55 protein-coding genes (1 of these 55 running past the window's edge) are annotated in these 57,671 nt (G+C 35.7%); 32 read left to right on the top strand and 23 right to left on the bottom strand.

Going from position 1 to position 57,671, the window contains the following annotated elements:
• The 6 genes from J1905_RS15260 to tsaB all read left to right on the top strand — a co-directional run.
• Positions 1–969: the 3' portion of a sensor histidine kinase gene (locus J1905_RS15260; protein WP_250318110.1), read on the top strand. 93 nt of this gene lie to the left of the window's left edge; the window shows 969 of its 1,062 coding nt (coding positions 94–1,062); the start codon falls outside the window, past its left edge; its stop codon occupies positions 967–969.
• Positions 947–1,687, top strand: coding sequence for a LytR/AlgR family response regulator transcription factor (locus J1905_RS15255; RefSeq protein ID WP_214228160.1), 741 nt, complete (start codon positions 947–949; stop codon positions 1,685–1,687). The genes J1905_RS15260 and J1905_RS15255 overlap by 23 nt, the downstream gene beginning before the upstream one ends.
• A gap of 92 nt (positions 1,688–1,779) precedes the next feature.
• A complete protein-coding gene (gene rpmH / locus J1905_RS15250) occupies positions 1,780–1,938 on the top strand; it encodes a 50S ribosomal protein L34 (RefSeq protein WP_055133745.1) in 159 nt (52 codons plus the stop codon).
• A 63-nt stretch (positions 1,939–2,001) separates the two neighbouring features.
• Positions 2,002–2,415, top strand: coding sequence for a ribonuclease P protein component (locus J1905_RS15245; RefSeq protein WP_214228159.1), 414 nt, complete (start codon positions 2,002–2,004; stop codon positions 2,413–2,415).
• Positions 2,402–2,632 (top strand): membrane protein insertion efficiency factor YidD, encoded by a 231-nt coding sequence (gene yidD / locus J1905_RS15240; protein ID WP_173093154.1) that lies wholly within the window; start codon positions 2,402–2,404, stop codon positions 2,630–2,632. The genes J1905_RS15245 and yidD overlap by 14 nt, the downstream gene beginning before the upstream one ends.
• Positions 2,633–2,651: 19 nt before the next feature.
• Positions 2,652–3,335, top strand: coding sequence for a tRNA (adenosine(37)-N6)-threonylcarbamoyltransferase complex dimerization subunit type 1 TsaB (gene tsaB, locus J1905_RS15235; protein WP_214228158.1), 684 nt, complete (start codon positions 2,652–2,654; stop codon positions 3,333–3,335).
• Positions 3,336–3,339: 4 nt separating this feature from the next.
• Here tsaB and J1905_RS15230 read toward each other — a convergent pair whose 3' ends face one another.
• Both J1905_RS15230 and J1905_RS15225 read right to left on the bottom strand, forming a co-directional pair.
• Positions 3,340–4,761, bottom strand: coding sequence for a DUF5723 family protein (locus J1905_RS15230; RefSeq protein ID WP_214228157.1), 1,422 nt, complete (start codon positions 4,759–4,761; stop codon positions 3,340–3,342).
• Complete coding sequence (locus J1905_RS15225) at positions 4,758–6,344, bottom strand: hypothetical protein (RefSeq protein WP_214228156.1); 1,587 nt, start codon at positions 6,342–6,344, stop codon at positions 4,758–4,760. The genes J1905_RS15230 and J1905_RS15225 overlap by 4 nt, the downstream gene beginning before the upstream one ends.
• A 97-nt stretch (positions 6,345–6,441) precedes the next feature.
• On the opposite strand from J1905_RS15225, the gene J1905_RS15220 reads away from it, so the two are divergent.
• The 3 genes from J1905_RS15220 (at position 6,442) to J1905_RS15210 (ending at position 10,095) form a co-directional block, all read left to right on the top strand.
• Positions 6,442–6,837, top strand: a complete 396-nt coding sequence (locus J1905_RS15220; protein ID WP_214228155.1) for a DUF423 domain-containing protein — start codon at positions 6,442–6,444, stop codon at positions 6,835–6,837.
• The gene (gene priA / locus J1905_RS15215) at positions 6,837–9,338 is read left to right on the top strand and encodes a replication restart helicase PriA (RefSeq protein ID WP_214228154.1); all 2,502 of its coding nucleotides are present in this window, start codon (positions 6,837–6,839) and stop codon (positions 9,336–9,338) included. Before J1905_RS15220 ends, priA begins: the two co-directional genes overlap by 1 nt.
• Before the next feature lie 100 nt (positions 9,339–9,438).
• The gene (locus J1905_RS15210) at positions 9,439–10,095 is read left to right on the top strand and encodes a protein-L-isoaspartate(D-aspartate) O-methyltransferase (protein ID WP_173093164.1); all 657 of its coding nucleotides are present in this window, start codon (positions 9,439–9,441) and stop codon (positions 10,093–10,095) included.
• Positions 10,096–10,112: 17 nt separating this feature from the next.
• Here the strand turns inward: J1905_RS15210 and smpB are convergent, their stop codons facing one another.
• Genes smpB through J1905_RS15195 form a run of 3 tightly spaced genes read right to left on the bottom strand, consistent with a single transcriptional unit; the run spans position 10,113 to position 13,121 of the window.
• Positions 10,113–10,562 carry an SsrA-binding protein SmpB gene (gene smpB / locus J1905_RS15205; RefSeq protein ID WP_173093166.1) on the bottom strand — a complete coding sequence of 150 codons (450 nt, stop codon included), beginning with the start codon at positions 10,560–10,562 and terminating at the stop codon, positions 10,113–10,115.
• A 23-nt stretch (positions 10,563–10,585) separates the two neighbouring features.
• Complete coding sequence (locus J1905_RS15200; protein ID WP_214228153.1) at positions 10,586–12,466, bottom strand: Nramp family divalent metal transporter; 1,881 nt, start codon at positions 12,464–12,466, stop codon at positions 10,586–10,588.
• 1 nt (position 12,467) lies between these two features.
• A complete protein-coding gene (locus J1905_RS15195; RefSeq protein ID WP_214228152.1) occupies positions 12,468–13,121 on the bottom strand; it encodes a metal-dependent transcriptional regulator in 654 nt (217 codons plus the stop codon).
• Positions 13,122–13,260: 139 nt separating this feature from the next.
• Between J1905_RS15195 and J1905_RS15190 the strand changes: the two genes are divergently transcribed.
• A complete protein-coding gene (locus J1905_RS15190; RefSeq protein ID WP_048906633.1) occupies positions 13,261–13,731 on the top strand; it encodes an Lrp/AsnC family transcriptional regulator in 471 nt (156 codons plus the stop codon).
• 6 nt (positions 13,732–13,737) lie between these two features.
• On the opposite strand, the gene ung is transcribed toward J1905_RS15190, so the two are convergent.
• A complete protein-coding gene (gene ung, locus J1905_RS15185) occupies positions 13,738–14,415 on the bottom strand; it encodes a uracil-DNA glycosylase (protein WP_214228151.1) in 678 nt (225 codons plus the stop codon).
• A 2-nt stretch (positions 14,416–14,417) separates the two neighbouring features.
• Entirely contained in the window at positions 14,418–14,891 is a 474-nt protein-coding gene (locus J1905_RS15180; protein ID WP_214228150.1) for a thioredoxin family protein, read from the bottom strand.
• 148 nt (positions 14,892–15,039) lie between these two features.
• Here J1905_RS15180 and J1905_RS15175 point away from each other — a divergent pair, with 148 nt between their 5' ends.
• Positions 15,040–15,579, top strand: coding sequence for a DUF2892 domain-containing protein (locus tag J1905_RS15175; RefSeq protein WP_173093172.1), 540 nt, complete (start codon positions 15,040–15,042; stop codon positions 15,577–15,579).
• Between the two features lie 34 nt (positions 15,580–15,613).
• Here J1905_RS15175 and J1905_RS15170 read toward each other — a convergent pair whose 3' ends face one another.
• The 6 genes from J1905_RS15170 to J1905_RS15145 form a co-directional block, all read right to left on the bottom strand.
• The gene (locus J1905_RS15170; RefSeq protein ID WP_108205967.1) at positions 15,614–15,832 is read right to left on the bottom strand and encodes a hypothetical protein; all 219 of its coding nucleotides are present in this window, start codon (positions 15,830–15,832) and stop codon (positions 15,614–15,616) included.
• 87 nt (positions 15,833–15,919) lie between these two features.
• Positions 15,920–17,641: a lysine--tRNA ligase gene (gene lysS, locus J1905_RS15165; protein ID WP_214228149.1), complete on the bottom strand. Its 1,722-nt coding sequence runs from the start codon at positions 17,639–17,641 to the stop codon at positions 15,920–15,922.
• A gap of 143 nt (positions 17,642–17,784) precedes the next feature.
• The gene (locus J1905_RS15160) at positions 17,785–19,698 is read right to left on the bottom strand and encodes an AMP-dependent synthetase/ligase (protein WP_214228148.1); all 1,914 of its coding nucleotides are present in this window, start codon (positions 19,696–19,698) and stop codon (positions 17,785–17,787) included.
• A 127-nt stretch (positions 19,699–19,825) separates the two neighbouring features.
• Positions 19,826–20,152, bottom strand: coding sequence for a HesB/IscA family protein (locus J1905_RS15155; protein ID WP_173093178.1), 327 nt, complete (start codon positions 20,150–20,152; stop codon positions 19,826–19,828).
• A gap of 107 nt (positions 20,153–20,259) precedes the next feature.
• Positions 20,260–20,673: a Fe-S cluster assembly scaffold IscU gene (gene iscU / locus J1905_RS15150; RefSeq protein ID WP_108205963.1), complete on the bottom strand. Its 414-nt coding sequence runs from the start codon at positions 20,671–20,673 to the stop codon at positions 20,260–20,262.
• 61 nt (positions 20,674–20,734) lie between these two features.
• Complete coding sequence (locus J1905_RS15145) at positions 20,735–21,946, bottom strand: IscS subfamily cysteine desulfurase (RefSeq protein ID WP_214228147.1); 1,212 nt, start codon at positions 21,944–21,946, stop codon at positions 20,735–20,737.
• A 125-nt stretch (positions 21,947–22,071) separates the two neighbouring features.
• Here J1905_RS15145 and mce point away from each other — a divergent pair, with 125 nt between their 5' ends.
• The 8 genes from mce to J1905_RS15105 all read left to right on the top strand — a co-directional run bounded on the left by mce (position 22,072) and on the right by J1905_RS15105 (position 27,743).
• Positions 22,072–22,473 (top strand): methylmalonyl-CoA epimerase, encoded by a 402-nt coding sequence (mce, locus tag J1905_RS15140; protein WP_214228146.1) that lies wholly within the window; start codon positions 22,072–22,074, stop codon positions 22,471–22,473.
• A complete protein-coding gene (locus tag J1905_RS15135; protein WP_250318109.1) occupies positions 22,455–22,760 on the top strand; it encodes a hypothetical protein in 306 nt (101 codons plus the stop codon). Before mce ends, J1905_RS15135 begins: the two co-directional genes overlap by 19 nt.
• Before the next feature lie 84 nt (positions 22,761–22,844).
• Entirely contained in the window at positions 22,845–23,093 is a 249-nt protein-coding gene (locus J1905_RS15130) for a type B 50S ribosomal protein L31 (RefSeq protein WP_099437417.1), read from the top strand.
• 72 nt (positions 23,094–23,165) lie between these two features.
• Positions 23,166–24,335 carry a putative sugar nucleotidyl transferase gene (locus tag J1905_RS15125; protein WP_214228145.1) on the top strand — a complete coding sequence of 390 codons (1,170 nt, stop codon included), beginning with the start codon at positions 23,166–23,168 and terminating at the stop codon, positions 24,333–24,335.
• Between the two features lie 50 nt (positions 24,336–24,385).
• Complete coding sequence (gene tpiA, locus J1905_RS15120) at positions 24,386–25,147, top strand: triose-phosphate isomerase (RefSeq protein ID WP_173093186.1); 762 nt, start codon at positions 24,386–24,388, stop codon at positions 25,145–25,147.
• Complete coding sequence (prmA, locus tag J1905_RS15115) at positions 25,147–25,986, top strand: 50S ribosomal protein L11 methyltransferase (protein ID WP_214228144.1); 840 nt, start codon at positions 25,147–25,149, stop codon at positions 25,984–25,986. Before tpiA ends, prmA begins: the two co-directional genes overlap by 1 nt.
• Positions 25,987–26,017: 31 nt before the next feature.
• Entirely contained in the window at positions 26,018–27,376 is a 1,359-nt protein-coding gene (locus J1905_RS15110) for a UDP-N-acetylmuramate--L-alanine ligase (RefSeq protein ID WP_214228142.1), read from the top strand.
• Between the two features lie 37 nt (positions 27,377–27,413).
• Complete coding sequence (locus J1905_RS15105) at positions 27,414–27,743, top strand: helix-turn-helix domain-containing protein (RefSeq protein WP_108205955.1); 330 nt, start codon at positions 27,414–27,416, stop codon at positions 27,741–27,743.
• A gap of 4 nt (positions 27,744–27,747) precedes the next feature.
• Here J1905_RS15105 and J1905_RS15100 read toward each other — a convergent pair whose 3' ends face one another.
• The 4 genes from J1905_RS15100 to J1905_RS15085 form a co-directional block, all read right to left on the bottom strand.
• Positions 27,748–28,869 carry a GNAT family N-acetyltransferase gene (locus J1905_RS15100; RefSeq protein ID WP_214228430.1) on the bottom strand — a complete coding sequence of 374 codons (1,122 nt, stop codon included), beginning with the start codon at positions 28,867–28,869 and terminating at the stop codon, positions 27,748–27,750.
• A 69-nt stretch (positions 28,870–28,938) separates the two neighbouring features.
• On the bottom strand, positions 28,939–29,127 hold the full coding sequence (locus J1905_RS15095) for a hypothetical protein (RefSeq protein ID WP_108205953.1): 189 nt from the start codon (positions 29,125–29,127) through the stop codon (positions 28,939–28,941).
• A 377-nt stretch (positions 29,128–29,504) separates the two neighbouring features.
• Positions 29,505–32,456 (bottom strand): ligand-binding sensor domain-containing protein, encoded by a 2,952-nt coding sequence (locus J1905_RS15090; RefSeq protein WP_350027985.1) that lies wholly within the window; start codon positions 32,454–32,456, stop codon positions 29,505–29,507.
• A complete protein-coding gene (locus J1905_RS15085; protein WP_214228140.1) occupies positions 32,446–33,225 on the bottom strand; it encodes a LytR/AlgR family response regulator transcription factor in 780 nt (259 codons plus the stop codon). Before J1905_RS15085 ends, J1905_RS15090 begins: the two co-directional genes overlap by 11 nt.
• 190 nt (positions 33,226–33,415) lie before the next feature.
• On the opposite strand from J1905_RS15085, the gene J1905_RS15080 reads away from it, so the two are divergent.
• Together J1905_RS15080 and J1905_RS15075 are read left to right on the top strand one after the other, a co-directional pair.
• Positions 33,416–34,135: a ferritin-like domain-containing protein gene (locus tag J1905_RS15080; protein WP_214228139.1), complete on the top strand. Its 720-nt coding sequence runs from the start codon at positions 33,416–33,418 to the stop codon at positions 34,133–34,135.
• Positions 34,136–34,153: 18 nt separating this feature from the next.
• On the top strand, positions 34,154–34,987 hold the full coding sequence (locus tag J1905_RS15075; RefSeq protein ID WP_214228137.1) for a ferritin-like domain-containing protein: 834 nt from the start codon (positions 34,154–34,156) through the stop codon (positions 34,985–34,987).
• Between the two features lie 70 nt (positions 34,988–35,057).
• On the opposite strand, the gene mqnC is transcribed toward J1905_RS15075, so the two are convergent.
• Positions 35,058–36,182 (bottom strand): cyclic dehypoxanthinyl futalosine synthase, encoded by a 1,125-nt coding sequence (gene mqnC / locus J1905_RS15070; RefSeq protein ID WP_214228135.1) that lies wholly within the window; start codon positions 36,180–36,182, stop codon positions 35,058–35,060.
• A 114-nt stretch (positions 36,183–36,296) separates the two neighbouring features.
• Between mqnC and J1905_RS15065 the strand changes: the two genes are divergently transcribed.
• Both J1905_RS15065 and J1905_RS15060 read left to right on the top strand, forming a co-directional pair.
• Positions 36,297–37,541 carry a M16 family metallopeptidase gene (locus J1905_RS15065; RefSeq protein ID WP_214228134.1) on the top strand — a complete coding sequence of 415 codons (1,245 nt, stop codon included), beginning with the start codon at positions 36,297–36,299 and terminating at the stop codon, positions 37,539–37,541.
• On the top strand, positions 37,534–38,808 hold the full coding sequence (locus J1905_RS15060) for a M16 family metallopeptidase (protein WP_214228133.1): 1,275 nt from the start codon (positions 37,534–37,536) through the stop codon (positions 38,806–38,808). The genes J1905_RS15065 and J1905_RS15060 overlap by 8 nt, the downstream gene beginning before the upstream one ends.
• Before the next feature lie 478 nt (positions 38,809–39,286).
• On the opposite strand, the gene J1905_RS15055 is transcribed toward J1905_RS15060, so the two are convergent.
• Both J1905_RS15055 and J1905_RS15050 read right to left on the bottom strand, forming a co-directional pair.
• Complete coding sequence (locus J1905_RS15055; RefSeq protein WP_250318108.1) at positions 39,287–41,182, bottom strand: DUF3858 domain-containing protein; 1,896 nt, start codon at positions 41,180–41,182, stop codon at positions 39,287–39,289.
• A 2-nt stretch (positions 41,183–41,184) separates the two neighbouring features.
• Positions 41,185–43,188, bottom strand: coding sequence for a DUF3857 domain-containing protein (locus J1905_RS15050; protein WP_214228131.1), 2,004 nt, complete (start codon positions 43,186–43,188; stop codon positions 41,185–41,187).
• Between the two features lie 106 nt (positions 43,189–43,294).
• On the opposite strand from J1905_RS15050, the gene J1905_RS15045 reads away from it, so the two are divergent.
• Complete coding sequence (locus tag J1905_RS15045; RefSeq protein WP_214228130.1) at positions 43,295–45,055, top strand: SGNH/GDSL hydrolase family protein; 1,761 nt, start codon at positions 43,295–43,297, stop codon at positions 45,053–45,055.
• 151 nt (positions 45,056–45,206) lie between these two features.
• A complete protein-coding gene (locus J1905_RS15040) occupies positions 45,207–46,631 on the top strand; it encodes a Gfo/Idh/MocA family protein (RefSeq protein ID WP_214228129.1) in 1,425 nt (474 codons plus the stop codon).
• Between the two features lie 66 nt (positions 46,632–46,697).
• Here J1905_RS15040 and J1905_RS15035 read toward each other — a convergent pair whose 3' ends face one another.
• On the bottom strand, positions 46,698–48,548 hold the full coding sequence (locus tag J1905_RS15035) for an alpha-L-fucosidase (protein WP_214228127.1): 1,851 nt from the start codon (positions 48,546–48,548) through the stop codon (positions 46,698–46,700).
• A 20-nt stretch (positions 48,549–48,568) separates the two neighbouring features.
• Positions 48,569–49,435, bottom strand: a complete 867-nt coding sequence (locus tag J1905_RS15030) for an AraC family transcriptional regulator (protein WP_173090558.1) — start codon at positions 49,433–49,435, stop codon at positions 48,569–48,571.
• Between the two features lie 348 nt (positions 49,436–49,783).
• Between J1905_RS15030 and J1905_RS15025 the strand changes: the two genes are divergently transcribed.
• Together J1905_RS15025 and J1905_RS15020 are read left to right on the top strand one after the other, a co-directional pair.
• The gene (locus J1905_RS15025; protein ID WP_214228126.1) at positions 49,784–50,242 is read left to right on the top strand and encodes a response regulator; all 459 of its coding nucleotides are present in this window, start codon (positions 49,784–49,786) and stop codon (positions 50,240–50,242) included.
• A gap of 37 nt (positions 50,243–50,279) precedes the next feature.
• Positions 50,280–50,594, top strand: a complete 315-nt coding sequence (locus J1905_RS15020; RefSeq protein ID WP_214228125.1) for a recombinase family protein — start codon at positions 50,280–50,282, stop codon at positions 50,592–50,594.
• Here J1905_RS15020 and J1905_RS15015 read toward each other — a convergent pair.
• Positions 50,589–50,831 carry a hypothetical protein gene (locus J1905_RS15015; RefSeq protein WP_214228123.1) on the bottom strand — a complete coding sequence of 81 codons (243 nt, stop codon included), beginning with the start codon at positions 50,829–50,831 and terminating at the stop codon, positions 50,589–50,591. The genes J1905_RS15020 and J1905_RS15015 overlap by 6 nt on opposite strands.
• Before the next feature lie 132 nt (positions 50,832–50,963).
• Here J1905_RS15015 and J1905_RS15010 point away from each other — a divergent pair, with 132 nt between their 5' ends.
• The 5 genes from J1905_RS15010 (at position 50,964) to J1905_RS14990 (ending at position 57,657) form a co-directional block, all read left to right on the top strand.
• Positions 50,964–53,063 carry a sulfatase-like hydrolase/transferase gene (locus J1905_RS15010; protein WP_214228122.1) on the top strand — a complete coding sequence of 700 codons (2,100 nt, stop codon included), beginning with the start codon at positions 50,964–50,966 and terminating at the stop codon, positions 53,061–53,063.
• Positions 53,064–53,725: 662 nt separating this feature from the next.
• On the top strand, positions 53,726–54,292 hold the full coding sequence (locus J1905_RS15005; protein ID WP_214228121.1) for a UbiX family flavin prenyltransferase: 567 nt from the start codon (positions 53,726–53,728) through the stop codon (positions 54,290–54,292).
• A gap of 50 nt (positions 54,293–54,342) precedes the next feature.
• Positions 54,343–55,662, top strand: coding sequence for a tRNA (N(6)-L-threonylcarbamoyladenosine(37)-C(2))-methylthiotransferase MtaB (gene mtaB, locus J1905_RS15000; protein ID WP_214228120.1), 1,320 nt, complete (start codon positions 54,343–54,345; stop codon positions 55,660–55,662).
• A gap of 31 nt (positions 55,663–55,693) precedes the next feature.
• The gene (locus tag J1905_RS14995; RefSeq protein WP_214228118.1) at positions 55,694–56,848 is read left to right on the top strand and encodes a prolipoprotein diacylglyceryl transferase; all 1,155 of its coding nucleotides are present in this window, start codon (positions 55,694–55,696) and stop codon (positions 56,846–56,848) included.
• Between the two features lie 14 nt (positions 56,849–56,862).
• Positions 56,863–57,657 (top strand): inositol monophosphatase family protein, encoded by a 795-nt coding sequence (locus tag J1905_RS14990; protein ID WP_214228116.1) that lies wholly within the window; start codon positions 56,863–56,865, stop codon positions 57,655–57,657.
• The last annotated feature ends 14 nt before the right edge of the window (positions 57,658–57,671 follow it).

Genomic DNA, 57,671 nt, shown 5'->3' with positions numbered 1-57,671 from the left:
TACACGCTGAATTTTAGTCTTCCTGTTGCAGTTGCAGATAGTGTAATAACTAATGGTTTGTTGGCAGTTGCTTGTATTATTTTGAGTAATTTATTAGGTTATTACCAGCCCAAAAATGAAACAATACTGTTTATTCTGGTATTAACTTTAATGATGGCACTGACCATCACGTTAGCAAGTAAGTTTGCATTAAACCTCTTGTTTGTTGATAATATAACCTACCGAAGCTTTTTAAATTTGTCGATACTGGTGCGCTTTATCATTGTGTTTATATTTTTAGCATGGTGCGCTCTGGCTAATATTTTATGGTATAGATTGGAAGAACAATCAGCTACACAGGAAAGATTGCTTACAGCCCAGAATTTATCAAAAGAAGCTGAATTGAATAAGCTTAGACATCAACTGCAACCGCATTTTTTGTTTAATAGTTTAAACTCGGTGTATGCACTTACAATTGTGAATCCTAAAGAGGCTGGCACTATGATTACTAAGCTTGCCGCGTTTTTAAGAGGGACTTTAAAACGAGATGATGAGGTGTGGGTAAGCGTAGGAGAGGAAATGGAGTATATTCAACTCTATTTAGATATTGAAAAAGTCAGGTTTAGTCATCGGTTAAATATTGATGTGAATGTAGATGAGGATACGCTGAACCTCCGCTTGCCGGGTACTTTACTGCAGCCAATTGTAGAGAATGCTATAAAATTTGGCTTGTACAATACATCTGCTTCGATTACAATTTCGATGCATGTAAAGATTGTAAATAGTGTACTGGTTATTATGGTGCAAAATCCGTTTGATCCGGAAATGAAGGCTACTGGAGGTACAGGTTTCGGTTTGTCTGCAATTAAAAGAAGGCTATATTTGTTGTTTGCTGACGAAAAGTTACTGAAAACAAAAGCTACTGACGATAATTTATTTATAACAACGCTTAAAATACCCCAGGCAAATGATAAGAACAATATTAATTGATGACGAGCCCCTGGCCAGGGATATTGTAAAACACTATTTAAGTGATTTTCCGCATATAGAAGTGGTTGCAGAGTGTAGTGATGGATTTGAAGGAATTAAAGCAATTACTCAGCATCAGCCCGACTTCATTTTCCTGGATATTCAGATGCCAAAGATTAACGGCTTTGAGATGCTTGAATTGGTAGAGAGGCCACCTGCTGTAATATTTACTACCGCATTTGACGAGTATGCAATAAAGGCTTTTGAAGTAAGTGCTGTAGATTATTTATTGAAACCTATTGAAAAAAACAGGTTTGATCTTGCTATTCAGAAACTGCCATCACGGCTAAATAGCGGAGGAGAAGAGGTAACGAAAGAGCTGCTGGATTCGGCGGCATTAAGTCCGGCACAAAATAACAGGGTTGTAGTTAAAAAGAATGGGGTAATTAAAATCATTTCAGTTTCTGATATCCACTATTTGGAGGCCGACGATGATTATGTGAAGATGAGTACTGTAGAGGGGATTTTTCACAAGAATAAAACGATGAGTTTTTTTGAGCAAACATTGGATTCTGCACAGTTTATTAGGATACATCGTTCTTATATTATAAATTTGGCGCAGGTTACAAAAATTGAACTTAAAGAAAAGGATAGTTATATTGTGCTTTTAAAGTCGGATATATGGCTGCCTGTGAGTAAAACAGGGTATGTGAAGTTGAAAGCAGCACTTGGGTTATAGAAAATTCTAATTCTATTTGCAATTAGAAAAAAATCACACTATATTTGCACCTCTTAATTAAAAAAATAGTCTAAGATATATATAATACAGTTATGAAAAGAACATTCCAACCTTCGCAAAGAAAGAGAAGAAACAAGCATGGCTTCCGCGAAAGAATGGCTACAGCAAACGGTAGAAGAGTATTAGCTTCTCGTCGTGCAAAAGGAAGAAAAAGATTATCAGTTTCTGACGAGCGTCGTCATAAAGCATAATTTTTGATTGCAGCACATTAAGTGTTAGCAGATCAGAACATCTGCAAAGTTGCGATCAAAAACATGAACACATTTAACAAAGAAGAACGGTTATGTAGTAGGAAGTTAATTGACTTGCTATTTAAAAACAGTTCTTCTTTTTTATTATATCCTTTTCGTGTGTCTTATCTCTTTGTAGATACAGTACACAATTACCCCGTACAGGTAGTAATTAATGTTTCTAAGAAACGCTTTAAAAGAGCGGTTGATAGAAATTTGATTAAACGTCGTACTCGTGAGGTTTATCGCCTGCAAAAACAATCACAACTTTATTCGTCTCTCACTGAGTCTAATCAACTATTGCTACTTTCTGTACAATTTATTGGTAAACAGATTTACGATTACCCATTTTTTGAAAAGAAAATGACCGGAGTTTTAAAGAAATTGGCAACAGCTATTGAAGCCAACGAAATAAAAAAAGCTAATGGGGATAGTTAAACAGGTTGTTGGTTGGATATTTTTAGGTTTGATAAAACTTTATCAATGGTTATTATCTCCTTTGCTTGGGGCAAGTTGTAGGTATACCCCAACTTGTTCTCAATATGGTATTGAAGCCATTAAAAAGCATGGTCCATTTAAAGGAGGATGGCTAACTTTGAAACGCATTGGCAGATGTCATCCCTGGGGTGGCCATGGTCATGATCCTGTTCCATAATAATTTTTAATTTAAGCTGATGGCTACTATACTTCAAATTGAAACCGCTACACAAGTTTGTTCTGCTGCAATATCACATGATGGAAAAACCATTGCCCTAAAGGAGCTAATGGCTAATAACATTCATGCAGGTAGCTTAACTTTGTTTATTAAAGAGGCATTGGACTCTACCGGCTTACAATTTGAAGATCTTGATGCTGTAGCAGTAAGTATGGGCCCTGGCTCTTATACTGGTTTGCGCATTGGCGTTTCTACCGCAAAAGGTTTATGTTTTGCGCTTGATAAACCTTTAATTGCAATTCCTACCCTTCAAATGATGGCGCAAGGTTTTATGCTACAGAATCCTGATTATAACGGGTTAGTATGTGCTATGATAGACGCCAGAAGGATGGAGGTTTTTACTTCTGTTTATAATAAAACGCTTGAAACAGTGACTCCAGTTTCTGCTAAAATAATTGACGAGGGGAGCTTTGCTCAGGAGTTAAATGATCATGTTATCACCTTTATAGGTAATGGTGCTGCTAAGTGCATGGATGTACTAGGGCATGAAAACGCAAAGTTTTCTGAGCTGAATTTTAATTCTGCATCTTATATGAGTAAGCTTGCTCATGAGGCTTACGCTGCAGCAAGATTTGAAGATGTTGCTTATTTTGAGCCTTTTTATTTAAAGGATTTCGTTTTAACTACTCCTAAGAAAAAGTAAATTCTTATCTGTTTTTAGAGAAAATACTGAAAACACGTTTAAAGAAGCTGGTTTCCTGGCCATCTAATCCGGGCATGTAGCTGCTATTTTGGGGATGCTCTACAGTATAACCGAATTTAATACCAAGTCCCATATAAAAGGAAGCCCCATTGTATCCAGAACTTGAGGATGTAGTGTTTTGAATTGCTGCGTAGGCTGTTCGAGTTGTTTTGAAGAGGTTGTCTGAGCCCATAAAGAATTCAAAATTTGGTGTTTGATACATTCCTTGCATTCCAAAAAGAAATAGATTATTAAAATTATAGGCAGGAATAGCACTTATGGAAAAACCACTATAGAGGAATTTATTTACAAGGACTATATCACCTCCATTATAAAACAAGTTTTTTGATACAATAATGCTAGGAGTATAAAAATTGAATGTTTTGGAGATTAGAAAATCTGCTTTGGCATTGGTTGGACTAATAAAGCTTTTGTTGTAAGCATTTTTAATGACTACATCTGTAATTCTGTTTTCGGCTTCTTTTGTGGTTGAACCTCTGGGGATATTAAGCACTGTATTATTGAAATCGGCAACGTATGATTTATTTGCCCATCTAATAAAACCAAGATCTTTAATGTTAGCTATTAATGTATAGCCTGTTTTAGAAATGTATGTTGTACCAAAACTAACTGCCAACCCGGGGTTTTTAAAGTTTGGTATTAAAATGTTGGTAGATTGATCTTTTGCTCTTAAAAAGTTTGATTTGTAACGGCCTGATAAGGTCATGTTAATATCGCCACTTTCAGGAGTGACTCCATCGGAGGTGAAATCAAGGCTGGAATTAGTGACTTTTAATTCGTTGTATGTAATTCCGCTTAGTAAACTTAATTTTGCTCCAAAGGCAAGTTTTTTATTATAGTTCTCTCGGTAGGTAACACTGAATTGGTGGTATGACTGTGAGTAACCATCGTTATTTAGGGCGTTATTAGACTGTTCTTTGATTTTAGACCATTCCTTCTGATCAAAAATTATAAGCAATCCATTAGTATACTTTAAATTGGCGTCAGTTCTTAACTGCCATGAAAAGCCTAGTTCCTTTTGAAACTTGTAAGATTTAAAAATCTTAAAATTGAAGAGGTAGAGGTTTGAATTCTGATATATCCTATTAATGTCTTTAGGGTTGGCAGAGATGCCTGTAGCTGAAAAATCTCCAGTGCTAATCAACCTGCGAATTACATCATCTCCACCTTTGGTAGTGGCATTTATCCCAAGATAGGGTAAGAAGAAATTGGAAGCATATTTACGAGAGGAGTCTAAAACAAAAGTTTTTTGTGCAGGATTTTCAAAACCATCAAATAAAGTTTTTGTATTAAATAAACCGTATTGCTGAGCTTTTAGCTGATTGAAAAGAAGTAAAAGAAAGAACAGGATTAGAGGTTTTCTCATAGCGAGTCGTTTTCCAGTTTTAGAGAATCTTGGTTTAAAGGTTGTTGCTTTCTGTTCATGAGAACATTTGTTTGAAATTTACCATTATCTCCGCTAAGTTGGTAGGTAAATGACTGATAATTTCTTAATCCTTTCTCGGTAGTGATGTGTTTGTAATAAGGAAGGTATATATTTTTAAGGAATATCTCTGAAGAATTATCTAAATCGATAAAGAATGTAATGTTCGATGTGTTTGGTAACTGATTAACGCTACTGACATAACTCTCTTTATTAATAAGGAGTCGATTGTTCTTATAACTATTCAGAAAAGACTGTAATGTGCTGACGTTATTAGCAAAAATCATGTAATTGTCTATAATGATATAGTATGGTCTTTTAAATTTCTTAAAAGGCTCTCCAAAATAGCTATACAGCAGATCCGATTCTTTAAATATTTTTATGCCGTCACCATAATCGGAGCTAAGGTCTAGTAATAACTGTTCTACTTTTTCTCCATTACTTAAATTAATTGCGCCAATTTTTTCTGCAGTATTTAATTGAAAGGTAATCAGCTGGTCTTTAAAGTATTTTGGAAATATCTGATTAGGATCTATATGGTAGTTAAGAGTGATGTTTTTAAGTATATTACTTGTAGCATTCAGTTCTTTTTTTTCAGTAAACCACGCATCCAGATTCTTTTTCCAAGTAGCATAGTTCTCTATTGCAAAAACTGTGTAATTAGCTGTGTTTTCAGGTAAGATGTTGGTTGCTGTTGTTTTTTGAGCATTAGATGTTGAGAATAGTTGATAGTAATCGTTTAACTCATTGTCTTGTGTTGATCCTGTAAGCAAGACTTTTTCTTTGCTAAAATTGTATATCAATGACGCAAATGTATTGCGGTTATCTAGCACAGAAAGCTCTCCATTAAGTTTTCCTGGCATAGTTGCTTTTAAGAGCAGTGGGAGATCTTTGAAATTGATATAAATTTCGGCCAGACTATTTTTTGTTAACCTGCTTGTTGATTTAATGTACTGTACAAATTTATTGTTGTCATTAATACTTGCAGATAATACATTTGAAACTGGTTTTATTGCGCTGGAAAGTAGTAAAAGGTTACCTTTAATAGCAAGATAGAATACGGCACTATCGGGTAGGGTTATCGTAGTTATTTTTTGGGAACTATCTAACTGTAATTTAGCAGATGCCAAAGCATTGATTAATTGATTTTTACTTGCTTCACTATTGATTTGGGTACTATAAAGCAAGTCAATTTGTTTGTCTTTTCCCGGAATAAGGCTAATGTATATGTTTTGTTTACCTATTATTCTGTTAAGATCCGGAGCAGATAAGATATAATCTTTTATAGATTGTAATTGACTATAGTTGCGCTCTCCAATAACCTCTTGTAAAATGTTTTGACCTTTTAAAATGTCGAATATGCTTTTGTCATTTTGGAAAGAAAATATGACACCCGAATTTACTGTTGCAGCATATAAACTACTATCATTATTTTCCCTCTGGGTATTTAGGCCTGAGAAATACATGTAGGCCAGAGTTATGATGGCAGTAAAAAGGGCTATTACTATGACAAGAATTTTTTTCATTTGCTGTTACTACAAATTTAATTTTAATAGTTGGGATTAATAATAAATGCTTCAAGTTTGTTAAGTTTGTTAACTAAAATTGTGGGTTTAACATATAATGAATAGACGTATATTGGTAACCGCATCTTTATTTGGAGCTATAGCAGTAATGCTTGGAGCTTTTGGTGCGCATGGATTAAAGAAAGTAGTTGATGCAAGCTCAATTGAGATTTGGGCAAAAGGGGTGGAATATATGTTTTATCATACTTTCGCTTTGCTTTTTCTTGCTCAGTTTAAAGGGACCGAAGCAAGCCAGCGTAAATTTATAAATCTGGCTTATGGCTTTTTTACCTTTGGGATACTGTTGTTTTCAGGCTCCCTATATTTATTGGCTACCAGAAGTGTGACAAATATTGGTTTTGTAGATTATATTGGTCCTGTAACTCCAATTGGTGGTTTGCTGCTGATTCTTGGCTGGATTTCGTTACTTTTAGCGGCTTTAAAAAGTAAATAATGTTGGATTTTCTTGATCCGGAATTTGAAGAAAGGGAGACCCTTTTTATTGAGGTAATCTTACCTCTCTCTCTGTCTAAAAACTATATTTATCGTGTTCCTTTTGAACTAAATGATCAGATTGCTATTGGAAAACGAGTAGTGGTTCAGTTCGGAAAGAATAAAATCTATACAGCATTAATAAAAAGTGTCAGTAGGAAAGCTCCTGATGTTTACGAAGCTAAGTACATTATTGATGTAGTTGATGCCTATCCGATTATTACTGCACAGCAACTTCATTTGTGGGACTGGATGACTTCCTATTATCTCTGTAATGAAGGAGATGTAATGTCGGCCGCATTGCCAACAGGATTGAAGTTGGCAAGTGAAACCATTATTGTATTAAAAGAGGAAAGTCCGCTTGCTGATGAGGATGGAGTTGTTCTGGAGATTGTTTTTACAGATAAAGAGCAGATTATCTTAAATGCACTAAGGAGTCGGCCTCGATTAACTATTGATGATGTATCGGCTTTGCTTGGTCAGAAAACGGTTTATCCGATCATCAATTCCTTGTTGGGTAAGGGAATGGTTTACATCGCTGAAGAGGTAGTTGAAAAGTATAAGCCATTGCTGAAGTCCTTCATTTCTTTACAACCGTTTTATAACGAGGAAGAGAACTTAAAGCAATTGTTTTCTATTTTAGAGAGAGCACCTAAGCAATTGAATGCACTCTTGGCTTATTTAAAGCTTTCTAAGCAACAGACAACTATATCAAAGCAACAGTTGCTTGAGGAGAGTGCCTGTGGTACTGCTGCGCTTAAAACCCTTATAGATAAAGATATTTTTGCCGTATATAAGCGTCCGGTTAGCCGGCTGTTGGAAAGTGCTGATGACTTTGTGCTAAACTTTGAACTTAGTGAGGCCCAAAGTAAAGCCTTGCAGCAGATTGAAGATGGCTTTGTTGATAAAGAAGTGATGTTATTACATGGTGTTACCGCATCAGGGAAAACACAGATATATATAAAACTGATTGAAAAGGCAATTGAAAATGGTGGGCAGGTATTGTTCTTACTGCCTGAAATTGCATTAACCACTCAGATAGTTGAACGGATACAGCGTTATTTTGGTGATGCTATTGGTGTTTATCATTCTAAATTTAATAACAACGAGCGTGTAGAGATTTGGAATAAGGTATTGAATGGGAAGTATAGGGTAGTTTTAGGCGCTCGTTCTGCAGTGTTTCTACCTTTTAAAGAATTAAAACTGATAGTGGTTGATGAGGAACATGAATCTTCATATAAACAGAATGAGCCATCCCCAAGATATCAGGCAAGAGATGTAGCTGTTTATTTGTCACACCTATATCAAGCTAAAATTGTTCTGGGTTCGGCTACTCCTTCTATTGAAAGTTATTATAATGCTGTTAATGGAAAGTATGGTCTTGTAAGTATTACTGAGCGATTTGGTGGTGTGGAGCTACCTTTACAGGAAGTAATCAGTATTTCTGAAGAAACCAAACGGAAAAAAATGATTTCGTATTTTTCTAGTAAGTTGGTTGAGGAAATCACTTTTACACTCGAAAATAAAGAGCAAGTGATCCTGTTTCAAAATAGACGGGGTTATGCTACCATTTTAATTTGTGGCACCTGTGGCTATGCTCCTAAATGTGTGAATTGTGATGTGAGTTTAACTTACCATAAAACAAGTGGTAAATTGCATTGTCATTATTGTGGCTATCATCAGAGTAGTATTAACATTTGTCCGGCCTGCGGATCAGTACACATTGAACAAAAAGGCTTTGGTACGGAAAGGGTGGAAGAGGAACTCAGTTTGATTTTTCCTGAAGCTAAAATTTCGAGATTGGATGTTGATAGTACGCGGACTAAGAATGGTTTGCAGCAAATAATTTCTGATTTTCAGGAGAAAAAGACTGATATTCTGATTGGTACCCAGATGGTTGCTAAAGGATTAGACTTTGATAATGTGACCTTGATAGGTGTAATTAATGCAGATACGCTTTTAAATTATCCAGATTTCAGGGCCTTTGAAAGAAGCTATCAGTTATTGGCACAGGTTGCGGGTAGGGCCGGTAGAAGAGATAAACAAGGAAAGGTGATTATACAGGCTTATGATGACAATCACAGGATTATTAATCAGGTTATTGATAATAAATACCTGGAAATGTATAATGAGGAACTTGCAGAACGCAGACAGTTTAATTATCCCCCGTTTACAAGACTAATTTTTGTTAATATCAAACATAAGGATGCTGATCTGTTAAATGTGGCTTCGCAGAAGTTTGCTAATATTCTTAAAGGACAGCTTGGCGGCAGGGTGCTTGGCCCTGAACAGCCATTAGTATCACGAGTAAGAAATTATTACATAAAGCAGGTAATCATTAAAAGTGATAAAAATACTTCAGTACAGAAGGTGAAGTCGATATTGAAAGAAACAATTCTAATGTTTCAATCAGAAAAGGACTACCGTGCAGTAAACATTCAAGTGGATGTTGATCCCTACTAATTTTTATTGGGATTGATTTTGTGCGTATTAGCCTTTTTTTAACTTTTTGGTCCTAAATAATTAACTTTATTAGATTTGAAAAGGCTATTTTTGGGGTGCTATGGCGTACAAGTTTGTTGACAATTACAGAGAAAAGGGAGGGAGAAAGAAATTAGTTGAACACCTGGAAGCAAGGGGTATCACTGATAAGAAAGTACTGAAGGCTATCGGTAAAGTACCACGTCATTTCTTCTTTGATGAGACTTTTTGGAACCAAGCGTATAAAGATATAGCCTTTCCGATTGGTGATGGACAAACTATTTCGCAACCTTACACTGTGGCCTATCAAAGCGAGTTACTACACATAAAAAAAGGTGATAAAGTTCTTGAAATTGGTACCGGTTCAGGTTACCAAACCTGTATTTTAATGGAGCTTGGTGCCAATGTGTACACTATTGAACGTCAGGAAAGTATATATAGACACACCATCAGGGTTTTACCTGGAATGGGATACAATGCACATTTCTTTTTTGGAGATGGATCTAAAGGTATTGCCGATCATGCCCCTTATCATAAGATCATTGTAACAGCAGGTGCCCCGTTTGTACCTGAGATATTACTTAAGCAACTTAAAATTGGCGGTATCTTAGTGATTCCGGTAGGGGATGAACATTCGCAGAAAATGGTAACAGTTATACGTGTGAGCGAAACTGATTATGAAAGGATCGAATTGGATACTTTCAGATTTGTACCTTTGGTTGGGGATCAGGCCTGGTAATTTTTTTTGCAGGGCTGTTAGAATTTCATAGCCCTGTCCATTTCCCTTTTCGATTCTCTATCTTTAATGCTATCTCTTTTATCAAATTCTTTTTTACCCTGCGCTAAGGCAATCTCCATTTTAGCAAAGCCTCTTTCATTAGTGAAAATACGTAGAGGAACTATAGTGTAGCCTTTTTCTTCCCCTTTTACTTTAAGCTTTTTAAGCTCCTTTTTCTGCAAGAGCAGAACTCTGTCGCGTTTAATATCATGGTGATGGAAAGAGCTATGGCTGTATTCTGAGATGTGTAGGTTTCTTACATATAGTGTGTTGCCTATGAACATGCAAAATGCGTCAGACATGTTGGCTTTACCTTGTCTGATGGCTTTTATTTCTGTACCTAATAAAGCAATTCCCGCATTATATTTTTCAATAATGTGGTAATCGAAATAGGCTCTTTTATTTTTAATCTGGATATCGTTTTTCATAAGAATCCGCTAATATCTCAATTTTATCTTACAATAAGCACTGGAATAGAGACTTTATGACGTACAGAATTCACGGTTGTCCCTAAGATAAGATCCTTTAAGCCTTTGTGCCCGTGAGCGCCCATAACAAGCAATTCGAGGTTACTTTCTTTGGTAATGTCTACAATTGCTTTTACAGTCCCTCCGTAACCAATATGGATAGTTGATTTGTAGCCAAGGTGGGCTAAATTAGCACTATACTTTTCCAGGTTTTCTGTATCACTTTGTGTTTCGTAATCCATTGCAGAATCTCCATGATAACGGGCTACGGCCGTTTCAACTACGTGAATTAGGTGATAGTTGGCCTGTTTACCTCCTTGAATTAAAGCATGCCTGATGGTATTTCTGTCGTTAACAGAAAAGTCAACAGTAATACCAATTCGCTTGTAATGGATTTTTTCAACTTCGTCTATATTAAGCGCGTTGCCATGGGGAGCAACATTTTGAGCTTGCTTAATTTTGCCAACTAATGGATATATAAAAACATATAATAAAAGCAATCCGATAAGTATGGCTAATGGAACTATTATGCCATAAACATACCAACCTCCATCAGCACCCCAGGTTTTTATTTCTTCTACAACGAGTTTAACGTTTAAAGAAACGATAACCAGAGAACTTGTCCAGGCAAGAATTTTTACCCATGGTTTGATGGCAAATCCTTTCATTGTACGTTTATCAGATGTGAAGTGAATTAATGGGATTACCGCAAAACCGAGTTGAAGACTTAAAACTACCTGACTCAGAATTAATAAGCCACCTAAAGCATCTTCGCCAAACCATAATATAGTGAAAAAAGCTGGTATAATTGCCAGTAAACGAGTAATTAACCTACGTAACCAAGGTTCAATACGAAGTTTTAAGTGTCCCTCCATTACTATTTGCCCTGCTAAAGTACCAGTAACTGTAGAGCTCTGTCCTGCTGCAATAAGTGCAATGGCAAAAAGGGCAGGGGCAACATTACCAAAAATGTTTTGAAGTAACTTGTGCGCGTCCTGAATTTCAGCTACTTCATGTAAACCATTTTTATAGAATGCTGCAGCTGCAAGGATTAAAATGGCAGCGTTTACAAAGAATGCAAGGTTTAGAGCTACCGCTGTATCAATGAAATTAAATTTTATAGCCTCTTTAATTCCCTTGTCGTCTCTTTCAAATTTTCTGGTTTGTACCAGTGAAGAATGCAGGTATAGGTTATGTGGCATAACGGTTGCCCCAATAATACCTATAGCTATGTATAAAGATTCACCAGAAAGTATGGTTGGTTCAAAACCTCTTATAATCTCCTTTAGAGAAGGCTCTACAATAAACATTTCAACTAAAAATGAAACGCCTACTATAAAAACCATTGATACAATAAAGGCTTCCATTTTGCGCATCCCTTTGTTAAGTAGAAAAAGAAGGAGTACGGTGTCAAAGATGGTTAAGCTAATTCCCCATATTAAAGGTAAGCCAAACAGTAAGTTTAAACCTATGGCCATACCTATTATCTCAGCCAGATCACATGCTATAATTGCAGTTTGAGCCAAACCAAAGAGGGGGATGTTTACCCATTTTGGATAACCATTTCTTGAAGCCTGTGCAAGATCCAAACCTCTTACAATACCTAAACGAGCACTAAGCGATTGAAGAAGCAGGGCAATAAGGTTAGACATTAGTAGTATCCAGATGAGTTGATAGCCAAACTTACTGCCTCCTGCAATGTCTGTAGCCCAATTTCCTGGATCCATATAGCCAACACTGACAAGGTAGGCAGGCCCTATAAAAGATAGTATCCGACGCCAACCGGTTCTTTTGCTGGTGTCGACACTTTGATGCACTTCACTTAATGATCCAGAATTTTTTGTGGTGGTCTCAGGTTTGTTCATGTTATATCTTAATGAGGATGTGTTTTGCCACTTCCCTGCTTACATTAATTTGTTTGTTTTCTACATTTAACTCTACAGAACCATCAAAATCAGTGATTTCTGTAATTTTTATTTGTTTGCCTAGAGTAAGACCCAGCTTTTCGAGATGTTGTAAAAAAAGTGAAGAGTGTTCACTAACCCCCATTATTAAACCTTTATCTCCGATTTTAAGCTTACTTAATTTTATAAATATTGTATTATCTAGCTTTCCATTCTTATCTGGAATAGGGTCGCCGTGAGGGTCATTTTTAGGGAAGGCTAGAAATTCATCCAGGCGTTCAATTAGCTCTGGAGATTTGATGTGCTCTAGCTCTTCGGCGATGTCGTGAACCTCGTCCCATTTAAAATTCAGTTTTTCAACAAGAAACACTTCCCAAAGCCTATGCCTTCTTACGATATTGATTGCTGCGGCTTTGCCTGAGTCAGTAAGCTTTACTCCCTGATATTTTTTGTAATCAACTAATTGCTTGTCAGCTAATTTCTTTATCATATCTGTAACCGATGCAGCTTTGGTTTGTATTCTTTCCGCAATAGCATTGGTTTGTACTGTACTTTCGGTATTAAGCGAAAGGTGGTATATAATTTTAAGATAGTTCTCTTCTGTAAAGGATTGCATTTATAGTTGTCTAACTATTGGTTTAGACAAATCTAAAAAAATATTAAGAAATAAACTGTAAATAATTGTAACAATTTTAGAATAAAATTTGGCATGTAACGCATTCTTATTCTACCTTTGGATAATATTAATAAAACTAATGGCAGCAGAACTAGATAAAACTGATTTTAAAATTCTTAAATTACTACAAGAAAATGGACGGATAACTAATTTATTGTTATCTCAGGAGATAGGACTTTCGCCGGCTCCTACGTTGGAAAGGGTACGTAAATTAGAGATGTCGGGTTTTATCAAAAGCTACCATGCTTTGGTTGATGAAGAGAAGTTAGGTTTAGGCATTAAAACGTTTATCCAGGTTCAATTAGATTTTCATAAGAATAATACTATTCAAATCTTTTTAGACGAGGTAAATCAGATTAAGGAAATTACGGAATGTCATCACGTAACGGGACAGGCGGATTTCTTACTAAAGGTTTATGTTAATGATATTAAGGCCTATGAACGTTTAATTATGGATAAGATTAGTAAAATATCTGTAGTTAAAACTTTCCAGACTATGATGATCATGTCTACCACCAAAAAGGAACCAATCGTTCCTTTGGAATACTAATTCATATTAGATAATTTGCCAATCAATTGGACTAAGGCCTTGTTTTTCTAATATAGCATTGGCCTTAGAAAAATGTCTGCATCCAAGAAATCCATTATAAGCTGAGAAAGGTGAGGGGTGAGCTGCGGCCAAAATGGTATGTTTTGTTTGGTCGATCAGCGATGATTTGTTTTGAGCATATCTACCCCATAAAAGAAAAACAATACCCAGCCTTTGTTCCGATAATTGACTTATTACTTTATCCGTAAACGTTTCCCAGCCTCTTTTCTGATGAGATCCCGCTTCGTGTGCCCTTACTGTTAAGGTGGCATTGAGTAGTAAAACACCATCATCCGCCCATTTGGTTAGATTGCCATGTGTTGGGATAGAAAAACCTCCTATGTCGGTTGAAAGTTCCTTGTATATATTTTTTAAAGATGGAGGAACGGTAACTCCTTTTTGAACGGAAAAAGATAATCCATGAGCTTGTCCTTGTCCATGATAAGGATCTTGCCCTAAGATCACTACTTTTACTTTGTCAAATGGAGTGTGATTTAAGGCGTTAAAAACGTCTGATCCTTTAGGGAAAACTGTAACTCCTTGTTGCTTTTCCTGCTGCAAGAAAGATTTTAAATCTTTCATGTAGCTTTTTTCAAATTCGGGTTCTAGTTCTTTAAGCCAGCTTTTTTCTAAAGTAATTGACATGTTTATTTTTTTGATAATATTTGTACCAAGTCTTCTTCGATACTTATTGTTGGTTTTTCAATGATTCGACCTAGTTCTTCTTCGCTTTGATAAATAATAAAGGTCGGCACACGATCTATATTTAAATCCTTTAATAATTCATCTTCTGTTTCTTTCGCTCGGTCTACACAGATGAAGGTTATATTCTCTTCTACGATGGATGATGAATCAATGGTTTTTAGAAAATGAGGAAGTTGTTCCCGACTATCTCCACACCATGTTCCTAAGACAATAGTAATGTTTTTGTCTTTTAATAATGGTAGTAAATCATTTAGTGCATTGGGCTCTGGAGCATAGTCCGGATACTCAATGTCATATTTTTCCTTCATTGTTGGGAAAACCGTAATAATATCACGAGTGCAAGTATTTATTAAGATGATTTCACCAGTTGAAGGATCTTCTACTTGTTTATTGATGTGTTGTGCTCCGGTTTTCATAGTTAAGGATTTGTAAAAGTATTCATATTTTGAAAATCTTTAGCTAAAATATGAAAAGGAGGACATTTCTTTTTTGCTTAAATTATAATTTTTAATCTGTTTTTTTGGTATTTAAACACGATATTTGCAAAAAAAAATATAAAAGGATATGCCAAATATAGTTCGTCTTATTTTAGGTTTTGTTGTGTTGGGAGCTTCCATTGCCCTTATGTTCTTCAGTTTTTGGGGATGGGGTATATTAGGTGTTTTTATTAGTATCCTGATTGCGGTTACATATTTTTACAACGAAAATATGTTGCTTGCTCAGTGGTTCTTAAGAAAGGACAACATGGATAAAGCCGAAGCTTTTCTAAAGAGAATAACTAATTATGAAAAACAATTGATCAGAGTTCAGCATGGTTATTATAATCTTTTAATAGGTTTGATAGAATCAAGAAAAGCGCCAATGCAATCTGAAAAGTACTTTAAGAAAGCGCTTTCTTTAGGTTTACATATGGACCATAATATAGCTTTAGCTAAATTAAGTTTAGCGGGTATATCAATGGGAAAAAGAAATAAAAGAGAAGCTCAAATGTATCTGACTGAGGCGAAAAAGGCGGATAAAAATAAATTACTCGCTGATCAGATAAAACAAATGAAAGATCAGATGGGGATGATGGATAGACAACAACAGGTTAGATATAGATAAGGAAAAGATTAAAGCCACATGCAAATGTGGCTTTTTATTTTTCGCTTAATCTGTCAAAGTTTTCATTCGCTTCATAGTACTGAGAAGATCTGCTAATGATATCATCTTCAAGATAATCTTTCTTCTTGCTAAAGAACAACTGCTCTGATTGTATTCTTGTGATCAGCTGACGGATCAACGTTAGGTCAAAAGCTTCTTTACTAAGCTTTATGCAGTATTCATTTTCTGTTATTTCAAGGCTTGAACTGTTCATGATTTATCAATTTTAATATACCCTAAAAGTAGAAAAGGCCTGCTAGTATTTTATGTAGCAGGCCTTTAAGTTTTTGTTATCTGTATGTTAAGAAAACCAAGTTGTTACGTCCTCTTTTGAAGGCATGGTTAACTCAAGTTTAAGTTTCTTACGCATTCCTCCAAGATCATTAAACACCTTGTTCGGATTTGCAGCCTTTAACTCCTCAATTGTATTGATTCCCATTTTTCTAATCACCTGAACCCATTCAGCAGGAACACCCGCGCTTACGAAGTCTTCATCGGTTGTTACCTTTGCTTTTTTCTCCGGTCTCATTTGAGGGAAGAATAATACTTCCTGGATAGTAGATTGGTTAGTCATTAGCATTACTAATCTATCTATACCTATTCCTAGTCCAGAGGTTGGAGGCATTCCGTATTCAAGGGCACGTATAAAATCTTCATCCATAGCCATTGCTTCATCATCACCTCTGGCAGCTAATTTAAGCTGATCCTCGAAACGCTCTCTTTGATCGATGGGGTCGTTAAGTTCTGAATAAGCATTACCAATTTCCTTACCCATCACAAATAATTCAAATCTTTCAACCAAACCTTCTTTGCTTCTATGTTTTTTAGCAAGAGGAGTCATCTCTAAAGGATAGTCAGTAATATATGTGGGCTGAATTAGGTTTGCTTCAACTTTCTCACTAAACAATTCGTCGATAAGTTTACCACGACCCATGGAGTCATCTATTTCAATATTTAGACTTTTACAGGTTTCTTTTAATTCCTCTTCAGTCATGTTGGAAACATCAATGCCTGTGTACTTCTGTATTGACTCATACATGGTCAGTTTTTCGTATGGGCCTTCAAAGTTTATCTCATGTTCGCCAACTTTAACAATAGGAGATCCGTGAATAGCTACCGCAATTTTCTCAAGACACTCTTCTACCATAGCCATCATCCAGATGTAGTCTTTATAGGCTACATAGATTTCCATAGAAGTAAACTCAGGATTGTGAGTACGGTCCATACCTTCATTTCTGAACATTTTACCGAACTCATATACACCGTCGAATCCTGCTACAATAAGCCTTTTTAAATAAAGCTCATTTGCTATACGAAGGTATAGCGGCATATCTAATGTGTTGTGGTGTGTAGTAAAAGGACGGGCAGCAGCACCACCATGGATAGACTGTAATATAGGCGTCTCAACTTCCATCCAACCCTGATTATCGAAATAATTTCTCATGGTATTAATTACCTTAGAGCGGTTGATGAAAATTTGTTTAAAATCAGGATTTACGGTTAAGTCAACATAGCGTTGTCTGTAACGTAATTCAGGATCGGTAAAACCATCAAATATATTCCCTTCTTCATCGCGCTTTACAACAGGTAAAGGTTTTAAAGCTTTAGAAAGAAGCGTAAATTCTGTAACGTGAACAGAAATCTCGCCAGTTTGAGTTGTGAAAACATAACCCTTAACACCTATAAAATCTCCAAGATCCAGCAATTTTTTGAAAACAGTGTTGTATAGGGTCTTATCTTCATCAGGACAAAGCTCATCTCTTTTTAAATAGACTTGGATTCTTCCTGTAGAGTCTTGTAATTCCACAAATGCAGCACTTCCCATAATACGGCGGGTCATTATCCTACCGGCTATGCTGATGTTCTTATATGCAGTTTTATCCCGTTCGTAGTTTGCTAAAATATCTGCAGCATTTGCATTTATTTCATATGCTTCGGCAGGGTAGGGATTTATCCCCAATTCACGCAACTGATTTAGCGAATTACGGCGCAATAATTCTAATTCTGATAGTCCTGTACTCATATATCTCTTATATCCGGCAATAAGCCGTATAGTTTTATTTGTATTGTATTTTTAAAATTATGCAAAAATAGGTATTTGCAGCATTTTTTGTCTGCATTAAATAGGAATATTCAGTGTAAAACAGAATATATATTTAAAGTGTATTAATCTGCCTCAACGGATTCGTTATACATTTCGTTAATAGTTTCCGCATATTTCTTTTCAAGAACCTTTCTTTTAGCCTTTAAAGTAGGTGTTATTTCACCTTCTTCAATGCTGAAGGGATTGCGTTTAATTTTGAAGTTCTTTATTCTTTCAAATTTCGCAAGTTCCCCTGAAAGTTTTTTAATGTCTTGACCAATCCAATCAATAATCTCTTTCTCTGCTATAAAAAGCTCAGGTTTTTGGAAAAAAGATTCAGGAAGTTTAAAGGTTTCCTGAAGATTTTCTTTGTTTGGGATAATGATTGCAGTAAGATATTCTCTTTTATCACCAATTAAGAACAGCTGGTCTATTTTTAAACTTTTTAGGTATATATTCTCAACAGGAGTAGGATAAACGTTCTTTCCATATGCATTTACGATCATGTTTTTTAAGCGATCTGTAATTTGAAGGTTCCCTCTGTAAAATCTACCAATATCACCTGTATGAAACCAATTGTGTTTGTCAATAGCTTCAGCAGTTTCAGCTGGTTTATTAAAATAACCTTGCATAACACAATGGCCACGAACAATAATTTCTCCTTCAGCACATTCAAAATTTGGATCAAATGATTCATGCGTTTGAATGTTAATCATTTCCTTGGTTTCCACATTCTGAATGCCAATTTCAATACCAGGAATTACACGTCCAACTGTTCCATATACCTGTCTATGATATTCAGTAACAGACATAACAGGTGAGGTTTCGGTTAGTCCAAAGCCTTCAAGTATTTTAATGTCAAGATTTCCGAAGAATTCTCCAACATTTTTAGGTAAAGCAGCGCCACCGGAGATCATGAACTTTAGCCTGCCACCTGTTTTCTCTTTTATTTTACTGAAAACAAGCTTCTCAGCTATTGACCGCTTTGCGGAAAGGAAAATACCAGGAGTTTTATCGGCTTCTTTTTGCTGACGATAGTTCTTGCCGGTTTCTAATGCCCAAAGAAAAATCTTAGATTTTAATCCATCTCCTGATGTACCACTTTTTATAGCTTTGTCATGGATTCTTTCTAATAGTCTTGGAACACAATTCATTACTGTAGGCTTTATCTCGCCCATGTTTTTTGCCAATAGCTCCAGGCTTTGTGCAAAGGCAATTTTACAGCCTTGCGCACAGCAGACATGATAGGTTGCGGTACGCTCAAAAACATGTGAAAGAGGCAGAAACGATAAAAAGGTTTCTGTTTCATCTATAACAGGGATTTGCTGTAAACATACTTTAACGTTTTCAACGAAATTACTATGAGAAAGCATTACACCTTTTGGGGTGCCCGTGGTTCCTGAGGTATAAATTAGGGCCGATATATCTGAAGGTTTAAGTGCTTCACGCAGCGTTTTTATTTCTGCTAATTTGTTTTCAGTTAAACTACTTTTTGTATTGAGAATTTCTTCAAAACTTACAATCTCAGCATTAAGGTCTTCAGGGATGGTAACTTTTGTGTATTCGGCAAAGGCAGGAATTATATAATTGAGTTGTCGGCAATTGCCGGCAATTTTTAGGATCTTTTTGTACAAGAAAGTATTTCCTACTAAGATGGCTTTGATACCCGAGTCATTAATAATATATTCTACTTCATGTTCCGAAAGTGTAGGGTATATAGAGGTATTAATTGCTCCAATTTGTTGTATTCCCTGATCATAATAGACATACTCTGGAGAGTTCTCTATCATTAGTCCCATTCTGTCACCTTTTTTTATTCCTTTACTCAAAAAGAATGCTGAAACTGCATCTGCATTATCAAGCGTTTCTTTGAAGGATATTTCCTCCCAATTGGTGTTCTTTTTGTCTATAAGAAAGGTCTCTTCCGGTTTATGAATGTTTTCGACTACATTTCGCAGTAAACTGGGAACTGTAGAGGACTCGTTGAATGATACCATATATGATTGGTTAGCTTGTTATAGCAATGATAAACTTTTCACTTTAAAAATGCAACCACCATTGCAGTGGTTTGTTCAATAAAAAAGGGCGCTAAAAGCGCCCTCTACAAATATAGTGAAATGTACGTTAAACAGAAAAACTCTCTCCACAACCGCAGGAACGGCTGGCATTTGGATTGTGGAAATTAAAGCCCTTTCCATTTAAACCATCAGAAAAATCAAGTTCGGTGCCTGCCAGATATAAAAAGGATTTCATATCCAGAGCTATTCGGATACCTCTGTCTTCAAAAAACTGATCTCCCTTTTGTTCTTCGTTATCAAAATCTAGATTATATGATAATCCTGAACAGCCACCACCTTTAACTGAAACGCGCAAGAAATAGGTGCTATCCATCTGCGATTCTTGCATCAGGTGATCAATTTTACTCTTTGCTTTATCTGTTATCGTGATCATTTTAGTAGTAGTTAGTGTTTAGTAGTTAGTCTTTAGTACTTAGTATTTAGACGAATTGCTATAAGCGTCATGCCTAAATACTAAGTGCTAGATACTAAATACTCGAATTAGTGATGAGATTTAGCTAATTCAAATGGTTCTAAGCCGTTTTTAACACGGTAATCATTAATCGCTGATTTAATAGCATCCTCTGCTAATACTGAACAGTGAATTTTAACCGGAGGTAAAGCCAATTCTTCAACAATATCCATATTGTCGATAGTTAATGCCTCGTCAACAGTTTTACCTTTTAACCATTCAGTTGCTAAAGAAGATGATGCAATTGCAGATCCACATCCAAATGTTTTGAATTTAGCATCTGTGATTACATTATTCTCATCAACCTCAATTTGTAAACGCATCACGTCGCCACACTCAGGTGCACCAACAAGGCCTGTACCAACTGATTTACTATCTTTATTTAAAGTACCAACATTTCTAGGGTTGGTATAATGTTCCATTACTTTTTCTGAATATGCCATTTTATTTTACTTTAAATCCCTGTCAACAGAGACAATTTATATTATATGAATTAAGGAGCTATTAGTGTTCAGCCCACTCAATTTTACTTAAGTCAATACCTTCTTTAAACATTTCCCAAAGTGGAGAAAGATCTCTAAGGTGATTAACTGCTTTTTTAGTGTTTTCAATTGCGTAATCAATTTCTTCTTCGGTAGTAAAACGACCTAATCCGAAACGGATAGAAGAGTGTGCAAGGTCATCTGACAATCCAAGGCTTTTTAAAACGTATGAAGGTTCTAAAGAAGCTGAAGTACATGCAGAACCTGATGATACAGCAAGATCTTTCATTGCCATCATTAAACCTTCTCCCTCAACATATTTGAATGAGATATTGGCAACATGAGGTAAACGGTGCTCCACATTTCCATTTACGTAGCTTTCTTCCATTTGAGAAAGAGCAGATTCAAGTTTGTCTCTTAAGCCAGATAAGCGTTTTGCTTCGCTATCCATTTCCAAACGACAAAGTTCACAAGCTTTACCTAAACCAACAATACCAGGTACGTTTAATGTTCCTGAACGCATACCACGCTCATGACCACCACCGTCTATTTGTGCTGTTACTTTAACTCTTGGATTTTTACGACGTACATAAAGTACACCTACACCCTTAGGGCCATACATTTTATGAGCAGAAAATGCCATAAGATCAATACCATCAGCATTTACATCAACAGGGATTTTACCAACCGCCTGTGTAGCATCTGTCATGAATAAAGCACCATGTTTATGAGCAATAGCCGATATTTCCTTGATTGGCTGAACAACACCTATCTCATTGTTTCCATACATAATGGTTACAAGAATAGTTTGATCTGTCATTGCGGCTTCTAATTCCTGAAGATCGATAAGACCATCTTCTTTAACTTTTAGATAAGTAACTTTTGCTCCAGCTTTTTCAAGGTGCTTGCAAGTATCTAAAACTGCTTTGTGTTCTGTAGTAGCAGTAATGATGTGATTACCTTTATCCTGATACATTTCAAAAACACCTTTTATACCCAGGTTATCGGCTTCTGTAGCACCTGAAGTAAATATGATCTCTTTTTCTGTACAGCCAATTAATTTTGCTACTTGCTCACGTGAGTAATCAACAGCTTCTTCAGCAACCCATCCAAAGGCGTGATTGCGGCTGGCAGCGTTACCAAATTTGTTTGTGAAATAAGGTAGCATTGCTTCTAAAACCCTAGGATCTAGAGGGGTAGTAGCATTATTATCTAAGTAAATAGGAAGTTCCATCGTTTTTGTTTATTCTTATTAATAGACAAAGATACGAAAAAAGATTGCCAACAATTATAATTAATAGCTATGACGGTATAGTTAAAACTCGCATTTTTACATTCCTTTAACGTATTAATTCGTTTATGAAGAAGATAGAGCACATTGGGATAGCTGTAAAAGATCTTGATGTATCCTGTAGTTTGTATGAAAAATTGCTGGGTACCTCATGTTATAAAAAGGAAGAAGTTCCCTTAGAAGGTGTAAGTACGGCTTTCTTTAAAACAGGAGAAAATAAGATTGAATTGCTTGCTGCAATTTCTGAAGATAGCCCAATTGGAAAATTCCTTGAAAGGAAAGGTGAGGGAATACATCATATTGCATTTGATGTTGATGATATTGAAGAAGAAATGAAAAGATTAAGATTAGAGGGGTTCATTTTGCTGAATGAACATCCAAAGTTAGGTGCAGATAATAAATTAGTGTGCTTTGTACACCCAAAAGGAACTAATGGGGTTTTGATTGAATTATGTCAGGAAATACGATAATGGATGAGTTAACATCACTGAGTAATATTATCAATAAAGATTTTGATATAGATAATATTACTACTGAAGCCTTAATGAGAGAACGTTTAATTGAAGCATTTGCATATTTGCTTGATAATGATATTTCTAAAATGATGAATATATTATACAGAACCGATGTTGATGAAGCTAAGCTAAAATCATTGTTGATAAGTAACTCTGAATTACCCTCTGCAGAGGTAATTGCAGACGCTTATATAGCCAGACAAAAGCAGAAAATTGAAACGTGGAAAAAGTATAGTAGATAATTTTTTTACACTTATTTGTTTCTAAGAAATAAAATCACGATATTTGCATCCTTAAAAATAAGCGACAAATAAGTATATAACAATATGAAAAAAGATCTGCATCCATCAAACTATAGATTTGTAGTATTTAAAGATATGTCTAACGAGTATTCTTTTTTAACAAAATCTTGTGTAGATACTAAAGAGACTATTCAATGGGAAGATGGTAACGAATATCCTCTATATAAATTAGAGATTTCTCATACTTCTCACCCTTTTTATACTGGTAAAATGAAATTGGTTGATACTGCTGGTCGTATCGATAAATTCAAAACTCGTTACGCTAAAAAGTAATTATACCAAAATAAAAAATTATTTTAAAGTCCCGGTGCTGTTGCTTCGGGACTTTTTTTATTTTTGTGGCTTATGATAATCAATTTATTTGATGATAGCGCGTGGCAGTCGTTACGACCACTATCTTTCACACGGCCGGTTGCAGATCTTCGTATAGGGATTTTAACTATTGCTCAAAAGTGGGAAAAGTATTTAGGTGCTGAATCCGGATTTTTAACAATAGCTTATCTGGCGGAAAAATACCCTTTGTTATCTGATGCCGAACTATTCATCAATGGCTCTGTTTGTCCAGATGAAGAATTGGTAACCGCTATTTCCTACGTTAAACAGGGGGAGTGTCTGAAAAAGCAAGATATTATAGTTGCGTATAAAATAAATAAAGGCGACTCTATTGATGGACATGATAAACTCAAGCCTATTGAGTATTCTGGAGATTTTATCAGAATTGCTGTTCCTGAAGATATTTTTAAATTCAATGATACTGAGCTTAAAAAAGACTTTGCTTTGCTTACAAAAGGAAGGACCTCCGCAAAATTAAGTGCTACCAATACTTTTATTGGTGATAATATTTTTGCTGAAGATGGAGCTGAAGCTGAATGTTCATCATTTAATAGTCTGAATGGCCCTATTTATATTGGAAAGAATTCGCAGGTATGGGAAGGATGTCATATAAGAGGTTCTTTTGCCTTATGCAATGACTCACAGATAAAAATGGGTGCCAAGATTTACGGGCAAACAACTATCGGTCCTTACAGTAGGGTAGGTGGTGAAATTAATAATGCCGTAATTTGGGGCTATTCATCAAAAGGTCATGAAGGTTATTTAGGAAATGCAGTGATGGGGCAATGGTGCAATATTGGCGCTGATAGCAATAACTCGAACCTTAAGAATAATTATGCAGAGGTGAGGTTGTGGGATTATGCTGCAGAGAGTTTTCGTAAAACAGGGTTACAGTTTTGCGGTTTAATTATGGCCGATCATGCTAAATGTGGTATTAATACCATGTTTAATACAGGTACGGTTGCCGGTGTAAGTGCCAATATATTTGGACCTGGCTTTCCGAGAAACTTTATACCTGATTTTGCCTGGGGTGGAGCTCAGGGCTTTGAAGTGTATAGTTTAAACAAAATGTTTGAAACTGCCGCAAAGGTTTACGAGCGTAGAAATTTAGAATTTAGTACAATAGAAAAAGATATTTTAACCCGGGTTTTTGAAGATACAAAGATCCATAGACGTTTTTAATTAGGCCTGTATATATAATAAACCTTAAACAGACCACAATAGATTAAATTATGAGAAAAAAAATAGTAGCAGGAAATTGGAAAATGAATTTGGACTATGCTGAAGGCATATCATTATTTTCAGAAATTGTTAACATGGTTAGAGATGAAAAAAAAGGAGATCAGTTAGCTGTTATCTGTGCTCCATATATTCATTTAAATAGTTTAGCACAACTTGGTGGTGATGTAGTAGGCATTGGTGCTGAAAATTGCCATGAAAAAGAAAGTGGTGCTTACACTGGTGAGATCTCTGCTAAAATGATAAAATCTGTTGGCTGTGGATACGTAATCGTAGGTCACTCAGAAAGACGTCAGTATTTTGCTGAAAGTGATGAATTATTGGCACAAAAAACAATTGCTGTTCTTCAAAATGATTTAACTCCTATTTTCTGTATTGGTGAAACACTTGAAGAAAGAAATAACGGCACCTATTTTGAAGTTTTGAAAACTCAATTGGAAAACGGAGTTTTTGGATTAAGTGCTGCTGACTTTTCTAAAGTTGTTATCGCTTATGAGCCTGTTTGGGCTATAGGAACTGGCTTAACTGCATCATCTGATCAAGCTCAGGAAGTTCATGCTTTTATCCGTAAGGAAATTGCTGCTAAATACGACAATGCAATTGCTGAGAATACAACTATACTTTATGGAGGTAGCTGTAACCCTAAAAATGCTGCTGAACTTTTTGCTCAAAATGATATTGATGGTGGTTTAATTGGTGGTGCATCTTTGAAATCAAGAGATTTTGTTGATATCGTTAAAACATTCAATTCTTAATGCAATATATACAAGTTACTTTCAGCTTCACCGAAGTTCAGGAATATCAAAAAGATTTACTGATCGATGAACTAGCAAATATTGGATACAATACATTTGAGGATACATCGGACGGATTCGATGCTTTTGTTGATCTTGATCATTTTAATGAACAGGCTCTAAAAGAAGTGATGACTCAGTTTGATGGTGAACTTAAGTGCACCTATAATGTAACAGAGATTGCAGCTGAAAACTGGAATGAGGAATGGGAAAAGAACTTTGAACCATTAATCATTGACGATCAGTGTTATGTAAGAGCTACATTTCATCAACCACAACCTCAGTATAAGTATGAGATTGTGATTGATCCGAAGATGGCCTTTGGTACTGGTCATCACCAGACTACAACAATGATGATGCAATATATTTTATCTACCGATGTTAAAGATAAAGTGGTATTGGATATGGGTTGTGGAACAGGAATATTAGCCATTTTAGCTTCTAAAAGAGAAGCTAAAATGCTAACAGCAATTGATAATGATGACGTTTGCTATGAAAGTACCTTAGAAAACTCCTTGTTAAATAATATTACAAATATCACTGCATTTTGTGGTGGTAAAGAGGTTATTCCTGACACGGTTTTCGATATTATTCTTGCAAACATAAACAGGAATATTCTTCTAGACCAGATTTCAAGATATGCTGAGGTGCTAAAGGAAAATGGCAGCATTTTCTTTAGTGGTTTTTATGAATCTCCTGATCTTGAAATGATAACCGATGCTTGCAAAGAGTTCGGTATTAGTTATTTGAGCCATAAAAAGATTGGTGAATGGGTGGCTGCTCATTTTATAAAGGGTTAATTGAATCTTAGAAATTTCAGAATATAGAATTATGCGTATACATTTTATCGCTATAGGCGGCAGTGCCATGCACAATCTTGCCATTGCTTTACATAAAAAAGGCTATCAGGTTACAGGCTCCGATGATGTCATTTTTGAACCATCGAGTAGTAGATTAGAAAAGCATGGGATATTGCCCAAATCTATGGGTTGGAATGAAGGTAACATCACAGAAGATCTGGATGCTGTTATTCTGGGAATGCATGCACTCGTGGATAATCCGGAGTTGTTAAAAGCGCAGAGCTTAGGCTTAAAGATATATTCTTATCCAGAGTATATCTATGAGCAAACTAAGGATAAACTTCGCGTAGTAATAGGTGGCAGTCATGGTAAAACAACCATTACATCTATGATATTGCATGTGCTGAATTATTACAAAAAAGATTTCGATTATCTGGTTGGTGCCCAATTAGCCGGATTTGATACCATGGTTAAGGTTACAGACGCTGCCCCTTTAATTGTTATTGAAGGTGATGAATACCTGGCTTCACCAATTGATCGCAGACCGAAATTTCATTTGTATAAAGCGAATATCGCTGTGATTAGTGGGATTGCCTGGGATCATATTAATGTATTCCCTACTTATCAGGATTATACTAAGCAGTTTGAACTCTTTATAGATACAATTCAACATGAAGGGAAGTTGATTTTCTGCAACCAGGATCAAGACCTTAAGGTAATAGTAGAGCAGTCGAAAGCGCCGGTTGAAAAAATAGGTTATGGCATTCCAGAACATGAAGTAAAAAACGGAATAACTTATTTATTGCCAGATGAAACGGCGCTTAAAGTATTTGGTGATCATAATTTGATGAATCTTAATGCGGCGAAGCTTGTATGTAAACAGTTAGGCATTTCTTCAGAAGAGTTTAATACGGCAATTGCTTCGTTTACTGGAGCGGCAAAAAGATTAGAACTTTTGAATAGTTCAAATGAAACTAATGTTTACAAAGATTTTGCTCATTCTCCATCAAAGTTAAAGGCTACCATCGAAGCTGTAAAAACTCAGTTTACTACACGGAAATTAGTTGCCTGTATAGAGTTGCATACGTTTAGCAGTCTGAATAAGGATTTCCTTGCTCAATATGCAGACACAATGAGTAACGCAGATGTTGCAATTGTTTACATTGATGAAAAAACATTTGAGCATAAGAAAATGCAACCATTTACTAAGTCTGAGGTGCAAAAAGCGTTTAACGATGATAATTTGCAGTTTTTCAATGACTTTAGGCTGTTGGAAAGTTACTTACAAGGTATAAATTTTTACCGTACTAACTTGTTATTAATGAGTTCTGGAAATTTTGGTGGACTTGATCTTACGAAATTGGCACGTGAGTTGAATACGATATCATAATAAGAACAAACAACAATAGTACACCTAAATTTTAAACATGAATATCATTGGTAAAAACATTAGACAGCTGCGCCAAAAAAATGGCTGGAGTCAAGGTGAAGTAGCAAAACGTCTAAATATTTCCATCCCTGCATTTTCAAAAATCGAAACTGGAATTACTGATATAAACATATCGAGGTTGGCGCAAATAGCTAATCTGTTCGAAGTTTCTACTATGGATATCATTTCAAAAGAGGGTGAAAATCCTCAGTCTATGAATTTCGAAGAAATTAATAGTTTAAAAGACAAGCTTTCTCAAAGAGAAGAGGAGATCATTAAACTTCAAAAGAAGGTGATTGATCTTTATGAAGAAATTCGCGAGAAATAAGTCGTTAAGAGAAAATTTTACGCATAGTCAGGTGTCGCTTTCCAAAAGTGGCACCTGTTGCTTGATGAATTGATAACATCTTATCATTAAAATCGCCTACCCAGGATAGTTCAAGTTCATCGTACTGATCAAGTGGTAAAACATATTCCTTTAGTTTTATAAAAAGTGCCGATTCTAATCCATGCTTTTGAAAGGATTTTTTTGTACCCATTACAATAGCACGCATTCTATTAACACCAACCCAACGTTTGTAAACAAACTTTAGCTTTTCAATTAAGCCAAGCTTTCCATTAAAGCCTTTAATCATTTGGTTGGCATCAGGTATAATAACTACAAAGGAAGCAGGTTCACCGTTCACGTAAGCAAACCAAATTAGTTTTTCATCCATTATTGCTTCCATCATTTTGAAACTCTCCTGCAACGTTTCTTTTTTGATTGGCACGAAATTGTCAAAGTCCTCCCATCCATCATTGTAAATTTCCATTAAGTCGTTAACATATTTCTCAGCATTCTTTTTCGAGAAATGTTCAAATGTATATCCAGGCTTATTAGCAACCCAGTTTGCAATTTTTGTGAAACGCTCCGGAAATGGATTTCTTACTGCAAGATGATTGGTTATTTGTTCGTATTCAGTTTTGAACCCGTATTCAATGAAAAAATCATGATAGTAGGGGTGGTTGTAGTTCATTCCAAATGAAGGTGGAGTAAAGCCCTCTACCAGTAGCCCCCAGAATGAATCGTTTTCGCCAAAATTTATTGGACCATCCATGGCTTTCATACCATTCTCCTCAAGCCACAATTTTGCAGTGTCAAATAACTTAAAAGCAGCTTTCTTATCATTAATACATTCAAAAAATCCCATCCCACCAGTAGGTTGGTCATATTGAAAAGCTTTTTTCTCATTTATGAATGCAGCAACCCTTCCTATTGTTTGCCCATTGTTATCTTTTAATAACCATCTGTTGCATTTACCATGCTTAAAGAAGGGGTTTTTATCAGGGTTAAATATTGTATTTATATCCTGGTCTAATGGACAGATCCAATTTTTATCATTTTTATAAATAAATCGGGCAACTTCTAAAAAATCTTTACTGGTTTGTTTATCAGATACAGGTATAATTGTCATGCTTGATGATTGGGGATAAAATAAAAAGCATCCCAAAGGGATGCTCATAAACTATTATATTTTTAGTTACTAGTAGTCGTCATCGTCGTCATCAGAACCAAAACTATCAAAAGTATCAAGATCATCTAATGGCATATCAAAATCGTCATCATCATCGTCATACTTTTTCTTAGTACTAATTTCGTCTTGCGAATCTTCCATCTCAGCTTCTGGATCAACTAGTGGACTTTTCTTAATTGGTTTCTTTGGAGTTTTCATTACAAAAAATATAATTCCCTAAGGTTTTTATTTATGAGTTAAATTTACAAAAAATCTTTTTAAATCAAAAGAACGATGTTTTTTAAAGATTTTCTATATTTCAAAAGTAACACAATTTGAAATTCCGCAACGAATTTTTTTAAAAAAAAATGGATCAAAAAAAAATGGTAAAGCTATGAACTTTACCATTTTTTAACACACAAATGAAACCTGAATTGAGATATAGTTTTAGGTTAGGTAAAATATCTTTGATCAATTCTATAAGAACGCTTTTTACAAACTCTGTTTGTTTTAATATCTATAACAAGTTTAAGGCAAATTTTGAAACGATTAATTTTTAATTAGTGAGTGGTATAAAAAATTGAGTAAACGGTATTTTACCACTTTAATGGGATCGAAATTGAGACAAATGTGCCCGAATTACCGTTTTGTTTTATCTCCATCTGTATAGGGTTTACCTCAACGCGATTTAGTAGGTTAATGCGTTCCCTGGTTAAATCCATGCCTTTACTTACATGGTGCCCTTTTTTATCTCTAAGCGAATTGTCAATCCCAATGCCGTCATCAATAATTTGTATCAGCAAATATTCAGTACCAACTAAACTTATATGTATATCAATATTGCCACCTTCTTCCTTAGGCATTATCCCGTGCCATATTGCATTTTCTATATAAGGTTGAAGAAGCATAGAAGGAATTAAAGTTTCTTCTTTATCTATAGCCTTATTCAGTGTAATGGAGTAATTTAATTTACCACCAAATCTTTTCTTTTCCAGGCTTAAGTATAATTCCAGGTACTCAATCTCTTCTTCAAGAGATATAAAACTCTTAGTACAAATTTCAAGGTTCTTTCTGATGAGTCTTGCAAAGCCGGTTAATATTTTATTTGCCGATGTCGTATCTTTTGTATTTATGTAATGCTGTATAGAGTTCATAACATTAAATACAAAGTGTGGGTTCATCATTGCCTGTAAAGCTCGCTGCTCAAGCATTAGGATTTTATTTTTTAACAGTAGTTGTTCTTGCTCTTTGTTTTTTCTGCTTTTAGTTACAAAAACAGCTACCTTATAAAATACAAAGCCAGCCAACACAAAAGTTAATGCAAGAAACCAGGTTGTTTGCCAAAAATGACTTTTTAAGATGAAGCGAATCCTGGTAGGGCTACTCCAGTCACTGTTGTTTGTTTTTGCACTTATTTCAAATACATAATCACCAGGTTCCAGAGAAGAGAACTCGAGCCTTCTGTTCTTTGTTTCAGTCCAGTTGGCGTTAGATTTTAAACGATAACGGTAAACAATGTTTCTATTTTGAAAATCAATGGCACTATAATAAAATGAAATATTATTATCAGATGGATCCAATGTATGATTAGTCTCATTTAATCCCAGTTTTATTTTATTATTAATTATGGATGAGATAAGTACTTTGGGAGGTTCATTAATTGTTTGAGCTTTGTTAATGGTAAAATACACTAAACCATTATTGGTTGCGAAGTAAGCATAATTATTATCAATGTACAATGAATTAACATCATCTTTGAGCAATGCATTAGTATATTCAAATGTTTCTACAAGCGTTTTTTGATTGTACAGTGAAACCTTATTGATGCCGTTATTAGTAATTATCCATACATCATTACCCTTAACAAATAACTTTTTACAAATATTATCTGCCAGCCCGTCTCTTTGAGTTATTACCTTTATTACTTTTCTGTTTTTTATAAAAATAATTCCATATCCATCGGTAGCAAGCACTAAAGTGCCATCATTTAACTCTTTTATATCATTAATTCGCCTGGTTAGAAGGCTACTTCTTTCATAATAACTATATAAAGAACCATTAGAAAACTCTGATAATCCATTTATATTAGAAAACCAGAGGTTCTGATTCTTGTCGAAAAATACACAATAAGCCCTGTTGTTAAAGAAATCGGTACCTTCTCTAAAATACAATGAACTAAATTCAAACTTGCCAGCAGAATATGGTAGAATAACTACGCCAGATGATAGGGCGAGGGATAAACTTTTGTCTTTTGCAACGCTAAAGCTTTTAATTACAAACATTGAGTTGGTTGCTTCCCTTAAGTAGTCTATTTTTTTATTACTACCGTAAATATTTGCTATTCGGCCTAATCCATATTCCGAAGCAAAGTAAATAGTCTGGTTGGCCGTATCTAGTGTCAGTTGTTTAATAACATTGTATTTCTTTTTATCCGGTAATGATATTTTACTAATGGAAAGATTAACAGGATTAAGAATGTTAATGTCGGCTTCATCTAATCCTAACCAGAAATGATTTCGGTTATCCTTAATTACACTTTTTATAACGTCGCTGCTTAATCCGTTAGTCTGGTTTACTATGTAAAGCCGTTCATCACTTTTTGGAAGCATATAGATTCCATTGTTAGTGGTAAACCACATATTACCTTTCGAATCCTTTATAACCTGGCTTGAAGATATATTGCTGAGGTAGGTCGTCATCTTGCCGGAATGATCAATAAAATATATTCCTGAGGCATTGCTAATCCATATATCCTTGTTTTCATCTAAATGAAAAAATCCTGGATCATTATTTAATAAAGCAGGATCAATTTTTAATTGCAAATGCTTAGCTGTTCCATTTTGAAGGTTGAGCCCGTTTTGATCAAGAAAGGCAAATGTTTTATCTGAAAGATTTAATCCTGATTTGTAATTCAATAATAAGGATTTGTGAGGCACTACAATAAATTTTGAACCATCAAAGGTTCTAACAGATCGATTACTATAAATCCATATCTTTCCAGACCTATCTTCATGCACAAAGCTATTGATAAACTGTCTGTTGCCATTAGCAGAGATGTACTTCGTAATAGATTTTCCATCCCACGTTACCAGAACATTTTTATTGGTGCCAAACCAGATTTTGCCTTTGCTATCTTCAAAAAATGAAACAATAACGGCGTTAAATCTTAGCTGTTTAAGCAGTTTATTGTTTGTCTCATTATAAAATTTTCCGTTTAAAAAGTAGCTTAATTGACCATTTAATGCCAGGAACCATATTTTTCCACTTTTGTCCTCTTTAATCTGTAGCATCTGATTATCAGGAAGGCCGTCATCAACTGAGAAATTTTCGAATACTTTTCCATCGAATCTACTTACGCCAGCATCTGTGGCTACCCATATGTAACCCTTGGAATCTTGAAGTGTATAAAAACAACTATTACTTGGAAGACCGTCTTTTGTGCCGAAATGTTGAAGATATGTACTTTGAGAATAGGCAGATAAGCTAAGAATTAATAAAACAATTAGTGTACTAAAGGAGATTGTCCAATTTCTTATCTTATTTATCACTATCAAAGTTAGTATACGATTTAATTTTTTCCATAAAATCACTTGCACGCCTTCTGGAGACCGCAATTTTATCACCATTTTTTAATATGAGTTCCAATCCATTTTTCGAATTGTATTCTTTTAGGTAATTAAGGTTCACTATACTTGATTTATGAACCCTTATGAACTGATTATCGGGAAGTATTTCTTCATATTCTTTTAAAACCTTAGATACAGTTATTTTATCCTTGTTAGCTAGATGGAAAACAGAATAATTGCTGTCAGCTTCAATATGAACTATATCATCAATACTTACCAGGCTATATCCCTGCCCATTAGGTAAGCTAATTTTACGTATCTCGTTTCGTTCAGAAAGATTTACCGCCAGATTTTGGAGACCTTCATTGCGATTACTCTCCGTTTTACTTAAAGCAATATATTTTGATGCTTTATTAACAGCTTCCTTAAGCTCATCAATATCTATTGGTTTAAGCAGGTAGTCAAGGGCATTAGCTTTAATCGCTTTTAATGCATATTGATCATAAGCAGTAGTAAAAATAACATGGGTATTAGTGGATTGTATTTGAGGAATTAAGTCAAATCCATTCTCTCCAGGCATCGCAATATCAAGGAAAATTAAGTCAATAGTATGATGAGCGAGTAGGTTCCTGGCTTCCGAAACGGACTTGGCTATACCAGAAATATGGATATTCTCACAGTTTTCCTGCAATAAGAAATATAAGGAGGAACGAGCAAACTCTTCATCGTCTACAATAATAGCATTCAGCACAGTAATAGATTTTTATATGGTGAATTTATTAAAAAAATGAACGATTGAAGAATATTTCTTTCAAACACCGAAAACCGAACACATTTTTCTTTCGTAAGTGCCATTATACAACATTAAACAACCAGGCTTAACAGATCTTCGAAACCTGCCTTGCATGCTTCATGATCTTTAAAACTTAAACTGAAAAATTATGAAAAATTTACAAGAACAAGAAAAGCAAGAATTGCTGCCAGTAGAGCGGAGTGTTTTCACAGCCCCATTGCAACGCCGTTCTTTTCTGCAATTTGCAGGAGCAGGTGCAGCAGCTGTAGCATTGGTAGCTGTAGGCTGTAAAAAGGACAAGAATAATGACGGACCTATGGTTCCGGGTGGAGTTACCCTCGACTTTAAAGATGATTTTGGAGTTTTGAATTATGCTTATGCTTTAGAACAACTGGAAGCTGCTTTTTACATTAAGGTAGCATCAAATCTACCATCAGGTTTTACAGCAGAGCAAAAAACATACTTTCAGGATATTCAATTTCATGAAATTGCGCATAGAGAGTTTTTCAAAAAAGCTTTAGGTACTGCTGCTATAGGTAGTTTGGAAGTTAATTTTGAATCTATAGATTTTACATCAGCTTCAAGTGTTTTAGGAGCTGCAATGGCTTTTGAAGATTTAGGCGTTGGCGCTTATAATGGCGCAGGTAAACTCCTTACAACTCCTGATTATTTAGTTTTGGCGGGTAAAATTGTTTCAGTTGAGGCGCGTCATGCAGCATATATCCGTGATTTAATTTCACCGGGATCTTTCGCTTCCAGTCCGCAAGTTGATGATAGTGGCTTAGATAAGGCTCTATCGCCTAAAGATGTTTTAGCTGCTGCGGGAAAATACATCAAAACTAAAATTAACGTAACTAACCTGGCTTAACCTTAAACTTTAGAAAACATGAATATCGTAAATATATTAGAAGAAATTGAAAAAGTAGACGGTGAGATCTATGAAAGATTAAATCCGAGAAGATCTGCAATGAAGGATTTTTATAACATGGGGAAAAAAGTAGCTTTAGCAGCAATGCCATTAGCCTTAGGTTCTATGTTTACAAAAGCTTACGGACAAAGTACACCAGCTAAAGTCACGAATGTTTTAAAATTTGCTTTAACATTAGAATATTTAGAATTCCATTTCTATAATCATGCAGTTGAAGCTGCACCCGGATTAATTCCAGCTGGGCTGCCATTAGGTGCTATGAAAACCATTCGTGATCATGAAAAAGCTCACGTGGCCTTACTTAGAGGTGCATTGGGTGCAGATGCAGGGGATGCATTACCATATACAGCTTTTGATTTTACTGCTGGTGGAACCTTTGCTGATGTATATACAAACTATGATACATTTTTAGCAGTGGCGCAAGCATTTGAAGATACTGGTGTAAGAGCTTATAAAGGACAAGCTACAGAATTAATGGGTTCGGGAGTATTAACTGTAGCATTACAAATTCACTCAGTTGAAGCACGTCATGCTGCTCACATACGTACGATGCGTGCTGGAAGAGGTGCTAAAATTAAACCATGGATCAGTCTTGGTGCCGGTGGCGTTGCAAATGACACTGGTATTGGAGCCGTTGATCCCATATATGCTGGTGAGAATACTGATGTGCAAGCTGGAGTTACAATTACTGGTATTGCAACAGGCGTTACTAAAGCAGCAGCAGTTGAATCATTTGACGAGCCTTTAGCTAAGGCAGACGTTTTAACTATTGCAGGATTATTTATAAAATAAAAGGGTTGTTTAAGTTTAAGATGGGGAAGGGGACAATAGTCCTCTTCCTTTTTTTATTCATCATAAAATCTTAATAATTGATCACCTGCTCTTCTAAATGCTCAGGCAAATCACGATAGTTATATTGTTGACCGCGTAACTGAGGTTCAAAACCGGCTTCTCTAATTGCATCCTGTATTCCCTTAGCAGTAAAACGATGCGGAGCACCAGCTGCCGAGACTACATTTTCTTCAATCATAATAGAACCGAAATCGTTGGCACCAGCGTGTAAACATAACTCAGCAACACTTTTTCCTACAGTTAACCATGATGCCTGTATATTTTTCACATTTGGCAACATGATTCTACTTAAAGCAAGCATTCTTATATATTCATCGCCGGAAACATTATTGCTAATACCTCTTAGTCGTTTTAATAAAGTGCCGTCATCTTGAAAAGGCCATGGAATAAATGCTAAAAATCCTTTAGCAGTCGCAGGTTTTTCACTTTGAACCTCTCTTATCCACACTAAGTGCTCAAATCGTTCTTCAATAGTTTCAACATGCCCAAACATCATTGTCGCAGAAGTAGTAATGTCAAGCTGATGAGCTGCACGCATTACATCCAACCATTCCTGTCCACCACATTTTCCTTTTGAAATTAATCTCCTTACCCTATCATTTAATATTTCTGCTCCTGCACCCGGTAATGAATCCATCCCAGCCTCTTTAAGTGCTTTTAAAACTTCAGTATGAGAAATACCCTCAAGTTTTGCAACGTGTGCAATCTCAGGTGGGCCTAAGGCATGTAATTTTAAATCAGGATATAATTCTTTTAATTGCTTAAACAGATCTGCATAAAATTTCAAACCTAAATCAGGATGGTGACCGCCTTGTAGTAACAATTGATCTCCACCTAACCTAAAAGTTTCTTCAATTTTTACTTTATAAGTTTCTATATCCGTGATGTAGCTTTCATCATGTCCTGGTCTTCTAAAGAAATTACAGAATTTACAGTTAGCAATACATACGTTAGTAGTATTAACATTTCTGTCTATCTGCCAGGTAACTTTACCACTTGGTACTTGCTTCTTTCGTAATTCATTGGCAACATAAGCCAGCTCAGCGGTAGCTGCATTATTGTATAAAAAAACACCCTCTTCTTTTGTTAAAAAGTCGAACTGTAAAGCCCTTTGGAGTAATTCGGCAGTATTCATAGCACAAACTTAGATAAAATTGACGCTTTTATTTTCAATCCTATGCAATATTTTCAACGCGGTCATAAATGCTAGCACAGTTTTATCTAAGTTTGCCTGAATTATTTTTAATCTATGGTAGACTTTAATCGTTTTACATTACCTAACGGACTTCGCGTGCTTGTGCACGAAGATGATACTACGCCAATGGCGGTATTAAATATCCTATACGATGTTGGCGCACGTGATGAGGAGCAAGATAGGACTGGATTTGCGCACTTATTCGAACACCTTATGTTTGGCGGATCAGTAAATATTCCTAGTTACGATGAGCCTTTGCAAAGAGTAGGGGGAGAGAATAATGCCTTTACAAGCAATGATATTACTAACTATTATATTACACTTCCGGCTGTAAATCTGGAAACCGCTTTTTGGTTGGAAAGTGACAGGATGCTAAGTCTTGCCTTTTCAGAAAAAAGTCTTGAAACACAGCGTAACGTAGTTTGCGAAGAGTTTAAACAACGTTATCTGAATCAACCATATGGCGATGTTTGGTTAAAACTTAGACCATTAGCTTACAAAAAACATCCGTATCAATGGGCAACTATCGGTCAGGACTTAAAGCAGATTGAAGATGCAAAAATGGAAGACGTTAAAGCGTTTTTCAAAAAACATTATAACCCACAAAATGCCATTATGGTTGTAGGCGGTAATGTTAAAACCGAAGATGTTAAAGCGCTTGCGGAGAAATGGTTTGCACCAATTCCTGCCGGTGATAAATACGAGAGGAATCTTCCTCAGGAGCCATTGCAAACAGAAGCACGTGCAGAAACTGTTAAAGCTGATGTGCCTTTGAATGCCATTTATATGGCTTTTAAAATGTCGGCCAGACAGGATTCTGAGTATCAAAGTTTCGATCTGATGTCTGATATCCTTTCACAAGGACAATCGTCGAGGTTATACAACAGTTTGTTAAAAGAGCAGCAATTATTTAGTGATATACATGCCTATGTTACCAGTAGCATAGATGAAGGATTATTTGTAGTTGAAGGAAAACTTGTACAAGGTGTAACTATTGAAGCTGCTGAGGCTGCAATATGGGCTGAACTAACAAAACTTACCCATCAGGAAGTTACAGAAGACGAGATCACTAAAGTGAAAAACAAATCTGAATCTATCATGGTATTTGCAGAGATGAGTTTATTAGATAAGGCGATGAATCTTGCCTATTATGAATTGTTGGGTGATGCCGCCGGACTAAACACAGAAATAGATAAGTATTTAGCCGTTACACCTGAACGTATCCTACAAGCAGCTAAAAATACCTTTGTAAAAGAGCAATGTTCCACCTTATATTATTTAAACGCCAAAGATGCTTAATCGTACACTAGCCCCTGAATCATTACAGGTTAATGAGATCAAATTTTTAGAGCCTTTAGCGCAACATCTTGACAATGGTATACCTGTTTTTACCATCAATGCCGGTAAACAAGAACTTGTAAGAATAGAATTTATATTCGAAAATGTAAACTGGGACGCCTCAAAACCATTGCAGGCAGTGGGTGTTAGTCACTTGATTAACAATGGTACAGCTAAACTTAGTGCAAAAGAAATTGCAGATAAGGTAGATTACTACGGTGCATTTTTACAAACTGAATATGGTGCAGATCAATCGAGCGTTAAACTATATACGCTTAATAAACACCTGCAATCAGTATTGCCTATTTTAAGATCAATCTTAAATGAGAGCATTTTTCCTGAGCAGGAGTTGGCTATTTTTGTTCAAAATCAGAAACAATCGCTACAAGTAAATCTTCAAAAGAATGATTTCCTTGCCAGAAGACAATTTGCAAACTCGATTTTTGGAGATACCCCTTATGGATCAAATATTGATGCAGAAGATTATGATGCATTAAAAAGAGAAGATCTTATCAATTATTTTAAAGCAGCTTATAAGCCAGAAAACTGTACAGTTATAGCTGCCGGAAAGTTCGAAGAAAATGAATTCGCTATATTAAATAGTGTTTTTGGAAACCAATGGGATAATACTGAAGCTTCGGTAATCAATAAGTTAACTTTTGAAGCGAGCCCTAAAGGCGAGCTATTAATCGAAAGACCAGAAGCTATTCAATCAGCTATAAGAATGGGTGCATTGAGTATTAGCAGAAATCATCCTGATTTTCCAGGTTTTCAGGTATTAAACTGTTTGTTAGGTGGCTATTTTGGATCGAGGCTAATGGCTAATATTCGTGAAGATAAAGGTTATACCTATGGAATAGGCTCAGCAGTTGTTTCTTTAAGAGATGCCGGTTATTTCTTTATTGCAACTGAAGTAGGAGCTGAGGTATGCGGTAATGCACTTATCGAAATCGAGAAGGAAATCAACCTGTTAAAAACAGAATTGGTATCAGACCAGGAATTGGATCTTGTTCGTAATTATATGTTAGGCTCTATGCTTGGTAGTTTAGAAAATGCATTCTCACATGCTGATAAGTTCAAGAATGTTTATTTCTCAGGATTGGATCATAACTACTACGAGAACTACATCACAACTGTAAAAACAATTACTTCACAGGATTTGAAAGATCTTGCCGGTAAATACTTAAATACAGAAAACTTTACAAAAGTTGTCGTAGGCAAAAAATAAATTGCCCAGAAAGGTTTATTCTGCTTCGCAGAAAGCTGAGAAGCAGAATAAATTACTAATGACATGTTATAAGATTTTTGCTAAAATTGATTTCTTCCAATTATCATTCTTAGATCATATAAAGCGCACAAAACAACTCATTACGTCAAATAATGTTGTAAAGTACATATAAATGCAACCGTGCATTTATATTTTTCTTACATTTAGTTAAAGCATCAATAGAATCCAATTGATGCTTTAATTAAAATGGTTTTGCAACTCAACAAAATTGGGCTTGTTTTGGCTTTGGACTTGAAAAAAATTCGAATTGCAACCTATAATATAGTCGTCCTTTGCACCACATTTAAACGTACTTTGTTCGTACCTCGTTCGACCATAGTCGAACGAGGTACGAACAATATAAGTAGAAGAGCCGACGCAGACTTCGGACCCCCAAAAAATTAAAAAACCAATCACTACCTTACTTTTTTGGCCGCCATTATTCAATTTTAGAAAAAATCCCTTTTTGCTTATCCGCCTGATAGATTTTTTTAGAAAATGCAACGTATTCATTGTATTTTTCTGGCGGATATTTTTTGTTGTTAATCATTTTTGTACGACTATAAACAAGGCTATTGTCTTTCTGAACTACTTTAGCAGTATATTTTCCAAATTCAGATTCAATCACGATATCCTTTGGCATAAATTCAACTTTATAACCTTTTGGGATATTATAGATAATCTCATCCTGATCAGAATAACCGTATTTTACATTAAAATAAGTTTTTCGATTCTCAATAGAAGTAATTACGTTTTCTTGTCGATTGATCAGGTTTAAAGTAATAAATAGTTTATCTCCACCCTTAGTTAAAAGTTGAGACGCTTTTAACTCGATTTTCTCATTCATTATAGCTGCATCTTTATTTGGCTGATTGAAGTTGAATGTATTGATCTGCATATTTGGTATGCTTAATGAGTTCATTAATTTTTTGCGCTGTTCCATAGGCTCAAGTAATGTCAATCCCAAATTATCTTCATATTGAGCAAAGCCATATTGAGTTTCAATACTAATATCTGCAGAACCTTCTTCATCCAGATTTACTTTTGTTATGCGTTTTTGATAATTATTTGTTGGACTATAATAAGGAGTTTGGGCTAATATACCACCCGATTCTGTAACCAGTAAAACAGTTCTGTCCGAATTGTCGTTGCCAATATATCCGGCAGGTACAAATTGGCTAGTACATTCTAACCATGTGGTGTCTTTTTCCTGAGGTACACAAAGAATCATGTGGTTTGCCTGATTCAAGCTGGCAAATTTCTTATTTAGCGATGGCATATCATTTCCAATTACCACAAGATTAGATTTTATTCCAGCTTCTTGTAATAAGGCTTTCATGTAATTAGATAGGGCCTTGCAATCACCGTAATTTACAGCAGCTACTTTCTCAGCTGTAATAGGTTTATATCCACCAATACCTAATTGTACGCCAACATACCTCGTGTTAGATTGTAAGTAATTATAAAGGATTTTGATTTTATCTTTTTGAGTTCCTACTCCTTTAATAAGACTTTGAACTTTCAATTTAACAGCATCCGGTAATACCTGAGCCCCATTACTTAAGCCATAAATCCAAGCTCCTAAATTGGCCCAATTTTCGATATTCGCTTTAGAATTATCATATTCAAGTTGATTGGGAGCCAAAGTTATCCATGGACTTACATTTGATATACCGGCACTCATTGGTTCGTATTCAAGAGCTTTAATATTTTCACAGCTCCATTTGTACTGCATTTTGTCTTTAACCTTTAAAGAATCAGTTTTAAGTCCTGCGCTTTTCAGATATTTAAAAGTCATTGTTTCAGGTATTTTAAAAATATATTCTGATTTTTCTACTGACATGCCCCATGAACTTACCGGTCTCCATGAGGGATAAAAGCGAATTCCACTATAATCGACATTATAACTGTACTCGATGGTGTATGGAAAACTGGTGTATAAAAAAAATAGAAATTTCACCCGACTATCGTCATAAAGTGTCCCATTGGAAACAGCACTTCTATCTTTAAAATCCGCACTTTTATACTCTTTAACTTTATTGCCCTTATCATCGTATAAGGTTGCTTTTAAGTTGTGAATACTAGAGAATTTATCATAAAACTCATGCATTTCTGACGAACTTTCTGCATTCTTGTTAAGTAAAGTTACGGCAGTTTTATAATCATAAACAGCATTTCCAGGGTCTTTTACTTCATATGTCACACTTTCGTACCTAACAACCATTGAAGCATCCTTGAGTAAATCAGGAGAAATTTTGCTTACATCATATATTCCTTGAGCTCCTGCTTCTGTAATCATAAGCAAGCCAATAATAAGTAGTCCTAACCTTTTCATCACTAGCTCTTTTTAAGTACAATTTGTTCAGACTGCTTTCTTACAATATTTTTAAACAACTCCTTAAGGTGATGGTATTCCTCAGGAGTATACAAAGATTTCTTAAATGATATCTTACTACTGATCACTAGTTTTCCAGGTTCATTAGCAAACATGAAGGTAAATGCTGCAGATTCTTCTGGTAAAATGATTTTTTCATTTTTAGGAACTTTGTCTATCTGGTATTCTTTAGGGTAGTCTAAAGTAATCCTAATCGATTTTTCAGTTGGATGCCCAAAGTCAACCGGAAAGTTTCTTTCTTCTAATTTGAATGGATTCTCTTTAGTTCTTTCATAGAAAAGGGGCGTAAAATAAATTAAATTACCTGCTTCTTCTACATTGTCATCAATACTAATGTCCATAGTTTCAACAAGAGATTCATTAATGTTAGTAAGGTTTTCGATCTTGTAATTTTTAATACCGAAACCAGGTTTTCCATCTTTATAGTTTTTCAGAAAGTCAGTTTCATTTGCTGCAGACAAATAACTTTCCCGACGATCTAAGGCTTCATAATTAGTGCTTGCCAAATACATTTTACCCGTAATCTTATTTTCTGTATCAAGATTTAAAACATAATTAACGCTTTTTCGACTTATTGTCGGATCCTCTACTGAAATCCAATCAGCAGTTTCATCGGCGAAATTAACTTTTAATCCTTCATGACACAGGTTGTCAAACCCTATCATATTCGGGGTGTGATTTTTGTCGGTTGCATCTAGCAGTATAGATTTTTCACCTATCTGTGCAACAATAATGACGTTATTAAATTCGGTTAGCATTGGAAAACCGGGATGTGCACCATGAGATCTTGTGCTTAATAAAACTGGAAAAGCATCAATCTTTGCTTCTGTTAGCAAGGTCAATAAACACAAATTTATATCGGCAGAATTACCTGCTTTCTTCTCAAATATTGATTTAGGGTTAGTTTCTGAAGTGTATTTTTCAACCTCATTGTTGAATTTAATATTGTTTTTTACATAATTAAATACCAGTGAAAGAACGGTGTCCTTATCTGTGTTTGTTTTTATAATTTCTTTCAGTAACGTTTTACTAAAACTTCTTCTATTTGCAAACAAGCCAAAATTTTCATCTTCTTTTAATCTTTTTACGATCTTGGGCCATGTAGAAGTGACATCGCGATAAACTGCACCTGGCACTGTAATCGAACTTAATTCAAAGCCAACTCTGCTGACATAATCCTTCATTGTTGTTATAAAGTTTTCTGTTTTTAAACCAGGAACATTCTCTACCTGATAATTTAATTTTAAGGATTTAGCATTTAGTGTATTTGTTCCCGACATAAAAGTCTCATTAATCAATTCCTCTTTAGGATTTATAAATAGGTATCCTCCAGCGGTGATTTTGTACTTATAATATTCAGGAATTCTTATTTCGTACGAGGAGTAAAGCACTGGTATTTCTTTTTGAAAATACCATGATCGTAGTGTAAATATAAAGTCCGATTTGATTTTGTACTTAAATTCAACAATAGACCCTTCCTTCACATTTGGAAGAGCAAACTTTTTTAGTGTAAAGTTTTTGTCCTGTTTTTCGGAAAACTTTGATTCTTTATTAAGTTTACTGATAACAGTTTTACCAGCCTCCAAATTATAGGTAGCACCATCCATATACTCTAAATTCTCTTTGTTACCATTGCTTTCATATAACTGAATTTCAAGATTCGCATAATCATAACCTGTTTTGTTGATGATTTTGTATCTCATATGGCGTTCGAAGACATAGATAAATTCACCAGTTTTGGCACTAAATTCAAACCATCCTTTGCCAACATCAAATAATGCTATAGCTGAAGCTGCGGAGTCACTACCATTAACTTTAGTGTCAAATTCACTAAGTTCAATTTTTCCGTATTTAAAAGTTCTTGGTTTTACTTCTTTTTGTTGTGCATAAGAAGATAGAGTGGCTACTAAAAGTAGGCCAAATAGAATAGATTTTATCGTATTCATATGAGCGAAATTTATTTAACAATAATAAGATATATCCAGAAAACAAAAGAGAAGAAATAGAATATTATTTTTTTACAATTAACCATTTGTAAGATATATTTACGTCATGAACCACAAACTAACCTACATAGCTCTTCTTCTAATAATCACTCAGTTAAGTTTTGCTCAAGATAAAGCAAAATATAAAGTTTGGAATCCCGCTAACGACACTTTAACTGTTCTTGAGGGACAAGGCTGGCCTAAAAAAGTAAAAGATTATTATGACCGGTTACCGGCAAAAGCTGAAGGTTTGGTGCGTTCGGATGTGTGGAATTTATCAAAAAATAATGCAGGTGTTAATTTGCGCTTCCGTACCAATTCAAATCAAATTATTGTAAAGTATGCAGTTAAAGGCAATCTGCAAATGTCCCACATGCCTGCAACAGGAGTAAGTGGCGTCGATTTATATGCTAAAGATAGAGACGGTAAGTGGCTTTGGAGTAGTGGTTCTTTTTCCTTTGGAGATACTATTACCTATCGTTTTAATAATTTAGCTGAAGCCAATGATCCTGATCGAGAATATACGCTTTACTTACCCTTATATAATTCTTTAAAATGGTTAGAGATTTATGTGCCCAATGAAAAATCATTTGCGCCAATGCCTTTACATAAGGAAAAACCAATAGTTGTTTATGGAACCTCGATAGCACAAGGTGCCTGTGCAACCAGACCTGGTTTGGCCTGGACTTCCATCTTGCAACGAAAGTTAGATCAGCCATTGATTAATCTTGGTTTTTCGGGCAATGGTAGATTGGAAAAGGAATTAATTAATTTGTTGACAGAAATTGATGCTAAATTATACGTTTTAGATTGTCTGCCTAATCTTACAGGAATATCTAAAGAGGATCTTATGAACAGAATTGAAACCTCTGTACTTGAATTGCAAAACAAAAGACCGGGTGTTCCGATCTTGTTAACAGAACATGATGGTTATACAGATGAGCTAATAAGCCCTAAAAGGAAAACTGAATACGAAAAACCAAACCTAGCCTTAAATGAAACGTTTAAAAAACTACAGGAAAAAGGCGTTAAAAATATATATCTGCTTTCTAAAAAAGAAATAGGCCAGGATATCGAGAGTATGGTTGATGGTGTGCATCCTAATGATATAGGTATGATGAACTATGCAAATGCCTATGAGAAGATCATTAAAAAGATCTTAAATCAGCCCGAAGGGAATGTTAATACAGCAAAACCAATATCGCAGTATCGTGAGCTTCCGGGGTATGATTGGGAAAAGAGACATAATCAAGTATTGATTCGTAATAAAATCAATCCGCCCCAGTTGGTTTTTATGGGTAATTCAATCACTCATTTTTGGGCAGGCGAACCATTGGCACATGCTGCCAGAGGTACAGAATCCTGGGATAAATACTTTAAGGATAAAAACCCGATAAATATGGGGTTTGGATGGGATAGGATAGAGAATGTATTATGGCGTGTTTATCATGGAGAATTAGATGGGTTTGCTGCAAAGCAAATCGTATTGATGATTGGTACTAACAATTTGCAATCAAATTCTGATGAGGAGATAGCTGATGGCTTAAAGGTTTTGATTGAAGGAATAAAAACAAGGCAACCCGATGCAAAAATATTGGTTCTTGGTATACTTCCCCGTAAGGAAATGGAGCCGCGTATAGTTAAATTAAACTTGTTGTATGCTAAAGTAGCGCAGAGCTTAAAAGTTAAATACGCAGATGCCGGAAATCTTTTTTTGAATAAAACAAAGAAGGTAAATGAAATACTATTTACAGATGGATTACATCCTAATGCTCAGGGTTATGAAAAATTAGGAGCTTTCATTAATAAGCAGATTACCAATAACTAAGGTTCATCGTGTTAAAGGTGTAAAATGAAATTTACGCAACCGTTTGTGTGAAAAAAACTTTTCAAGACTGCATATAACCTGTGTATATTGGTGGTGCTAAACATTTAGACTTAAGGTCAAAAACGTATTCTTAACCATTATTAAACACAATATGAAACCAAACCGTAGAAAATTTTTACAACAACTGGCAATAGGTTCCGGAGCTGTAGCTATCGGACTTCCAACATTTGCCAATGAAAATGCTCCTAGTGATCAGGAACTTTTAACTGCATTAAATCAAGGTAATAGTAGCCAACGATTCAATATGAGTGGATATGCTGCTCCAAAAATTGATAAAGTAAGAGTAGGGATTATTGGTCTCGGAATGAGAGGCCCTGGTGCGGTTTCAAGATTGTCACATATAGAAGGTGTAGAAATTAAAGCGCTTTGCGATAAATTACCGGAAAGAGCAACAGCTGCACAGAAATACCTTACTGAAAAAGGTTTACCTAAAGCAAAGGAATATTCTGGCGAAGATGGTTGGAAAGCAATGATTGAGAATGAGGACCTTGATTTAGTTTACATCTGTACTCCTTGGCATTATCATACTCCGATGGCTGTTTATGCAATGGAGCATGGTAAACATGCTGCAACAGAGGTTCCTGCTGCCCTTACTCTTGAGGATTGCTGGAAACTTGTGGAAACATCGGAAAGAACACGTAAGCATTGCATGATGCTTGAAAACTGTTGCTACGATTTCTTTGAAATGCTAACCTTAAATATGATACGTAATGGCATGTTTGGCGAACTAATCCATGCTGAAGGTGCATATAATCATGATTTGCTAAGCTTGAACTTTAGTAAAACAGGTTATCAGGATATGTGGAGACTGAAGGAGAATATTAATTTCAATGGAAATTTATATCCTACTCATGGACTTGGGCCAATCGCTCAGTGTCTTAACATCAACAGAGGGGATAGGATGGATTACCTGGTTTCTGTATCTACCAACGATTTCCTAATGGCAGCAGAAGCAGAAAGGTTGGCGCAAAAAGATGATTTCTATAAGCAATTTGTAGGTAAAAACTACCGTGGAAATATGAATACGACAACCATTAGAACGGTTAAAGGTAAAACTATGATGCTACAGCATGATGTGTCGACGCCAAGACCATATTCGAGACTTCATGTATTGAGTGGTACAAAAGCTTCAGCTAGTAAATATCCTGATGAACATATTGCGATTGGAGAAGAGTGGGTGAAAGACGCAGAATTGAAAAAATTATATGAAACTCACAGTCCTGCAATTATTAAGCATGTTGGCGAGATAGGTAAAAAGATTGGTGGCCATGGTGGTATGGACTTTATCATGGACTGGCGTTTGATCGACTGTTTACGTAATGGACTGCCATTGGATCAGGATGTTTATGATGCTGCATCATGGAGTTGTATCATCCCGTTAAGTAAAAAGTCAGTATCTAAAAGATCTAATAGCATTGATATTCCCGACTTTACAAGAGGAGCGTGGGCTAAAAATACACCTGTAAACTTAACGCTTGATGGTGGTGGTAATACTACTGTAAGAAGTGTTAAATAATATCCAATAAAATAAAAAAAAAGGCCCTGTATCATATGATACAGGGCCTTTTTTTGTGGAGAAATACTACAAATTACTTTCAATAGCGCCTACTTTTTCTCTGTATAAATCAAGAGGTCCATCAAGTAAAACAGCAACTACAGTAAGGTCTTTATCAAGCCTGTCAGTTGGAAGGGGGATATAAACTATGCCCGGTACAGCACTCCAATACAGTTTATTGTAAATCTGAGGTTCAACCATCGTGCCTTCACCAACAATTCTAATACGACTAATTTTGTTTTTAATCCCTTTTAATGCAATAGGGCCAGTTGGTTTACCTTCAACAAAAAGATATACAGTTTGTTTATCTGCCGATAATGCGCTTAGCCCTTGATAATGCCCATCAGGCAATCCTTTTCCTGTTTTGTACAAGCATTCAGCATTTTTTGTAACCCAGTTGTATACTTCTGGCTTAAGTGTTTTTTTACCACTTTCAAAGTTCAAACCATCTGCAGCTAAATCTGTTTCATTAAATGGATTAACTCCATTGTGAAGCGAAGTTGCAATATTGTTAATTTGAGATTTATAATCAGCTTTTTTATCAGCAAGATCACTAAAGCTTAAAGAAACGGAAGGTTTATTACTTACTTCAACCGGGCTGTCAAATTTTAAAGCAATTACGGTAACATCCTGATCCGCTGCGGAAGCAGGGATTTTAATAGAAATGTTTTCGCTTTTGTTTTCAATTGTAACTTTCGAAGCTGAACCTACTATTTTAGCAGAGCTAACTGGCGATTTGATGCCAGTTAATAATAAACCCGCATTGTCTGGAGTCCAGTCAGCATATAAGTAGAGTGTTTTTTTATCAGCAGACAATGCAGTCTTTCCAGTAAAATGACCTGCAGGTAAGCCTTCATGTGTTCCATAGATAGCTTCAGCATGTTTCTTAGTCCACCTGCCCAGGCCTTTAAGGATATTTACTTGCTCTGTAGCAATAGTTCCATCAGCTTTGGGGCCAATATCAAGCAATAAATTACCACCCATGCTAATGCAGTCAACCAATGTACGGATAATCATGTTTGGCGATTTATACTTAAAATCATAAGGTTGGTAACCCCACGAATCATTCATGGTATAGCATAGTTCCCAATACTCACTATTTGGTTTAAGAACTGGAATTCCTTGTTCAGGAGTTTCATAATCGCCATGATGATTCAGACGAGAATTAATAATGATGTTTGGATTGTATTTTTTAAGGTCTGAAGAGATTTTTCCGGCTTGCCATTCCTCAGCAGAGTGTTCCCAATCGCCATCAAACCAAAGTAAGTCTGGCTTAAAATTTAAGGAAAGCTCATTCATCTGCGTATGTAAATACGTCTGGAATTTATCCCAGCGTTTAGGTTCCTCGCTTAATTTATATTTTTTTCTGTCCCTTGTAAAACCATCATAATCGGGATGACTCCAGTCTGGTAAAGAAAAATAGATCCCGGTTTTAAGTCCAGCCTTTTTAACTTCTTTTACAAAAGGAGTAATTACATCTTTTTTTGCAGCACTTTGTTTTAGTGTAGTAGTCGCATCGATAGCCTTAGTATCCCAAAGAGATACACCATCATGGTGTTTTGTGGTGATAACGGTATATTTGGCGCCACTTTCTTTAATCAGTTTAACCCATTCCTCCGGATGATAATTAGCGGCTGTGAAACCATTCAATTGTTTCATGTAGTTATCATGGTTGATGTAATTGTTGAAAAACGACCATGATTCGGAAATGCCATTTACCGAATAAATGCCCCAATGTATAAATATTCCAAGTTTTGCATTGGCAAACCATTCCATCTTTTGTTTTTTGTCATCAGTCTCCTTGATACTTAACTGTTGACCATTTACTTTGCTACATAGCGCCACTATAAACAGCAAAAGGGATATTCTTTTTTTCATTTTATGAATTAGTAATTGTGTTATTTTTGTAAGTATGATTTTTGATAGGAAAGAGGGCTTTTTCCTGTTATTATCTTGAAATGTTTGTGGAAACTGGCAAAATTATGAAAGCCACTTTCATAGCAAATCTGTTTAACGTTCATGCTATCTTCAATTAATAGTTTGCAAGCATGGCCAACCCTTATTTCGCTTATAAATTGGGTGTAAGTTTTACGGGTTCTCGATTTAAAGTATCTGCAAAATGAATTAGGACTGATGTTGGCAACTGCGGCCATTTCCTCCATTTGAATTTTTCTTTTAAAGTTTGCCAGCGAGTAGTTGTAAATTGCATTAATTCGGTCGTTTTCGGTTTCCTCAAAATCATGACGGAACCCAATTGAAGAGAGTAGGCTGCTCTGCGAGTGGTTTTCGATAGCCAATAATGCCTCTACAAGTAAAATAATTCTTTTTGGGCCTTCAGATAGGAGTATAGATTCAATAAGTTCACCAATCAGTTTTTTACTTTTATCCTGAACCTGAACACCTCTCTGAGCGCGTTCTAATAATAGTTTGATGGATTTATTTTCAGGTAAATTTAAAAACGAATTACCCCAAAAGTTCTCGCAAAAGTGTACCACAACTACATCAGCATTACTTTTTTCGTCATTAAAGTAGTTGTCGTCAAATCGCCAGTAATGAGGCAAGTGGGCACCAACAAGTACCACGTCGCCAGATCTAAATCGTTTAATACTATCGCCAATAAACTGAGTGCCGTTGCCTTTTTTAAAATAAATCAGCTCAACTTCAGCATGGTAGTGCCAGCGGTTGTTAATGTAAGGTACATTGTCTCTTCGCGCGCTAAATGAATTTACTGGATTGTTAGCTACTTTAAGCAATTGAGGTTTCATCTTCGTGTCTAGGTTTAGTTGTCAGATGTAGGTCACTTAACTTTGTTTTTTCCGAAAAAACAAAGCCAAGATTCGGTTCATTTGATTTGGTTAGGTTTCAATATATAAAAGTATAAAAATCTTTTATAATTACATATAATGTTAAATAAACGCTTTTATCTTGTAAAAATCGCTTAATATTTGGTGTTTTTTTACCGGAATAGAAATCACGCAAACGTTTGATAACGGCTTTAAAGCGCATTAATTATTTTTTAATTCATCACATTTGTAACTGCTGAAGATTGAATTAGAAAAATAAAACAGAATGATTTTTCGTTTGTTATACTAAGTCGTGTAATTAAAAATAAAATGACAGAAGTATCCCCAATTATAGAGCGTAAATCAAAGAGTATACTAATTATTGAAAACGATGAAGGATTAGTAGAGTTGTTAGAAGAATTATTTAATTACGAAGGTTACCAGGTTCGTTGTTATAAAGAGGCCGATGATATTTCTTCCCTTATGGAAGATTTTACGCCGGACATTGTGTTGATAGATTATTTATTACCTGGAATTAATGGTGGCGAATTGTGTGCTCAGTTAAAGCGAGAGCCGTCAACAAAACAGATTCCGGTAATTATATTTTCTGCTTATTCGCAAGTCCTGCTGTCATTAGGTAGTTACGGTTGCAATGCATTTATATCTAAACCTTTCGAATTGTCTTCGTTGTTAGATCAAATTAATAAATGTTTAGAAAATCCACTTAAAGTGTTTACAGGAGAGGGTTTTGAAAAGAGAGCCGCTGCGACAGAGAAAGTAAATGAATAAATAACCTTTTAATTAAGGTGCCAATAGGGTTTCATATATGAATGCAATTGGTTATATAAGGGTTTCGCCATATTTAGATTCAGTAGTAGCACAGGAAATTGCTATTAAGGATTTTTGCGATAAAAAAGGGCTAAATCTATTAATCGTATTTAAAGATACTGGAGAATATAACGAAGATATGGAGCGCGAAAGCTGGCTAGCTTTAGAAGAATATGTGAGATACAATACAGAAAGTGTTCATTTTTTATTATTCGTATTGCCTGCCAAAATTACCCGATTCAATAAAATGATAGATCATATTCAGGATCATTTTAAACAGCAGTATGGTGTAATGTTGCTAGCGGTTTTATAAAGTGTCCAGATGTTTACTGATTGCTGCACCTAGTTCATCAACCTGTTTATGGGTTAATGAGCCCCATATTTGCTCCCATTTTTCGTCCTTTCTAATCTGGGCTTCTTTGCCTTCTACTTTGCATATATAGTAAGGTATGCCATCAGTAGTTTCGGCATGCCTAATTTCAACTTCAGTTTCTTTTGATTCGTTGTTATGAACTATAACAGTGAACTTAATGTCTTCAGATGCTTCCATGATTCTGTTATTTAGTTTCGTTGCTTTATATAACAACTGATAGGAGCTAAAGTTTAGTGAATAAAAAAGATACACAATCAAAATTTTTAAGATGCTTATATTTGAGTGAACACAAATGTTCATTTTTGGAAAATGATAAAAGGATTCGCGAAATTGTCTTTATTAGGAATTTGGGTTTGGATAGTTTTAACACCAACCATTGTTAATGCTCAGTCAAAGAAGAGTACTCCCTCCAAACCTAATATCATCTTCATTTTAACAGACGACCTTGGGTATGGAGATCTAGGTGTATTTTTTCAGAATCAGCGAAGAGAAAAAGCAGATCCCAAACTCCCTTTTCAATTTACCCCAAACCTGGATAAAATGGCCGCTAGTGGAGCCCAGTTAACTAATCAGTACTGTAATGCTCCTGTATGTGCACCATCAAGAGCATCTCTTTTAACTGGCCTTAATCAAGGAAATGCAAAAATAAGAGACAACCAATTCGACAAGCAAATAGAAAATAATCATACCATTGCTACTGTATTAAAAACAGCTGGCTATGCTACCTCTGTTATTGGGAAATGGGGTTTGCAAGGCGAAACCAAAGATGAACCCAACTGGCCCGCCCATCCTCAGAAAAGAGGTTTCGATGATTTCTATGGCTATATGCGTCATGCCGACGGTCATGAACACTATCCTTATGAGGGAGTTTACAGAGGTAAAAAAGAAGTGTGGGATAATTATAAAAATGTAGCCGATAGCCTAAGTAAATGTTATACTACTGATTTGTGGACTGCCAGGGCTAAAAAATGGATAGTTGATCATGAAATTTCAAAAGGTGCAGATAAACCTTTCTTTATGTTTCTTGCTTATGATTCTCCCCATGCTGTTTTGGAATTGCCAACGCAAGCATATCCAGATGGTAAAGGCCTAAAAGGCGGAGTACAATGGCTTGGCACTCCCGGAAATATGATAAATACTGCATCTGGTAAGGTAGATTCTTTTGTTCATCCAGATTACCAAAATGCAACCTACGATAATGGGAAAGTGAAAAATGCTCCATGGCCGGATACTTTTAAACGCTATGCTACAGCTACCAGAAGAATAGATGATGCGGTAGGTGATATTTTACAACTTTTAGAAGATTTGAAAATTTCGGAAAACACTATAGTTGTGTTTACTTCTGATAACGGGCCCTCGATTGAAGCTTATCTGCCTGCAGGATATGCGCCAAATACTCCTGAGTTTTTTGCAAGCTACGGGCCATTCGATGGAATAAAACGAGATGTATGGGAGGGGGGCTTAAGAATGCCTACTCTGGTAACCTGGGCTCAGCATATTCCTGCCGGAAAAGTTGTAGTGTCACCAAGTATGTTGTCAGATTGGCTACCTACTTTTGCTGATGTTGCCGGGGTAAGTGCACCTGCAAGAACAGATGGGGTTTCTTTGGTTCCATCTTTAACAGGTAAGGGTACCCAGGCCGAAAGTTTAATTTATTCTGAGTATTCTGAAGGTGGTAAGACTCCTGATTTTAAAGAATTTGAAGCCAGCAGGCGAGGTAGAAAAAGAGGACAGATGCAAATGATTCGTCTTGGTGATTTTGTTGGAGTACGTTATGATATTAAATCGGCAGATGATGATTTCGAAATTTATGATATTGTTAGCGATCCAAAGCAAACTACCAATCTTGCAGGAGTGCCTTCGTGCGAAGGTCTACAGGCTCAAATGAAAGCGAAATCACTACAGGTTAGAAAAGCAGATCTGGAAGCTCCAAGGCCCTATGATAAAGCACAAATCCCTTCCGTTGAGCTTTTGGATAAGACAATTCCAGGTCTTTCATGGAAATTTTTTAAAGGCGATTTCCCTTATGTCGTTTCAGAAACTGGTCTAATTGAAAGTTCAGGTGGGGTTAGCAAACATCTTGGCGAAGAAGTGGCCAAATCAAGACCTGGTATGACTTTATACGAAGGTTTTATAAAAGTAGCTACTGATGGGGAGTATAGTTTTTCTTTGCAGGCAAGTGGGAAAGCATATATGCGAATCCATGAAGCTGAATTGATTGATGCCGATTTTGGTTATCAGTCCGTTAGTCAGGAAACTCAACGTGTTTATCTTAAAGCGGGGTATCATCCTGTAAAAATTTATTATCTGAGAGAAGCTGGTAAACAGCCAATACTTTCATTGAAGATGAGGTATGGGGGGACTGATTGGAAACCTTTAAAATCCACAGATTTTTATCACACTAAATAAATACTACTAAATTTGTAGTATTCATTAAAAATAATTACTTTTATCGTGAGAGCGTTAATTTTAGGGAGTAGGCCGAAAGGTTTATTCCCTTCTTTTTTTATCTCCAAAATTCTAGACCCTTTAAAATTAGATTCATTTCTCTTGTACCACCCCGGTGCCTGGCGGGCACCTTGTTGTAATTGGCAAGGCATTTTTGAGGCATTCCTCAGGCCTAAGTTAGGCATAAAACACCTGATTAGTCCCTGCCTTTGTCCTCCTCGCTACCTTTGTAATTTGTCAGGGGAACTGAGATGAAGTTGCAGCCAAATGTAGAAAATGCAGGTCGGTTTTTCTGTAAAAGAAAGGATTGGAGAAATAAATTTGCATTAGTTTTTGTTGTGTAATTTTTCTTTACAAGGGTCTGTAATACAGTTGTTAATGGTAGTTTTTTGGGTTGTGGAATTACCGAGAAACAGCTCTAAAACGATTTAAATAAAGAACTGTTTTTTGTGCTAATTAAATATATTTCAAAATTAATATGTTTAAACTTTCATTTATTCAAAAAGATAATTACATTTGAGCTTACCCTTTCGGGGGTATGTTTTTCATAGGTAGATGTAGGGTCGAAAATTAATTTTTCGGCCCTTTTTTGTTATCTAAGGTTCCGTATCTTTATCCGAGCTATGAGGAAGAAGAAAATTATTGTCGCAATTACTGGGGCCAGCGGATCTATTTATGCTAAGTTGTTGTTAGATAGTTTGTTGAGGTTATCTGATCAAATTGAGAAAGTAGGAGTGGTGATGTCTGATAATGCCAAGGAGGTATGGCGCTTTGAACTTCAAAACCAGGATTACGACAATTATCCCTTTACTTTTTATCCTAAAATGGATTTTAATGCTCCGTTTGCATCTGGCTCAGCTAAATTTGATACCATGATTATCATTCCGTGTTCAATGGGTACATTGGGCAGGATTGCACATGGGATTTCTAATGATTTGATTTCAAGAGCTGCGGATGTGGTGCTAAAAGAACGCAGAAAATTAATAGCCGTGGTTAGAGATACGCCTTTTAGCCTTATCCATATCAATAACATGAAAACGGTAACTGAGGCGGGAGGAATTATTTGCCCTGCCAGTCCTTCTTTTTATTCACTACCAAAAACTATTGAAGAGGTTGCGCAGACAGTTGTTAGTCGTGTAATTGATCTTGCAGGGTTAGAGCAAGATAGTTATCGATGGAATGAGTCATAATTTCATATAAAACCTTATCTTTGCGGGCTTATTGGGATATCGAATACTGAATGAAGAAGGTAGCATTTTATACACTAGGTTGTAAGTTGAATTTCTCTGAAACTTCAACAATTGGGAGGTTGTTCACCGACGCGGGATATGCTGTGGTAGAATTTACAGATGGGGCAGATGTGTATGTAATTAATACCTGTTCCGTTACTGAACACGCAGATAAAAAATGTCGTAAGGTAGTTAAAGAAGCATTAAAATATTCTCCAAATGCATACGTAACCATAGTTGGATGCTATGCTCAATTAAAGCCTGTTGAAATTGCCGAAATTGAAGGTGTTGATATGGTACTTGGTGCTGCCGAGAAGTTTCGTATAGTAGAGTATATCTCTGACCTTACCAAACAACCTAAAGCCGTTATTCATCAGCAAAATATTGAAAAAGTAAATCATAATTTTATTGCGGCTTATTCTATTGGCGATAGAACGCGTACTTTCTTAAAAGTACAGGATGGCTGCGATTATCCATGTACTTATTGCACTATACCTTTAGCACGCGGTGGCAGCAGAAGCGATACCATTGAAAACGTGGTAAACCGGGCTAAGCAGATAGCTGAAAGCGGTGTTAAAGAAATTGTGCTAACTGGTGTAAATCTTGGTGATTTTGGTATAAGAAATGGAGAGCGGGAAGATAAATTCTTCGACCTGGTAAAAGCACTTGATGAGGTTGAAGGGATAGAGAGGATAAGAATTTCATCAATAGAACCAAACTTATTGAGCAACGAAATCATCGAATTTGTAGCTACTTCAAAAAGATTTGTACCTCATTTTCATATTCCACTACAATCGGGGTCAAATAAAATATTAGGCTTAATGCGCAGGCGTTACCAAAGAGAATTGTACACTGAACGTGTTGCTACAATTAAAGCATTAATACCTAATTGCTGTATCGGAGTTGATGTGATTGTCGGATTCCCTGGTGAAACACATGAAGACTTTTTAGATACTTACCAGTTCTTAAATGAACTTGATATATCGTATTTACACGTATTTACTTATTCTGAACGTGAGCAAACAGCTGCAGCCGAAATGAAAGGTGTTGTTGCCGGAAGTGCCCGTGCTAATAGAAGTAAAATGCTACACATTTTGTCGGATAAAAAAAGAAGAGCCTTTTACCAATCGCAGATTGGAACTGTAGGTGAAGTACTTTTTGAGGACGATCAGAAGAATGGTTTTATGCATGGTTTTACCAAAAACTATGTAAAAGTTAAAGCTAAATACGATCCTGTAATGGTAAATGAAATCAAAACCGTTAAACTTGTTGAGCTTACAGCTGATGGTGAGGTAGAAGTTGCGGAAACACAAGAAGTTTTAGCGCATTAATCCTATATTCGCATAAAACTTTTTTATACGTATGTTTCCTACTGTATCTCATTTTTTAGAATATCTTTTCGGTATACAAGTCCCTTTACCATTTAATACATTTGGTGTTTTTGTCGCACTGGCTTTTATTGCAGGTTACTGGGCTTTTACTCAGGAATTTAAGCGTAAAGAAGCACTAGGTATTCTTCATCCGATAAAAAAAACAATAACTGTTGGTAAACCTGCTACTACAATTGAACTGGTTTATAATGGAATATTTGGTTTCCTGATAGGCTATAAATTAGTTTATGCGCTTTTAAATTATCAACTTTTTGTTAGCGATGCTCAAACGGTACTGCTTTCATTAAAAGGTAATATACTTGGAGGTTTGTTTTTTGCCGGCCTATTTGCGTATTGGGATTATAAAGAGAAAAATGCTCATAAATTACCAAAACCAAAAACTGTTGAAGTAGTACAACACCCCTATGAATTAATGGGGTCATTGATAGTTTGGGCTGCTGTATGGGGATTCCTTGGCGCAAAGATATTTGACAACCTAGAGCATTGGGATACTTTTGTAAAAGATCCTATTGGCAGTTTATTGTCGTTTAGCGGTTTAACATTTTATGGTGGACTGATTTGCGGTGGTGCTGCGGTTTTATATATAGCAAGGAAAAACAACATTAAGGTATTACATATGCTTGATATTGGTGGACCAGGTATGATGCTTGCATATAGTGTAGGCAGAATTGGTTGTCATATGTCGGGAGATGGAGATTGGGGTATTCCTAATTTAAACCCTAAGCCGCTTTCATGGCTCCCAGATTGGTTATGGGCTTATACTTATCCAAATAACGTTGCTAACGAGGGAAATCCTATTGCGGGTTGTGTGGGTAGGTTCTGTAATGAATTGCCTCAGCCGGTATATCCAACACCAATATACGAGGTAATAGTATGTTTTATACTGTTCCTAATCTTATGGAAGCTTCGTGACCACATTAAATCTCCGGGAACGATGTTTGGTGTATATTTAATGTTAAACGGTTTGGAACGCTTCTTTGTTGAGTTGATCAGGGTAAATACTAAATATAATGTTGCCGGTATACAATTTACGCAGGCTGAATTAATTTCAAGTATCCTGTTTTTGTCGGGTCTAGCTCTGGTTTCCTATTCTTTGAAAAACAAAGAGAAGCTGTCTAATTATTAAAATCTGTTTCTGAATTGAATTACGAATTAATATGTTCTAAAGTAATTGCTGTTACTCGTTTAACAGGCAATTTTATACGAAAAGAGTCAATGAATTTCGATGCGGCAGCTGTCGAATTTAAAGGCTTAAACGATATGGTTTCTTATGTTGATAAGAGCGCCGAGAAGTTGTTGGTTAGAAATTTAGCCAAACTGATTCCGGAAGCAGGTTTCACTACAGAAGAAGAAACGATAAATACTAAAGGGCCTGTGTACAATTGGATTATAGATCCATTAGATGGCACTACTAACTTTATTCATGGTGTACCTACCTATTCTATAAGTATTGCATTGTACGAAGAGGATAAGCCTGTTGTTGGTGTAGTTTATGAGATAAACCGAGGTGAGATGTTTTATTCTTACAAAGGAGGCGAAGCTTTCTTAAATAACAAAGAGATTAGGGTTTCTTCCAGACCTACTTTATCAGATAGCTTACTTGCTACTGGTTTCCCATATTATCAATTTGAAAAACAAGCGCAATACATGAAATTACTTTCAGAAATGATGCAGAAAAGTCATGGCTTGAGACGTATAGGTTCAGCTGCGGTTGATTTAGCTTATGTGGCTTGTGGTAGATTTGATGCTTTCTTTGAGTATAATCTAAATGCATGGGATGTTGCAGCCGGAGCTTACCTGGTGCAGCAGGCCGGGGGAAATGTAATGAACTTCACAGGAGGTGATGAGTTCCTTGAAACCAGAGAAATACTGGCTACAAATGCATTGATTGACGGAGAAATACTAGAGGCTATTAAACGAACTTTTAATAGTTAAATCAGTTATATACA

The organism is Pedobacter sp. B4-66, assembly GCF_018492665.1.
Lineage (GTDB): Bacteria > Bacteroidota > Bacteroidia > Sphingobacteriales > Sphingobacteriaceae > Pedobacter.
Note: the sequence above shows the minus strand (reverse complement) of the source record. Positions and strands in the feature narration are given on the sequence as shown.

Coding starts and splice junctions, on each gene's coding strand:
- J1905_RS15255 (WP_214228160.1), top strand. CDS start 947: ATGATAAGAACAATATTAATTGATGACGAGCCCCTGGCCAGGGATATT.
- rpmH (WP_055133745.1), top strand. CDS start 1,780: ATGAAAAGAACATTCCAACCTTCGCAAAGAAAGAGAAGAAACAAGCAT.
- J1905_RS15245 (WP_214228159.1), top strand. CDS start 2,002: ATGAACACATTTAACAAAGAAGAACGGTTATGTAGTAGGAAGTTAATT.
- yidD (WP_173093154.1), top strand. CDS start 2,402: ATGGGGATAGTTAAACAGGTTGTTGGTTGGATATTTTTAGGTTTGATA.
- tsaB (WP_214228158.1), top strand. CDS start 2,652: ATGGCTACTATACTTCAAATTGAAACCGCTACACAAGTTTGTTCTGCT.
- J1905_RS15230 (WP_214228157.1), bottom strand. CDS start 4,761: ATGAGAAAACCTCTAATCCTGTTCTTTCTTTTACTTCTTTTCAATCAG.
- J1905_RS15225 (WP_214228156.1), bottom strand. CDS start 6,344: ATGAAAAAAATTCTTGTCATAGTAATAGCCCTTTTTACTGCCATCATA.
- J1905_RS15220 (WP_214228155.1), top strand. CDS start 6,442: ATGAATAGACGTATATTGGTAACCGCATCTTTATTTGGAGCTATAGCA.
- priA (WP_214228154.1), top strand. CDS start 6,837: ATGTTGGATTTTCTTGATCCGGAATTTGAAGAAAGGGAGACCCTTTTT.
- J1905_RS15210 (WP_173093164.1), top strand. CDS start 9,439: ATGGCGTACAAGTTTGTTGACAATTACAGAGAAAAGGGAGGGAGAAAG.
- smpB (WP_173093166.1), bottom strand. CDS start 10,562: ATGAAAAACGATATCCAGATTAAAAATAAAAGAGCCTATTTCGATTAC.
- J1905_RS15200 (WP_214228153.1), bottom strand. CDS start 12,466: ATGAACAAACCTGAGACCACCACAAAAAATTCTGGATCATTAAGTGAA.
- J1905_RS15195 (WP_214228152.1), bottom strand. CDS start 13,121: ATGCAATCCTTTACAGAAGAGAACTATCTTAAAATTATATACCACCTT.
- J1905_RS15190 (WP_048906633.1), top strand. CDS start 13,261: ATGGCAGCAGAACTAGATAAAACTGATTTTAAAATTCTTAAATTACTA.
- ung (WP_214228151.1), bottom strand. CDS start 14,415: ATGTCAATTACTTTAGAAAAAAGCTGGCTTAAAGAACTAGAACCCGAA.
- J1905_RS15180 (WP_214228150.1), bottom strand. CDS start 14,891: ATGAAAACCGGAGCACAACACATCAATAAACAAGTAGAAGATCCTTCA.
- J1905_RS15175 (WP_173093172.1), top strand. CDS start 15,040: ATGCCAAATATAGTTCGTCTTATTTTAGGTTTTGTTGTGTTGGGAGCT.
- J1905_RS15170 (WP_108205967.1), bottom strand. CDS start 15,832: ATGAACAGTTCAAGCCTTGAAATAACAGAAAATGAATACTGCATAAAG.
- lysS (WP_214228149.1), bottom strand. CDS start 17,641: ATGAGTACAGGACTATCAGAATTAGAATTATTGCGCCGTAATTCGCTA.
- J1905_RS15160 (WP_214228148.1), bottom strand. CDS start 19,698: ATGGTATCATTCAACGAGTCCTCTACAGTTCCCAGTTTACTGCGAAAT.
- J1905_RS15155 (WP_173093178.1), bottom strand. CDS start 20,152: ATGATCACGATAACAGATAAAGCAAAGAGTAAAATTGATCACCTGATG.
- iscU (WP_108205963.1), bottom strand. CDS start 20,673: ATGGCATATTCAGAAAAAGTAATGGAACATTATACCAACCCTAGAAAT.
- J1905_RS15145 (WP_214228147.1), bottom strand. CDS start 21,946: ATGGAACTTCCTATTTACTTAGATAATAATGCTACTACCCCTCTAGAT.
- mce (WP_214228146.1), top strand. CDS start 22,072: ATGAAGAAGATAGAGCACATTGGGATAGCTGTAAAAGATCTTGATGTA.
- J1905_RS15135 (WP_250318109.1), top strand. CDS start 22,455: ATGTCAGGAAATACGATAATGGATGAGTTAACATCACTGAGTAATATT.
- J1905_RS15130 (WP_099437417.1), top strand. CDS start 22,845: ATGAAAAAAGATCTGCATCCATCAAACTATAGATTTGTAGTATTTAAA.
- J1905_RS15125 (WP_214228145.1), top strand. CDS start 23,166: ATGATAATCAATTTATTTGATGATAGCGCGTGGCAGTCGTTACGACCA.
- tpiA (WP_173093186.1), top strand. CDS start 24,386: ATGAGAAAAAAAATAGTAGCAGGAAATTGGAAAATGAATTTGGACTAT.
- prmA (WP_214228144.1), top strand. CDS start 25,147: ATGCAATATATACAAGTTACTTTCAGCTTCACCGAAGTTCAGGAATAT.
- J1905_RS15110 (WP_214228142.1), top strand. CDS start 26,018: ATGCGTATACATTTTATCGCTATAGGCGGCAGTGCCATGCACAATCTT.
- J1905_RS15105 (WP_108205955.1), top strand. CDS start 27,414: ATGAATATCATTGGTAAAAACATTAGACAGCTGCGCCAAAAAAATGGC.
- J1905_RS15100 (WP_214228430.1), bottom strand. CDS start 28,869: ATGACAATTATACCTGTATCTGATAAACAAACCAGTAAAGATTTTTTA.
- J1905_RS15095 (WP_108205953.1), bottom strand. CDS start 29,127: ATGAAAACTCCAAAGAAACCAATTAAGAAAAGTCCACTAGTTGATCCA.
- J1905_RS15080 (WP_214228139.1), top strand. CDS start 33,416: ATGAAAAATTTACAAGAACAAGAAAAGCAAGAATTGCTGCCAGTAGAG.
- J1905_RS15075 (WP_214228137.1), top strand. CDS start 34,154: ATGAATATCGTAAATATATTAGAAGAAATTGAAAAAGTAGACGGTGAG.
- mqnC (WP_214228135.1), bottom strand. CDS start 36,182: ATGAATACTGCCGAATTACTCCAAAGGGCTTTACAGTTCGACTTTTTA.
- J1905_RS15065 (WP_214228134.1), top strand. CDS start 36,297: ATGGTAGACTTTAATCGTTTTACATTACCTAACGGACTTCGCGTGCTT.
- J1905_RS15060 (WP_214228133.1), top strand. CDS start 37,534: ATGCTTAATCGTACACTAGCCCCTGAATCATTACAGGTTAATGAGATC.
- J1905_RS15055 (WP_250318108.1), bottom strand. CDS start 41,182: ATGAAAAGGTTAGGACTACTTATTATTGGCTTGCTTATGATTACAGAA.
- J1905_RS15050 (WP_214228131.1), bottom strand. CDS start 43,188: ATGAATACGATAAAATCTATTCTATTTGGCCTACTTTTAGTAGCCACT.
- J1905_RS15045 (WP_214228130.1), top strand. CDS start 43,295: ATGAACCACAAACTAACCTACATAGCTCTTCTTCTAATAATCACTCAG.
- J1905_RS15040 (WP_214228129.1), top strand. CDS start 45,207: ATGAAACCAAACCGTAGAAAATTTTTACAACAACTGGCAATAGGTTCC.
- J1905_RS15035 (WP_214228127.1), bottom strand. CDS start 48,548: ATGAAAAAAAGAATATCCCTTTTGCTGTTTATAGTGGCGCTATGTAGC.
- J1905_RS15030 (WP_173090558.1), bottom strand. CDS start 49,435: ATGAAACCTCAATTGCTTAAAGTAGCTAACAATCCAGTAAATTCATTT.
- J1905_RS15025 (WP_214228126.1), top strand. CDS start 49,784: ATGACAGAAGTATCCCCAATTATAGAGCGTAAATCAAAGAGTATACTA.
- J1905_RS15020 (WP_214228125.1), top strand. CDS start 50,280: ATGAATGCAATTGGTTATATAAGGGTTTCGCCATATTTAGATTCAGTA.
- J1905_RS15015 (WP_214228123.1), bottom strand. CDS start 50,831: ATGGAAGCATCTGAAGACATTAAGTTCACTGTTATAGTTCATAACAAC.
- J1905_RS15010 (WP_214228122.1), top strand. CDS start 50,964: ATGATAAAAGGATTCGCGAAATTGTCTTTATTAGGAATTTGGGTTTGG.
- J1905_RS15005 (WP_214228121.1), top strand. CDS start 53,726: ATGAGGAAGAAGAAAATTATTGTCGCAATTACTGGGGCCAGCGGATCT.
- mtaB (WP_214228120.1), top strand. CDS start 54,343: ATGAAGAAGGTAGCATTTTATACACTAGGTTGTAAGTTGAATTTCTCT.
- J1905_RS14995 (WP_214228118.1), top strand. CDS start 55,694: ATGTTTCCTACTGTATCTCATTTTTTAGAATATCTTTTCGGTATACAA.